Origin of the sequence: Microbacterium proteolyticum (genome assembly GCF_014192415.1) — a bacterium.
GTDB lineage: Bacteria > Actinomycetota > Actinomycetes > Actinomycetales > Microbacteriaceae > Microbacterium > Microbacterium proteolyticum.
The window spans coordinates 351,451-406,462 of the sequence record NZ_JACHXY010000003.1; the positions used below are offsets into that span (position 1 = coordinate 351,451).

Genomic DNA, 55,012 nt, shown 5'->3' on the forward strand with positions numbered 1-55,012 from the left:
GCAGGCCGACGTGCCGCGGCCGACGCTCGAGCAGATCCGCTCGAGCGCGGTGGGCGGACCCGCTCTCGACCCATCGCTGACGTCGTTGCCGGATGACCTGCCCGCCGTCATCGGCGACACCGCCCGCGAGGTGACCGCGGGGGCGCAGTCGCCGTACGACCAATTACTGGCGCTGCAGACATGGTTCCGCAGCAGCGAGTTCCGCTACTCGCTCGACGCCCCCGTCGAGTCCGGCTTCGACGGCGCGGGAGTGGATGCCGTCGCCGACTTCCTCGAGGTCCGCGCGGGCTACTGCGTGCACTACGCCTCCGCCTTCGCCGTCATGGCCCGCTCGCTCGGCATCCCCGCGCGCATCGTCATCGGCTACCTCCCAGGAACCGCGTCGAGCACCGCGCAGCAGGGTGGCACCGAGTACACGGTGAGCTCCAGCCAGTTGCACGCGTGGCCCGAGGTGTCGTTCGAGGGCATCGGATGGGTGCCCTTCGAGCCCACCAACAGCCTCGGCGTGCCGACCAACTTCGCCTCGGGTTCGGGTTCGGGCGGGTCGGCGACGACCGACACCCCGGATCAGGATGCCGCGTCCCCCGACGCGCAGCCCTCGACGGCGCCGTCGCAGGCCGACCGCCCCGACCTGGGCGCGCAGGACGGCCCCGGCGTCTCCGCCGGACAAGGGTCGTCGACGACGTGGCTCGCGCCCGCTCTGGTCGCCCTCGCGCTCGTGCTGCTGCTGTTCGTGCCCTCGGTCGTGCGGGTGCTGCGCCGCCGTCGGCGACTCACGGCCGCCGGCGCGGGCGACCCCGTCGCGGCGTGGCGTGCCCTGCAGGAGGAGGCGGTCGATCTCGGCATCCCCGCCTCCGGAGCCGAGTCGCCCCGCGCCTTCGCGGCGCGTCTGACGAGCGATCACGGCGTCGACGCCGACGACGTCGGTCTGTTGCGTGCGGCGGTGGAACGCGTCAGCTACGCCGAGGACGCCGTGGACCCCGCGAGCGGCCCCGCCCTGGTCGCCGCGGTCGCCCGCATCCGCGCACGTCTGCGGGCGGGTGCCCCACCGGCGCGTCGTCTGGTGGCGAACCTGTTCCCGCGCTCGCTGGTCGTTCGCTCAGGCGCCGTCGAAGCCGATCGCGAGACCGTCGGCAGCTGACGACGGCAGAACCTCCCGGAGGAGCGGAACCCGGCATCCGGGGCGGGGCGCGGGAAACGACGATGAGCCCCACCCCCTGCGGGGTGAGGCTCATCGGGTGGCGGAAGTGACAGGATTTGAACCTGCGAGGCGAGTTACCCCGCCTACATGGATTCCAGCCATGCTCCTTAGGCCGCTCGGACACACTTCCAACAGGAGAGCTTACACGGCGACGGGCTGCTCCCCCGCCGCCGGCTGCAGCGTCAGGCCGGATCGGCCGCGTCGAGGTCGGCCACGATGCCCCGAACGTCCTCGGGATCGAAAGCGTCCGTCGTCGCGGCGAGCTCGGCGGGCGAGAACCACCGCACGTCGACGATGTCGTCGCGCTCGCTCTCGGTCCACGCGTCACGGGCGATCTCGAAGCGCGCGGTGCGCAGCACGAAGTACACCGCGGTGCGGCGCTCGTACTCTTCGGCCGGGGGCAGGTCGATCTCGCGGTAGGCGACCGGTTCCCCCACGGCATCCACCCGGAGACCCGTTTCCTCGTACAGCTCGCGCACGGCCGCCGTGGGGGCGTCCTCCCCCGGGTCGATTCCCCCGCCCACCGTCAGCCAGCGCGCGGGCCGCACGCGCCGCCCCCAGTGCTGCTTCATCAGCAGAAGAGCGCCGTCCTCGTCGAAGACGAGGACGCGGGCCGTTCTGCGGGTCTTCGGCTCGCCCGCCATCGTGTCGTCGCTCACGTCAGAAGTCTTGCAGAACGCGTGCGGGGACGGGCCGAGGAGGCACGGTCCGGCGCGGACTCACCCCAGGCGCTCCTCGAGCCCGGCGCACACGGCTGGCCACTCTTCCCGCAGGATCGAGAAGTACAGCGTGTCGCCGACGCTGCCGTCGGACGCGATGCGGTGGCGGCGCAACCGCCCCTCGGGCGTGGCCCCGAGACGCTCGATGGCCCGGGCGCTGCGCGCATTGCGCGCGTCGCACCGCAGAGCCACCCGGTTCAGCCCCCACGCGTCGAAAGCCTGCCCCAACAGCAGCATCTTCGTCGCGGGGTTCGTCCGCCCACCCTGAAACGCGCGGCCGTACCACGTCGTCCCGACCTCGACCCGCCCCTGCGACGGCGTGTAGTCATAGAACGTCGTCGATCCGCGGATGCCGCCGGTCTCGGCATCCCGCACCGTGAACGCGAACATCCCCGGTGTCTCGCGCTGCTGCGCGACGCGGTCGGCATAGGCCTGCGCCGAGTCGGGCCAGGGCGTCGTCATCCCGGTCCAGATCGCGGCGTCGGTGAGCGCCCACGCCTCGGCGGCGTCATCGGGATGCGCGGGCGTGAGACGGATGCCGTGGCCCTCGAGCACGAGGTCGTGGGCGGTCACCGCGCCTCCAGCTGCGCGACGAACTCGTCGGCTGCGGCGAGCTTGCGTCGCAGGTCGTCGCGCCGCGTCAAGGCTTCGTCGCGGATGTCGCCCAGGCGCGCGGCGAGCGCCGCGTCGGCGGGGTCGGCGTCGAGCCCGTCGACGACGGCGAGCAGCTCACCCATCTGTTCGAGCGAGTACCCGAGGGGCTTCATGCGGCGGATCAGCAGGAGTCGCGACTCGTCATCGGCGGTGTAGAGGCGGAAGCCCCCCTCGCTGCGCGCCGAGGGCCGCAGCAGACCGATCTCGTCGTAGTGGCGGAGGGTGCGGATCGACAGCCCGGTCCGCTCGGCGAGCTCGCCGATCTGCATCGGTCGGTGGGCGGTCATGGCATCCCCTGTTCCGTAACCCTCTCGTTACGGTAGAGTTCGTATGGTCGCGATCGCGACCCCCCTCATTCTTCCCCGCGTCGACGCGGGTTCCCTCCCACCTCTCGGAGCATCTCCATGACCGACGTCCTCGCGCGCCCGCGCCCCGAACCGACCGTGCTGCAGGCCCTGCGGTCGCCGCGACTCCTCACGCGCGAGGTGCTCGCCGGCCTGGTGGTGGCGATCGCCCTCATCCCCGAGGCCATCGCGTTCTCGATCATCGCCGGGGTCGACCCACGACTCGGCCTGTTCTCGTCGTTCGTGATGGCCGTCGCGATCGCGTTCCTCGGCGGGCGGCCCGCGATGATCTCCGCCGCCACCGGCGCGATCGCCCTCGTCATCGCCCCGGTCGCCCGAGAGCACGGCGTCGACTACCTGCTCGCGACGGTGATCCTCGGGGGCATCCTGCAGGTGACCCTCGGACTCCTCGGTGTCGCCAAGCTCATGCGCTACATCCCCCGCAGCGTCATGGTCGGCTTCGTCAACGCGCTGGCGATCCTCATCTTCACCGCCCAGGTGCCGCAGCTCATCGGCGTGCCGTGGGCCGTCTACCCGATCGCCGCGGCGGGGCTGCTGATCATGTATCTGCTGCCCCGCGTCACCCGGGTCGTCCCCGCGCCGCTCGTCGCGATCGTGCTGCTGACCGGCGCCGTCGTCGTGTTCGGCATCTCGGTGCCGACGGTCGGCGACCAGGGAGCGCTGCCCGAGAGCCTGCCGAGCCTGCTGATGCCGAACGTGCCGTTCACGCTCGAGACGCTCGGCATCATCTTCCCCTTCGCCGTCGCGATGGCGATCGTGGGACTCCTGGAGTCGCTCATGACCGCGGCGCTCGTCGACGACATCACCGACACCCCCTCGTCGAAGACGCGGGAGTCGCTCGGCCAGGGCGCCGCCAACGTGCTGTCGGGGCTCTTCGGCGGAATGGGCGGCTGCGCGATGATCGGCCAGACGATGATCAACGTCAAGGCCTCGGGCGCCCGCACCCGCATCTCGACCTTCCTCGCCGGCGTCTTCGTGCTCATGCTCGTGCTGGTGTTCGGCGACATCGTGGCCATCATCCCGATGGCGGTGCTCGTCGCCGTGATGATCGTCGTCTCGGTCGCGACCTTCGACTGGCACAGCATCCGCCCCTCGACGCTGCGCCGGATGCCGCTGAGCGAGACCGTCGTGATGGTGCTGACGGTGGCGATCACGGTCTGGACGCACAACCTCGCGATCGGGGTCGGCGTGGGCGTCATCGCCGCAGCGGTGCTGTTCGCCCGCCGCGTGGCGAACCTGACCACCGTCACCCGCGAGGCCGACGACCACGTGGCGCGTTACACCGTCGAGGGAGAGCTCTTCTTCGCCTCGAGCAACGACCTGACCACGAAGTTCGCGTACCACCGCGACCCGGCGCGGGTCGTCATCGACCTGTCGCGGTCGCACGTGTGGGACGCCTCGACGGTCGCGGCACTGGATGCCGTCCAGACGAAGTACGCGCACCTCGGCACCACCGTGGAGCTCGTGGGCATGAACGCCGCCGCCCGGCGCTTCCACGGGCGCCTCACCGGGGGACTCGGCGCGGGCCACTGACCGCGACGACCCACCGCAGTCCCTGGGCCCGGTATCAGACGGGCCGGCGACGGGAGGCGGTACCGGGACGGGAGGATGTCCGCACCGGGCAGCCCCTCCGCTGACCGAATCCCCTCCGCTTCGCACCGTCCCGGCCCGACGCACCCGCTCCGACCAGGAGCCGCGGCGGCGTCGGACGTCAGGAGCGCAGCGTGGTCGAGGGCGTCTCGCCGAACTCCCCGCGGTACATCGCGGCGAAGCGTCCGAGATTCGAGAAGCCCCAGCGCGCGGCGATGGCGGCGACCGTCTCGACCGACGGGTCGGCGCTGCGGAGTTCCCCGCGCGCGGCATCGAGGCGCACCCGACGCAGGTACTGCATCGGCGTGCGACCGGTCGCCGCGCGGAAGGCGTACTGCAGTCCCCGCGGAGACAACCGCGCCGCCTGGGCGATGTCGGCCAGCACGACGGGCTCGGCCGCGTGCGCCTCGACGTAGGCCTTGGCGCGGCGCACCGGGGCGGGCAGGGGGCGTGAGGGCCGTCCCGCGGCGAGCGCATCGGTGAAGGTGGTGGGGAAGGCCAGCAGCGACGCTTCGAGCATGAGCATCCGGGCCTGCTGCTCGATGATCGGGTTGCGCTCGGGAGAGCGCAGCAGCACATCACGGGTGTACTCCCACGTGCGCGTCCAGTAGCGCAGGCGCTGCTCGTTGACCGGTGCGTACCCGGTGGCCCGAACGCGCAGCGTGTCGTCGCCGGAGAGCCGACGCGCGGCCTCGTCGAACTCCGATCGGGCGAATGACACGGCGGTGCCCGCGATACGACCGGTGAAGGCGAACTCGATCGGGCGGTCGACCACCATGAACGGCACCGCGGTGTCGATGCGTTCGCGCCGGTACGTCCCCGTCACACGGGGACCGGCGATACGACCGACCACGACCTGGTCGAGGGGGTCGGACTCCACCGTCATGGTGGAGCCCATCGTGTAGTCGCAGAATCCGAAACCGGGTTCGGAGGCGGCGTGCCATGCGAGCGCCGGCTGGATCGCCTCAGCGCGTGCGATTCGCGCACCGGGGACGATCGTCTGCCAGAGGTGCTCGACGGTCTCAGCGTCGCGGGTCTCGATGTTGGTGTGCTCCACGGGTATTTCCTAAATCGTCCGAGAATGTGCGGCAAGACCATTGCGCCGTCGCACCCGAGGACATATGGGAACGCTCTCACGAGTTCGTCGAAGTGGCCTGCGATCGACATCGATGCCCCCGCACCCGCACTCCACCGTAACCTTTGAAATGGCTGTGGTGCGCATTTCGCACGTTCGGCCGCAACGCGCGATTCCTCGTCCTCCACGCGCATTCTCCGTCCGCGGCCCTGGAGTGCACGGGAGGAGCAGAGGGCATTAGGCGGCAGCGGGGGCTGCTCGGACCGTGCCGTCATCGTGCCCGGCGCGGGCGGTCGCGCGACGTCTCGGCGTGACGTTCGTGACCCCGCGCGGAGACGATCATCGCCCGCCATAATGAGGGGGGTCGCCTTTCGGCGTCCGTTCTCGAAGGGATGCCGATGCCGTTTCGCACCATGACGACGCTGCAGTCCTGGGTCGATGATTTCCGCGCCCTGGGGTACGACGACGCCGACATTCTGCGCGTCATTCCGCAGGACGTCGGAGAAGGCGAGGACGCGGGATTGGTCGCGGCCCGCCTTCGTAGTGTGTCGACGACGTTCTACGTCGCGCCCGGTGCGGCCGAAGGGTCGACGGAGTGGTCCGTCACCTTCGAACCTCGCGAGGACGCCGCGCCCCTCCCCGCGGGACGGGTGATGGCCCTGGCCGGCGAGCTCGCGACGCTCGCGGCACTGTGCTCGTTCCTCCAGGCGCGCTCCGAGGCGTTCCTCGCCGCCCGCGGCGCCTGAGCACGCGCGTCCGCTGATGCGGCGACGACCCGTCGGGGGCGTTCGCCGAGGCGAGCGGCGAGGGGGCGTCGCGGGAGGAGGACGGCCTCGATCGCGCGCCGGCCGGGGCTCTCGCCGATGCGCTGTCTCCGATCGAGATCCGGCCGATCAGCTCGTGGCCGCGGCGACGATGCGCTCGAGCACCTGCGCCACCCGCCGCGCCTCGGCCGGATCGACCGCGGCGATGGCCGACTCGATATCGGCGTCGAATGCTCGCAGCGACGACCACGGCGGCGCGTCGATGTCCACGGTCGCCGTGATGTGGTTGACGCGACGGTCGTCGTCGTCGAGATCGCGACGCACCGCTCCGCGCTGCACGAGGCGGTCGATGAGGGTCGTCACCCCCGCCGACGTGATGCCGAGATGGTCGCGCACGTGCGAGGGCCGGGCTCCCGGATTGTCCGCGACGAAGAGCAGAGCGCGCGCGTCGAGCTCGTTCAGGCCCAGTGCACGGCGCGCTCCGGCAGCGGCCGTTCGTCGCGCTTCGCCGTAGGCCAGCAGGGATCGACCGAGTGCCGACCCGGTCACGGGCGACGAGGAGGTCTCGGATGAGGTCTGCACGACCCACGATCGTACCCAGTTCATCCGTGTACGCGTGCGTCTACCGCTCAGCGCGTCGCGGCTGACGACGCGAGCGTGCCGCGACGTCGCGCGCCGACCGGGTGACGACGGGGCCCCTGCGCAGCTCGCCGCCGATGTCAAGCGGGCCGCGGGCGGCCTCATCCGGGGATATGACTATGACCGACAGCCCCCGCCACAAGACGGGGACTCGACCCGTCGGGAGACGGGCGGACATCCCGTCGGGAGACGGGAGCGAGGAGAGCACCATGATCTACGGACAGCACGGCGGACAACAGGCACGCTCAGGGTGGAGCACCGCCATGTCGGCCGCCATGGGCAGCGGCATCGTCCCGCGTTCGACGGAAGAGCCACGGGAGCGCTCCACGGCGCGCTGGCCCTGGTCGCGTATGCGCGACGCGGGCACGGCGACGGAGGCCTTGCCCCGCGCCTGACGACCGCAGCCCCATCCCCCCGGCGCGTCGACTCCCACCCCCATGGAGTCGGCGCGTCGGCTCGTTGTGCGACGCCATCGAGCGCCGGTCGCCCAGGTCTCGGCGTCTCACCCGCGGGTTCGTCCGCCGCGGCGGACGTGCACGGGCGTGCGGTCCCCCACCGATCCCTACGTCTCTTCGCGCAGCGCGGCGACGATGCGCGCACGCGCAGCCGCCCCCACCCGGGTGGGGAGAAGGGGGAAGTCGTGCACGGCGCCCTCGCGCTCGAGGAAGGTGACGTCGACTCCGGCCGCCCGCGCCTTCTCGACCAGGAGATGGGCGTCGGGGTTCAGGATGTCGCGCGTGCCCGATGCGAGCAGCAGGGGACCGAGGTCGTGCAGATCACCGAAGAGCGGGCTGACGACGGGGTCGGTGAGGGGGAGGTCGCCGGCCCACTTCTCCGCGAGGACGCGGCACCCGTCGACGCCCAACCAGGGATCGGTGGGCAGAACGTCCGGAATGCGGGGATTTGAGATCGTGAGGTCGAGGGCCGGAGCGATGAGGACCGTGCGGATTCCCGCGATGCCGGCGTCGCGGAGCGCGAGTGCGGCCGAGAGCGCGATCTGGCCCCCGGCCGAGTCTCCCGCGAGGTGGACGGGATGACCCGATCGCTGCAGCGCCGTGTGCAGACGGAGCATGAGCGCGTTCGCCTCCCGAGCGTCGCCGTACGGGAGCAGGCGCCAGATCGGCACCGTCACGGTGATCTGCGCCTCGGCGGCGATCTGGAAGATGAGGGCCCAGTGCTGAGAACGGATCGTGTTGATCCACCCTCCGCCGTGGGCGTAGATGACGTGCCCCGAAGAGCCCCCCGACGTGGGCGACACGGTGTAGACCGGTGTCGCTCCGTCGCGATCGACGGTGATCGAGACGTCGGGTCGGACTCGTGCGGGCGGGCCGTAGGCGGCCGGTCGCAGGGCTCGCTCGCGGATGGCGTCCTCAGCACCCTGGGCACTCCGGAACGGCCTGTGGGCGTGGGTGAGACGCAGAAGGGCGGGGATCATCGCGTCGGGAAGGTACATCGCGCTCCTTCGTCGGGGGGTGACGTCATCGGGCCCCGGCAGTGCGAGGGGCGCGGGCGTGCGCTGATTGTGTCAGACGATCGCGCGGATCACCCGTCACATCGTCGAGCCGCCGTGCGGGGCGGGCGAGCGACCGCACCGGGAGCACGCAGCCCGGAACCGCGTGCGCGGGCGTTCACTCGATGGTCGCCCGGGCGTAACCCACGACCCGGGTCGCACCCTTCAGCATGAGACGACCGCGACCGCGGTGCTGGCATCCCGACCCGGAGGCGACCCGATGACCCGACCCGTCCGTGTGCTGTCGCTGTACGAGGGCTTCTTCGCCGGTGGAGCGCGCATCCTGCACTCCGACGTCGTGGCGGGTCTGACCCGCGACGGGTCGCAGCAGCACCGCGTGCTCTCGCTGACCTCGGCCGCGCGCCGCGACGCTTCCCTGCAGCTCGCTCGTGACGACGCGCGCTTCCGCCGCCTGCGCGCCGCGGGCGTACGGATCGACACGTTCGATCGCATCGCCGGAGACAGTCCCCTCGCGCCCGAGGACTTCACGGCCGCCGAGCTGACCCGCGCGGCCTCGCTCTTCGCCGAGGCCGACGTGGTGCTCTCGCTGAAGGAGCAGCCCCTGAGTCTCGTCGTGGCGCTGCAGCGGGCGAATCTGCTGCCCGATCGGCCGATCGCGGCGTGCCTGCACCGCTCTGACCCGACGCACTCGGGCCCGGCCCTCGGATGGCTGGCCGACACGGCCGCGTCCGGCGCGGTGATGGCGACGATCGCGTGCGCCGAGTCCACCTCGACCGCCTACGCGCGCGCCGGCGTGGCCGCCGCGACCTCGTGGGTCATCGACAACGGCATCGACACCCGGCGCTTCCGTCCGGGCACGCGCGCCGAACGCGCCCGCATCCGTGCCGGCCTCGGCATCCCGGAGTCGGCGCCCGTGATCGTCCTGGCCGCACGCTTCGACGCCATGAAGGATCCGGGTCTCTTCCTGCGGGCCGTCGCCCGGCACGCGCGGCGCACGCCCGACGCGCACTACGTCGTGTGCGGGGCGGGCATGTCGTCCGACAACCCCGCCTTCCGCGCGTTACGGGAGGAGAGCGGCGTGGGGCCGGGGGTACCCGTCCACGCCCTGGGTCTGCGCGACGACGTTCCCGAGTTGTATCGCGCGGCCGACATCGTCGCCCTCACCAGCGCGTACGGTGAGGCCTCGCCCCTGTGCCTCGTCGAGGGCGCGGCGTCCGGAGCGGTGCCGGTGACCACCGATGTCGGCGACGCCGCGCGCGTCGTCGCGGGCCTCGGCGTGGTCACCGCCCGTGACGAGGAGGCGATCGTCGCGGCGTGGGACGACGTGCTGGAGCGGCGGTCGGTGCTGCGCGCGGCGGCACTCGGCGCGCGCGGGCGTCTCGACCGGCGCCGCATGATCGATGAGTACCGCGGGGCGATCACCGGCCTGCTCCAACCCGCTGCCCTGGCCGCCTGAGCCCGGCGCGCGCGAGCGCCGGATGCGCGCGAGCGGCCGACACGCGCGAGCGCCCGGCGCCGTCACGGGGTCGCTGCGCCGGTACGCCGGATGCCGCGCGCCGCCACCGCCGTGCACAGTGCGCAGACGGAAGCCGTCGCCCCGAGCAGGACCCACATCGGCGCGAACGCGGTGAGGGCCGCCAGCCCCGCCGGCAGCAGGAACCCCAGATACGTCAGCGAATAGTACGCCGCCGTGATGCCGGCGAGATCCTCAGGATTCGCCAGCGCCTGGGTGGCGGACAAGCCGAAGACCATCGCGAGCCCGTAACCGGCGCCGAAGACGGGCGCGGCGACGAGCACGATCCACACCTGCTGCGAGAAGGCGGCGATGAGCAGCAGGAGCGCGCCCGTGGCGATGAGGGAGCCTCCGACGAGGCCCATGCGTCCGCGCAGGAGCGTCGCGAGGTGACCCGAGAAGAACTGCGTCACCCAGCCGACGCCGAGCGTGATGACGGTCACGACGGTGGCGAAACCGACGGTGAACCCCGGGATGCGATCACTCACCAGGCTCGGACCGACAGCGAACGACAGCGCCGGGGCCGCGAACACCCAGGGAGCGAGCGGGAGGACGACCCGGAAGAACCTCGATCGTGCCGATCGAGGCACCCGGAGGTTGCCGAACAGCCGCGTCACGCCGGGGTCGAACGGACGGGTCTCGGATGCTCGCAGCACGATGAGGAATGCGACCACGCACGCGGCGATCTGCACGAGGTACGGCAGCACCGCGGGCCAGGGGGCCCATTGGGCCAGAGCCCCGCCGACGCCGGCACCGCCCCCGAAGCCGATGGTGAGCATGCCCGCCGCGCGCCGGGCGCCCGCGGTGGAGCGCCCCTCCGCGATCGACAGCTCCTTGATCCACGACGTGCCGACGACCATGCCGGCCGCGACGCTGAGGCCGCAGATGAAGCGTCCGACGCAGAGCCCGGCGAAACTCGAGCTGGAGCAGGCGAGCACGAAGCTTCCGACGATGCCGAGCAGCAGACCCGCCAGCAGCACCGGGCGCCGACCGTACCGGTCGGACCAGGCGCCCGACAGCGCGAACCCGGGCACGATTCCGAAGACGTAGGCCCCGAGCAGGAAGTCGACCTGCACCTGAGAGAAGCCCTGCACGAGCCGGTAGTACTGCATGAGCGGCAGGAAGTGATTGCCGCCCCAACCGAGGACGACGAGCGCCGGGGCCACGAGGAGCCACGACCGGGTGGGGCGGACGTCCATCACGGGGCCTCTCTCGCGTGGTGTGCGGCGCGATGCCGCGGGTCGTCGCCTCGCGCCGGCGCGTTCACGCGCGACCGACGCACCCGTGCCCGCCCGGCGGTCGCCGCGTGATCAGTCCTGCGTGTCGGGCTGATGGACCTTGCGGAACGCGTCCTTGCGCGCGATCTTGCCCCCGCGGAACTCGTAGATGTCGCAGCCGCGCGTGGTCAGGACCGTTCCGTCGGGTCCGGGCCCGGTGAACGACCAGGTGGCCGCTCCGCGACGCCCCGAGATGATCGGGTGCTCCTCTTCGTGCCGTTCCTGCCCGGTGTCGAAGGCCAGCATGAGCGCGAACCCCTCGCGCACCTGTTCCTTGCCCGTCCAGGTGCGCCCGGGTTCGGGGCCGACGGACGCGCTGTAGACGCAGTCGTCGGTGACGTGACTCATCAGCGCCTCAAGGTCGCGACGGGTCCAGGCATCGCTGAATGCGGCCAGCACGTCCGACGTCATGTCGCTCAGGCTGTTCTCGGGGGTGGAGTCGCTCATGAGTGAACTATGGCACCGGCGCGGCGAGATGTCGTGAGATGTTCGCGGCGAAACGAGATCGGCGGCGCCCGCTTGCGGACATGTCCGCAAGCGGACGCATCCGGGGTCCTCTCGTCGTCGCGGGAGCACCCCGAATCGGCCCTCCCCGGCCCCGCGGCACCATAGACGCCGCGCACACGGCGCGCCATCCCCGCACCGGGTGCCCGGCCCCGTGCCTAAGGTGAGACATGACCGCGCGCATCCTCTCGATCGGCACGGCCCTCCCCGACACGCGCGTGGAGCAGTCCAGCCTGCGCGACCTGTTCGCTGCGCAACCCGGCTTCGACCGCATGAGCCGGCGGCTGGTGGGGGCGGCGTTCGACGCCGCCGCGATCGACACCCGCCACGTAGTGCTGCCGCAGCTGGCCGGACCCGACGGTGACGGCCTCGGCGTACGCGAGGGCGACACCCTGCTCATGCCCTCCACCGGCGCCCGCAACGACGAGTACCGCCGCACCGCACCGGCCCTGTTCGCGGAGGCGTCGCGCGTCGCCATCGCCGGATCGGGGTACGACGCTGATGCCGTGACGCACGTCGTGACGGTCTCGTGCACCGGCATGTTCGCCCCGGGCCCCGACTACCACCTCGTGCGCGATCTCGGACTGTCGCCGACCGTCGAGCGCTATCACCTGGGCTTCATCGGCTGTGCGGCGGCCATCCCGGCACTGCGGCTGGCGGCGCGCATCGTCGGCGCCGACCCGGCGGCGGTCGTGCTCGTCGCCTGTGCGGAGCTGTGCTCGCTGCACTGGCAGACCTCGTCGCACCCCGACCAGATCGTCGCCGCATCCGTCTTCGCCGATGGCGCGGGCGCCGCCGTCGTGGCATCCGGAGACTCCTCCCATGACGGCCTCGACCTCGACGACTTCGCCACCCATGTGACCGACGAGGGCGAGAAGGACATGGCCTGGACCGTGGGCGACTCGGGGTTCCAGATGACCCTGACCCCCGAGGTGCCGCGCATCATCGGGCGCGAGATCTCGGCCATCGCCGCCGACGTGGTCGGCGACCTCTCCGACGTCGACGCATGGGCCGTTCACCCGGGCGGGCGGAGCATCCTCGATCGGGTCGAGAACGCCCTGGGGTTGGATGCCACCGCGCTCGCCGCCTCGCGCGACGTGCTGCGCCGACACGGCAACATGTCGAGTGCGACCCTGATGTTCATCTTGCGCGACCTGCTCGCCGACGCCGCCCGTATCGAGGGCGACCGGGTCGCGGCACTGGCCTTCGGCCCGGGCCTCACGGTCGAGGCGGCGAAGATCACCGTCCGCCGCCCGCGGGCGTGAATCGCCCCTCTCGCCCGCGCGGGCTCGCGCGGCGCGACACGCAGCTCACCGAGCTCATGGACGACCCCGACTGCGACCCGCGCGCGCTCGCCGCCACCTACCGTCGGTTCGACATGGTCAACCGTCTCGTCTCGGCGTGGGGGCGGGTCTACCGCACGCACGTGGCACCCGAGCTGCGCGCCCTCGGTCGCCCGGCCCGCGTGCTCGATCTCGGCTCGGGTGGCGGCGACGTCGTCGTGCGCCTGGCCGCCCTGGCCGCGCGCGACGGTCTCGACGTCGAGTGGGTCGGCGCCGACCCCGACCCCCGGGCGCACGAGGCCGCCCGGGCGCGGCAGCGATCGGGTGTGCGGTTCGTCGCGGCGGGCTCGCGCGAGCTGCTGGCCGCGGGCGAGCGGTTCGACCTCGTCGTGAGCAATCACGTGCTGCACCACCTCGACGCCGAGGGCCTGCACTCGTTCACCGCCGACTCGCTCGCCCTCTCGCGCGGCGCGGTTCTGCACGCCGACATCGCACGCGGGCGACTGGCGTACGCCCTGTACGCCGTGGGTATCGTCCCTCTGTCGGTCGGCACTTTCCTGCGCGTCGACGGACTGCGCTCCATCCGGCGGAGCTATCGCACACCCGAGCTGGCGAGCGCACTCGGCGCCCCGTGGAGGGTGGAGTCGCCCGCACCGTTCCGCGTGCTCGCCGTCGCGCGGGGGCGAGCGGATGACGCCGTGAGCCTCGACGCCGTCGCACGGGGTCGAGCGGATGCCGCCGCGGGCGAGGTGCGCGCGGCCGCGTCGATGTCGCCCCGGGCGCGCGAGGGCGCCGCGAATGCCGGGACGCCGAGTACGGCCCGCACCGGCGCGACGACCCCCGCGACCATCCGGACGGATGCCGATGCCTGAGGTGCTCGTCGTCGGCGCGGGGCCCGTGGGCCTCGCCCTCGCCGCCGACCTGCGCACCCGCGGTGTCGACGTCGAGGTCGTCGAACGCCGCGTCGACGCCGGCGGTGGCACACGGGCCATCGGCATCCACTCCCCCGCTCTGACGCTGCTCGAGACGAGCGGCGCGACCGACGGCATTCGGGCCGAGGCCGTGCGGATCGACCGCGGCGAGGCGCGCGCCGACGGACGGGTGCTCGCCGAGATCCGGTTCGACCGTCTGCGTGCCCGGCATCCCTATGTCGCCGCGCTCCCCCAGAGCGACACGATGCGAGTGCTCACCGCCCTCGCGCCGCCGGTGCGGGGCGACACCGCGGTCCAGGCGCTGCGGCACGACGGCGGCGGCGTGCGGGCCGAGGTGTCGGGGCCGGACGGCCGGAGCGAGATCCGCGCCGCGGTCGTGGTCGTGGCATCCGGGTGGGCGGGACGCGGGCTCGTCTACCGCGACGCCGCCGTCCGCACGCACCACTACCCCGACCGCTACGTCATGGCCGACGTCGTGGCATCCGGGGGTCCGGTGGCCCGGGTACACCTCGAGCGCGGCGGCGTGGTGGAGTCCTTCCCCCTACCCGACGGTCGCCGGAGGCTGGTCGCGTGGGCCGGGTCGAACGAGGTGGAGGATGCCGAGGCTTTCCTGCGCGGCGCGGTCGCCGCCCGCACCGGGATCGAGGTCGACATCGCCGGCGCCTCGACCTTCGGCGTCCGTCGCGCCGTCGCTCCGGCCCTGCGGCGCGGGCGCATCGTCGTCGTGGGCGACGCCGGGCACGAGGTGAGCCCGATCGGCGGGCAGGGGATGAACCTCGGGCTGCTCGACGCGCTGACCCTGGCGCCGCTGCTCGCGCCGTGGGTGCGGCGAGGCGACGACACGGGACTCGCGCGCTGGGAACGCGACCGTCTCGCGTCGGCCCGGCACGCGGCACGGCTGGCGTTTCTGAACACCCTGCTCGGACGCGCAGCGGGGCCGACGGCGCACGCCGTACGGACGGGTGCGCTGCGCACGCTGCTGCGAGGACCCGGCGGCGCGGCCTTCACCCGCGCCTACGCGATGCGGTTCGACCGGGCCGCGCCCGGCACCTGACGGCCGGAACGTCAGGCGACGACGAGTTGCACGGCGAGCAGGAGCGCCGCGACCATCGTCAACTGAAACACCGCCCGGCCCGGGGGACGCACGAGCACGAGCACACCGGTCGCGAGGGCCACCGCGACCACGGCTGCGAAGAACACCCCTCCGACGGCCCCGACGCCACCGCCCGGGCCGAGCAGAACCGCCACCGCCCCGATGACGATCCCCGCGGCGGCGAGCAGCACCGACGCGCGCGCGCCGAGGCGGTGCGGGAGGCCGCGGACGCCGGTGCGGCGGTCGTCGTCGAGGTCGCGCACGACGTTGGTCAGGTGCACCGCGGCGCCCAGGGCGGCACCCGCGACCGACGCCCACACCGCGGCGAGCGCGGGAGCCGAGGTCGACAGCGTCGCGAACGAGGGGAACAGACCGAAACTCAGCAGGAACGGAACGATCGAGAACGGCGTCGACTTCAGCCCGGCGTTGTACGCCCACGCCGAGGCGAGGGCGACGGCGTGAGCGGCCACGAGCCCGGGCCCCAGCGGTGCCGACAGGGCGAGGGCGACCACGACCGCCCCCACGCCGACAGCGAGCGCCCGGCCGGCGGTGACCGCTCCCCCGGCGATGGGCTTGTCGGTGCGGCCGACCGCGGCATCCCTCGCCCCGTCGATGGCGTCGTTCGAGAGCCCCACCGACACCTGACCCGCGAAGACCGCGGCCACGAGCAGCACAAGGCGTCCGGGGTCGACACCCGCGGCGATGCCGAGCGCGAGCGACAGGGCGGTGACGACGAGCGTGGGGCCGGGGTGGGTCGACGCCCACAGCGCCCCCACGACGCCCGCGCGCCCACGAGGGGCGGGGGCGAGGGGCGGCTTCGCCGCGGCATCCGTCACTCGATGACGCTACCGCGGGCGGGGGCGGACGGCTCGTTCCTCACGCGTCGGCGAGGGGTTTTGCGCCGGCAGCGACGGGGGTCGGGCGCCCCGCGTTGAGCACCACGATCGCGCAACGAACTCTTGGCACTCGCGGCATCCGAGTGCTAATCTCATCACAGTTGAGTCGACAAGGCTCAACTTCACCGAACATCGGGATGCCACATCCCGACCGATCGATAAGGAGAACGACAATGGCCACCTACGACCCCTTCCGCGACCTCGACCGTCTGGCGTCGACCCTTCTCGACGCACGCCGCGGCGGCGGACCTCGGCGGATGCCGATGGACCTCTACCGCGACGGCGACCACTACGTCCTCGCCGCCGATCTGCCCGGCGTCGACCCCGGTTCGGTCGACATCGACGTCGACGGTCAGCTGCTGACGATCCGCGCCGAACGAACGCTGGGCTCCGGCGACGGCGTGAAGTGGATCACGCGGGAGCGCGAGACGGCATCCTTCGTCCGCCAGCTCAACCTCGGCCAGGGCATCGACACCGAACGCATCAGCGCCTCCTACCGCAACGGCGTGCTGAGCGTGACGATCCCCGTCAGCGAGAAGGCCAAGCCGCGGCGCATCGCCGTCTCGACCGACGAGCCCGATGGGGTCATCGAGGCGCACGAGAGCACTCCTCAGCTCATCGAGCAGTAACGCACCACAGGGAACGGTCCTGGCGAGGGCCGTTCCCTCGTCGTTGCGTGCGGTTCACGGGTGCGGGAGCGTGCGGCGGCCGCCCGTGTAATGCGCACCCGCGCCCTACTGCCCTGCGTGCGCACCCGCGCCTCACGGCCCCCGCGCGGTCTCCGCACCAGGAGCACCCCGGCCATCGGGACGATCTCGCTCGATGTACGACAACGCCCCGGGGGCCCAACCGGCTCCCGGGGCGTCGAAGAAGGCTCAGAGGTCTTCGGGGGCGAGGTCGCCCTGCCCCTCTTCACCGAGCTCGACGACGCCGGGGTCCTGACCCTGGGAGTCGGTGCCGGTGGAGAGGGCGTGGATGTCCTCCAGCGGGATGTCGCTGTCGTCGGCGGGGATCTCGGCCGGATCGGCACCCGTGGCGGTGGCCGGGTTGATGTCGGCGGGGTCGGCGCCCTCGTCGAGCGCCGTGGTCGCGTCCCACTCGGCCTGCGCCGGGTCGAGTGCGGGGTCGGGCTCGATGGACGTGTCACCGTCGCGCAAGGGCTGCACTCCCGCGATTCCCCCGTCGGCGGCGGGGGTCGTCTCGGCGGTGGTCGGGTCGATCGAAGCGTCGCTCATGGGGGGTCCTTCCGTCGGACGCGGGTCACCGCAGGGATCAGCGGTTCCTCTCATCCCACACGGCGCACCCGCCGCCGGTGTGCCCCTTGACACGCGTCGGGCGTGCTCCGCCCCTCCGCGAGGCGCTGCCGCTCGCGCGCGACGGTCGCCGTCGGAGCCGCTGTCAAGGCGCTGGCGCCGCGGGGCCGGGCGGGCGAGCGTGAGGGAGACGAGAGGATCTCCCATGAACGACTCCCGCCCCACCTCGCCCGCGCACATCGTCGTCATCGGCGGGGGGAACGCCGGACTGTCGGTGGCGGGCCGCCTGCACCGCGCCCGTGTCGGCGAGATCACCGTGATCGAACCGCGCGAGCAGCACGTGTTCGCGCCCCTGCAGTCCCACATCGCCGGCGACTCCGCGCGGGCCTCCGAGGCCGTTCGCCGTCAAGCCGACGTCACCCCTGCGGGTGTGCGGTGGCTGCGCGACGAGGTCTTCACCGTGGATGCCGAGGCCCAGCGCGTGCACCTCGTCTCGGGTGAGCACCTCGACTACGACCAGCTGGTCGTCTGCGCCGGCATGCGCATGGCCTGGGAGCAGGTGCCCGGGCTGCCCGATGCCATGGCGGCGCCGACGGGCATCTCGAACTACGACTTCGACCTCGCCGCGAAAGCATCCCCCGTGCTCCGCGACGTGCGCTCGGGCACCGTCGTGTTCACGCAGCCGCCGGAGCCGGCGTCCTGCGGCGCCGCAGCGCAGAAGCCGATGTACCTGGCCTGCGACTGGTGGCGGTCGATCGGCGTGCGCGACGACATCCGCGTCGTGTTCGTCTGCCCCGACCCCGTGCCCTTCGGCATCCCCGCCATCGACCGCGAGCTGCAGCGCAAGCTCGACGAGTACGGCATCGAGGTGCGCTACAGCCGTGAGCTCCGATCGGTGGATGCCGGTTCTCACAGGCTCGTGATCGGCCACGGCGACGCAGAGGAGACGCTGTCGTACGACGTGCTGCACGCGGTGCCGCCGCAGCGGGCGCCGGAGTGGATCGCGGGCAGCGGGCTGTCGGCATCCGATGATCCGCACGGCTTCGTCGACGTGGACCCCGAGACGTTCCAGCACGCGCGTCACCCCGAGGTCTGGTCGGTGGGCGACGCCGCGGCGAGCGCCACCCGTCGCTCGGGCGGCGCGATCCGCCAGCAGGCCAAGGCTCTCGTGAAGAACATGAAGGCCGTCCTCGCCGGTCGCCCGCCCACGGCGACCTACAACGGATACAGCGTGGTGCCCTTCACGGTGTCGCGCGGCACGGTCGTGTTCGCGGAGTTCGATCGGCGCGGCCGACTGCAGCCGACGATCCCGTTCTGGCGCTCGCTGTATCGCGAGCGCCGGCTGTCGTGGATCGCCGACCGGCGCGTCCTGCCGTGGGTCTACTGGCACCTGATCCTGCGCGGCCTCGCCTGATCCGGTGGCGCCGGGCCCGGCATCCGCTCCGGTGCGGCCGCGCCTGAGACGCGATCGCGCGTACTGATCTTGCGAGAAACGCTTTCTGCGTCGAGAAACGCCTGCTCCCGGCGTTTCTCGACGCGAGAGGCGTTTCTCGCGAGGCGAGCCCGCGCGTATAGGGCACGGAACGCGATCCCTCAACCCCGGGGGCGCGTCCGGCGCACCGCGCGAAGACTGGAACCAGCCCCGGAACCCATACGAAAGAGGACACCATGGCACAGGTCATCGAAACCATCGACGTCAACGTTCCCGTCCGCGTCGCCTACAACCAGTGGACGCAGTTCGAGGAGTTCCCGCACTTCATGAGCTTCGTCGAGTCGATCACGCAGAAGACCGAGACCCTCACCCACTGGAAGGTGAAGATCGGCGGAGCCGAGCGCGAGTTCGACGCCGAGATCACCGAGCAGCACCCCGACGAGCGCGTCGCCTGGAACAGCGTCGGAGGCGACGAGAACCACGCCGGCGTCGTGACCTTCCACCGCCTGTCCGACGACGAGACGCGCGTCACCGTGCAGATCGACTGGGAGCCCACCGGTCTTCTCGAGAAGCTCGGCGCCGCGTTCGGCGCCGACGACCACTCGGTCAAGAAGGACCTCGACAACTTCAAGAAGTACATCGAGTCGCGCGGCGCCGAGTCCGGCGCCTGGCGCGGCGACGTCAGCTGACGTCACTCTGCACAGAAGCCGGGCCCGTCCGTGATGGACGGGCCCGGCTTCTGTCATGCGGGGATCACCACTGCGGGTGGATCTCCGCCCGCAGGCGCCTGTCGTACACGTCGCGCACGAGGGTGTCGAACGCGGCGATGTCGAAGCCGCCGTCGAGGAGGTCGCCCGCCGCGGCGTTCGACGCCGCCTGGGAGACCGAGCGGGCGCCCGGGATGACCGAGGTGATTCCCGTGCGCGAGGCGATCCACGCCAGTGTCGCCGCCGGGAGCGTCACGCCCTCGGGCAGCGATGCCTTCAGCTCGTCGGCCGCCGCGACGCCCTCGTCGAACGGAACCCCCGAGAACGTCTCGCCCTTGTCGAAGGCCTCGCCGTTGCGGTTGTAGGTGCGGTGGTCGTCCTTATCGAACGTCGTGTCGGCGGTGTACTTGCCCGAGAGCAGCCCGCTCGCGAGCGGTACGCGAGCCAGCACGGCCACGTTCTTCTCGGCAGCCAGCGGCAGCACCTCGTCGAGGGGCTTGAGGCGGAACGGGTTGAAGATGATCTGCAGGTTGGTGAGGTGCGGGCGCTGCAGAGCCGACAGCGCCTGGTCCATGGTCTCGACGGAGGCGCCGTACGCGGCGATGACGCCCTCGGTCACGAGCTGGTCCAGGGCGTCCCACGTGGCGTCGTCGTCGAGCACGGCGGACGGCGGGCAGTGCAGCTGCACGAGGTCGAGCGTGTCCTGCCCCAGCAGGCGGCGCGAGCGGTCGAGCCAGCCGCGGAAGTTCTCCATCACGTAGTTCTCGGGCACCTGGTCTTCGCGGCGCCCCATCTTGGTCGCGACCGTGATGCCCGTGGCATCCGTGCCCGTCAAGAACTTTCCGATGATCTCTTCCGACCGCCCGTCGCCGTAGACGTCGGCGGTGTCGAAGAGCGTGACTCCGGCGTCGGCCGCGGTGCGGAGCACGGCGAGCGCCTCGTCCTCACCGACCCCGCCCCAGTCGGGTCCGAGCTGCCAGGTGCCGAGGCCGACGGCCGAAACCTCGCGGCCGGTCCGGGAGAGAGGTCGCTGCTGCATGGCGATGTCCTTTCGAAGCGTCCCTCGAGCCTAGCCAGCCCCTCCGACAGCGGGGTCTCGGGGAGATGGATGCCAAGACCCCGGCGAGCGCAACCCCGGCTCACCCCGCATTCGCGGCGCCTAGCGTGGCCGCACACCGATCAGGAGGATCACCCATGGACACTCCCGCCGACCGACTCCCCGGAGCCGACGAAGAGAACATCATCCCCGAGTCCGAGGGGCTCGCCGCCGACGTTCCCGCGGGGGCCGCGGGAGCCGACACGGGTGCTGTCGGCGCCGCCGAGATCGATGCCGACGACGAGGCACGCATCCAGAACGTCTCGAGCCAGAACGACCTGCCCGGTGTCGGCACGCGCGCAGCCGACGGCCTCACCGAGCGCGGCACCGACGGCGACGGCGGCTCCACCTCCCGCCACACCGAGGACACCGGTCGCCCCGAGCACGACGTCGCCGCTGAGACCCGCACCCCCGCGTCGCCCCCGCCGGCCGACGGCGGCGGCGAGCCCCACGTCGACGAGGACGACCCCATCGCGAGGTTCCAGCCGGGCGTCGGCCGCGACTCCGCGGCCTCCAGCCGTATCGCGCAGAGCCTCCCCGACCCCGACGACGCCTGACCCGCGCCGGGTTCCTCGCGACCGGCCGACTCGAAGCCCCCGCGTCCACCCGACCGCCTGACAGGCTGATCGCATGGACGACCTCCGCCTCGAATCGCTCCCGCCCGCGCTCGATGACTACCTCGAATTGCGACGCGCCTCGGGCCTCACCCCGAAGCGGCCCGACCAGGGCGGCCCGGCACTGACCAACAGCTGGGCGTGGCGGAGGATCACGGATGCCACGGGCCGGGCGGTCGCGATGGGGCGGGTGGTCGGAGACGGCGGGTGGTACTTCCTCATCGCCGACATGGCGACCTTGCCCGCGTATCAGCGGCGGGGTCTGGGGCGCCGTATCCTCGAGGACCTCCTCGCGGAGATCCGCGCGAAGGCCCCCGAGGGCGCCTATGTGACGCTGCTGGCAGACCCACCGGGTCAGGCGTTGTACCGCAGCCTCGGTTTCACCGAGCCGACGACCGGTTCGGTGACCATGCATCAGCTGCTCGCCTGACCCGAGGCGGCGGTTCGGGTCGGGTGGCACCCGACCCCGACGTCATCCCGCCGCCGATAGCCGAGACGGTGTCTCGCCGACGACGCATCGGCGTCCTGCGGTCGCCGTGTCAGCGAGTCGCCGTGTCAACGAGTCGCCGTGTCACGCCGCGCCGACGAGGATGCCCGCCGCGGCCGCCACCCGAGCAGCAGGTCGAGCACCACGAACACCACGAGCGTGTAGCCGACGAACGGCAGCACCAGCCCGATCGCCACGGCGGCGACGAGGACCGCCCCGACCCCCCACCACGGCGCGTGACGGAGCACGCCCCGCGCGGGTGCCGACGGGAGCCCGCGGGTCGGTCGGCGCTTCCACCACATCGCATAGCCGATCACGACGAGCGAGGCGATACCGACCGCGAGCGCGAACAGCGCGAGCTGGTTGGCGAGGCCGAACATCGTGCCCATGTGCAGGTCGATCCCCCACCGCGACAGCTTCGCCAGCAACGGGTAGTCGGCGAAGTCGACCCGGTCGACCACCTGCATGCTCGAGCCGTCGATGGCCACGGCATCCACCTCCGTGGGGTAGCTGCGATGGATCTCCTGCACGACCCACGCTTTGCCCGCGGCGGACGGCGGGCGGATCTCGACGTCGCCGCTGTCGACGTTCAGCCGTTGCGAGATCGCGAGCACGGCGTCGAAGGTGGCGGCATTGGCCTGCCCGGTCGGCGTCGTCGCGGCGTCGCCGTGGTGCGCATGATCGCCCGCGGTCGCGGCCGACCCGTCGAGCGTGGTCGTCAGCGCGGGGGTACCGCCCCCGATCGCCGCGCGCAGATCGCTCACGTTCGCTCCCGCGAAGGTCGACCACGTGATCCCCGTGGCAGAGAGGAACAGCGCCCCGAGCACGACCCAGATCCCCACCGCCGAGTGCCACCCCGACAGCCGCCGGTAGCCCCTGTGCCGGCGATTCGGACGCAGCAGGTCGCGACGGCCTCGACGCGACCGCACGAATCGGCCGATCCACAGCCCCACCCCCGCGAGGGCGACGATCCCGAGCCAGGATGCCGCGAGTTCGCTGTACCACCGGCCGACGTCGCCGAGGTGGAGTGAACGGTGCAGGTCGCTGATCCAGTGCCGCAACGGCAGCGCGCCGCTCGTGCCGTACGCGGCGAGGTCGCCGCGGATCTCGGTCGTGGCCGGGTCGACGAAGATCGCGCGCGTGGTGCTCTCGGGCAGCGAGGCGTCGGCGAACATGACGCGGGTCGTGTCGCCGGGCGCCGGAGCCGGGCGCACCGCGACGGGTGACGCACCGTCGCCGAGGTAGGCCTCTGCCGCGGCGATCTGGTCGGCCAACGGCACGGCTGCGGCATCCGAGCTCGCCGACAGCTCGTGCGCGTAGATCACCTTCTCGAGCGTCGGAGTGATCGCATACAGAGCGCCGCTGACCGCGGCGACGAGGATGAACGGGCCCACGAGGAGTCCGGCGAAGAAATGCAGGCGGCGCAGCAGCGCGGTGAACCAGCCCTTCGCCGGGCGATCCGCGGTGGGCGTCGACACGGGCGCTGCCGGCTCGAGCGGGGCAGATGCGTTCACGTCGCGTGCGGTGGTCGTCACGACAGGATCCCCTCTCCGATGTAGCCGCCCTCGCGGCATCCGGGTGGCACCGCGAACACCGCGGATCCGATGGGGGTCGTCCACTCGTTGAGCAGGTCGAGCTCGTCGAGTCGTCTCTGGATGGGCACGAACTGCCTTTCGATGTCTGCTTGGAACGACACGAACAACAGGCCCGCGTCGCTGACGACGCCGGCGGGCGGCGTCTGGTCGTAGTTGTAGCCGCGGCGGAAGATCCGCTGCGTCGTGTCGTCGGGGCGCGAGCGCCGCAGGTGGGAGAACTCTGCGATGACGGGGAAGCCGACGGCATCCTTCGCACCGAAGTCGGGTTCGTCGAACTCGTCGGTGCCCGTCAAGGGGGCGCCCGTGGACTGGAACCGCCCGACCGCCTGGTCGCGGCCGGGGCGGTCGAGGCGATCCCACTTGTCGAGGTCCATCGCGATGCGGCGCACCACCATGCCGGTGCCCCCGGCGAGCCACCCCTCGCGCACCCACACGACATCGTCGAACGCGGGTGTGCCCGGCACGGGGTTGGAGGTCCCGTCGACCTGCCCGAAGAGGTTGCGCATCGTCGTGCCCGGACGCTCGGTGCCGTGTGCGCGGCGGAAGCCGTGCTGCACCCACCGCGTGGTGGCGAACGCGCGGGCATCCTTCAGCAGCATGCGCGTCGCGTGGGCCACCGTGACCGCGTCGTCGGCAGCGACCTGCAGCAGCAGATCGCCGTCGCCGTACTCCGGTCGCAGCCGGTCGATGGAGAACGCCGGCAGGGGCGCCAGCCACGAGGGGGCCGGAGCGGCCGCGCGCGCGACGAGGCCCGGCCCGAACCCGAACGTCACCGTCAGGCGGGCGGGTGCCGTGGCGAGCTCGGGCTCGGTGTCGGCGAGAGCGCTGCGCCCCTGGGTCAGGCGCGCGGCGTCGTCGGTGAGGGTGCGCATGAGCCGCTGCAGACCCGCGCGGTCGACGTCGGTGGCCAGATCGAGTGCGACGAGCGCGACGTGCGCCTGGGCGTCGGTGTCGATGCCGGCTTGGTGCTCGCCGTGGAACGGCACCGTCACCTCGCCGTTCAGCGGCACCGACGGCTGCTGCTGAGCGCTGGCCGATACGGCGGCATCGAGGCCGACCGCGGCGGCGGCACCGACACCGGCGACCGCTCCCCCGAGGAGGAACGTGCGCCGGGTCGCGCCACCCGCGGAACGAGGGGAGCCGCGCATCAGCTGCCCATTTCCATGTCGTCCATGTCGCCGCCCTCGTAGTTCTCGTTCGCCCCCGCGAACTCCTTGATGGGCGCGGTGATCTCGGCGGTGGAGTCGTCGGCGAAGGTGAGGGTGATGGTGGTCTCCTCCCCCGCGCGCAGGGGCGTGGTCACGTCCATGAACATGAGGTGATTGCCACCGGGCGCGAGCTCGATCGCTCCGTGGGCGGGGATGACGAAGCCGCCCTCGACCTCGCGCATGACCATCTGGCCGGACTCGTTCTGCACGGTCTCGTGCAGCTCCATGGCGGCGGTCGCGTCATCGGTGGCGGAGACGACGGTGAGGTCGGTGTCTCCGTCGTTTCGCAGCTGACCGAAGCCGGCACTCATTCCGCTGTCGGCCGCCTTCACCCACACGTCGGCGGTCGAGAACGACTCCGCCTGCGAGGCGGCGGGGGCGGGGGATGCCGCGGACGCGCAGCCCGCGAGAAGGAGGGCGCCGGCTGCGGCGAGGGCGCCGAGGCGCAGGGTACGGATGTTCATATCGAACCTTTCAGGACTGTGCGTCGCGCGTGCGGCGACGACGGAGGAGGAAGAGGAAGACGGCGAAGACCGCCAGCGCGACACCCGCGCCGATGGCCGACACGGTGATGACGCGCGGGATCCCCGCGTCGCCGTCGGCCGGCGCAGCGACCGTCGCCGAGGTCGACGGCGGTGTGCTTCGCTCGAGCGGAGCGGCGTCGCCGACGGTGAAGGGCACGATGCCCGTGATCGGGTGACCGTCGCTGGAGACCACTCGCCAACGCACCTCGTACCCGGCGGTGGGCAGTTCGGCGCGCAACGGCACCGAGACGACTCCCGCCGAGATGACGGGATCGGCGCCCACCCAGTCGGCACCGTCGGCGTCGGCGACGACGACTTCAGCTCCGATGTCGAGGACATCGGCCGAGAAACTCAGGGAGATCTCATCGGGGGCGGAGGGCAGTCGTTCACCCGCGGCGGGTGAACTGGACAACAGTTGATCGTGAGCGGATGCCGGGACCACCGACGCCGGAACGGCGGCGAGGGCCACGACGATCCCGCCCGCGATGACGCGGGAACGGAGCATGAGGAAACTCTTTCCGGGTGCGCGCGGCACCCGTCTGAACGGTGCGTGGAGCGCACCGAGACCCCGCCGTCGGAAGCCGCACCCGGGCGAACGGGCGCCGCCTGACTATGGCGGATCTTCACGGTCGAAGACGTCCGGAGAGGACGTGAAGCGGCCGCCGCATAGCGCACGAGATGAGGCGCACGTCTGAGACGCGGGCGGACGGCCGTATGCCCCGCCCGTCAGACGGGTGGAGCGAAGCTCAGGATGCCGGCAGGGGTGGCCCTCGACGCCGGGTCGAGCGGGAGAAGAGCACCGAGACCGGCCGCACCTCGGCGGTGACGGGCGCACCCACGCGGCGCACCGGCGCCGGAGCGAGGATCGCCGCGACGACGCGCGCGCGTGCGCGCACCCAGGCGATGCACCGCGCGGCGAGTTCGCGCGTGGCGGTCACCGTGCGCTCCCCGCGGTGGAGCAGGGCCGTGGTCAGCATGGCGGCGACGAGGTGGCCGGCCCACATCGCGGCATCCGCCGAGACGACGGGTACCGCAGCGTCCGCGGCGAGCGCGATCGGCGCGCCGTGGACGTGCGCGGCGGCACCGGCACTGTAGCTGCCGAGCACGAAAAGGGTGTGGAACAGCACCTGACTGAGCGCGACGGCGATGCTCAGACGCACGAGGGAGAGACGGCGACCGGCCAGCACGGTGCACACGACGAACGACAGCGCGAGGGGAACGGCGATGCCGAACACGCCGGGGATCTCGCCGCCACCCGTGACGTGCGACAGCAGGGCGACGAAGGTGGCGACCGATGCCGCGGCGGCTCCGCGCGCGACGCGCGTGCTCCGGCCCTGTCGTCGCATGGCATCCATTGTGTCAGCAGCCGCGCTCGCCGCCGACCCGATGCATCGGCGTCGAGCGACCCCTCCGTCACCGGAGCCGGCCGATGTCACCATGGTCCATACCATCGACCCGACGACAGGAGCGACCCGTGACCGAAACACCGAACGATGCGGGCGCATCCCCCGCTCGCCCCCGCGTCGTCGTCGCGGGGGCGAGCGGCTTCGTCGGTCGCGCGCTGACGCGAGCGTTCGAGGACGACGGGTACGACGTCTTCACCGTCGGTCGCACGGGGTCTGCCGTATGGGGCGACGCGCCCGCGATCGCCCGCCTCGTCGACGGCGCCGACGTGCTGGTGAATCTCGCGGGAAAGATCGTGTCGTGCCGGTACACCGACGCGAATCGCGACGAGATCCTGCGTTCCCGCGTCGACACGACCCGTGAATTGCACGCGGCCGTCGCCGCGGCCGCACATCCGCCGCGCGTGTGGATGAACGCCTCCACTGCCACCATCTACCGGCACGAGATCGATCGCGGCAACGACGAGACCGACGGGGTCCTCGGCGAGGGCTTCTCGGTCGACGCGGCGACGAGCTGGGAGAGCGCGTTCTTCACCGGCGATCTGCCCGCGACCCGGCGGGTCGCGCTCCGCATGGCGATCGTGCTCGGAGACGGGCCCGCCACCCGCATGCTCTTCGCGCTCGGGCGCCTGGGGCTCGGCGGACCGCAGATCGACAGCTGGTGGTTCCCGCACCGCCGTTACCGCGGCATCGGCGCGCGCCCCACCGGAGCGGTGTGGTCGAGTTGGCATCGCACGTCGGGACGACAGCGCTTCAGCTGGATCCACATCGACGACGTCGTGGCATCCGTCCGCTTCCTCCGCGACCGCGAGGACATCTCGGGACCGGTCAATCTGGCAGCCCCGGGCGTCAGCGACAACCGTGCCCTGATGCGGGAGATTCGACGGGTGGCCCGGATGCCATGGGGCCTTCCGGCCTTCCGGTGGATGCTGGATCCTGCCATGGCGCTTTTGCGCAACGAACCCGAGCTCGTGCTGAAGAGCCGGTGGGCGGTACCGCGCGTGCTCACCGAGGCGGGCTTCTCCTTCACCCACCCGCAGCTCGGCCCCGCGCTCGACGCGGTCGCCGCTTCGCACCGGCCGCGGGCGCGCGACTTGTTCTCCGTCTGAGTCGATCACCCCAGACCTCGGGGCCCACCGACCCCGCGTTCGTGGTCGGTGAGCCCCGGGGGATTTGAGGAGCGATGGATGCCGTGCGCGCGGCGAGCGCGTCAGACCTTCCGGCGGACGAAGCGCAGGACCGCCATGACGGCCCCGACGATCAGGATGATGAGGCCGATCCACAACAGGAACTTGACGGCCTCGACGAAGATGCCGAGGAACAAGAGCACGAGACCGACGATGACGAGGATGATGGCGAGAGCAGGCATGTCCCCACCCTGCGCCGCCGCGGAGACCTCTCCTACGGCCTTGACACCCTGGCACGTGCGCGACACGCGCCTGTCAAGACCGCTGCGGCGACGCCCGCGCGGGTTTAACGTCGACCCACCACGATCCAGGAGGCGGCAATGGCTGAGCGAGATGTCAACGGACACGGCACGGGGCCCGACGAGGGCGAATACACCGACCAGCAGCTGCCGGATGGGACGGCGGACCGCGGGAGCGCCGACCTGCCGGGCGAGTACGTCGACCGGCAGAACGCCGACGGCACCCAGGAGCGGCCCCGGTCCGACGAGGCGGGCGCCTACACCGATGTGCAGCTGCCGGGCGGCGACGAGTCGCGCGAGGACGTTCAGGATCCCGGCGAGTACACCGACCGGGACCGGTGATCGCGGCGTGGGCGCCCGCGAGCTCCTGCGACCTGAACTCACACACCCTCCCGAAGGAATGCCCGTGTCGAACTCGCCTCTCATCCGCCCCGTGTCCCCCGACGACGCCGGCGAGGTGCTCACCGTCCAGCGCGCCGCCTTCGTGAGCGAGGCGCTGATCTACGGCGACCCCGACATGCCGCCGCTCACCCAGACCCTCGAGGAGCTGCGTGCCGAACTCGTCGAGAACCTCGGCTGCGTCGCCGTGACGGAGCACCGCATCGTCGGGGCGGTGCGGGCGCGCCTCGATGGCGAGCTCCTGCTCATCGGGCGCCTGGCGATCGCGCCCGACCAGCAGGGTGAGGGGCTGGGGACGCTGCTCCTCGACGCGGTCGAGCAGCGCGGCCGTGAGGCCGGCGCGACCGAGGCCGAGCTGTTCACCGGGGGTCTGAGCGAGGCGAACCAGCGCCTCTACGAGCGGGAGGGATACCACCGCACCGAAGAGACGGCCGACGGCGAGATCTTCTACCGGAAGGCTCTCGGCTGACCCGTCGGGCACGCCCGCCAGAACACGGGATGCCACGAGGACAGAGGCACGCGGCTCGGGTCGTCCTGTTCTCGAAGCATCCCCTGTTCCCGTGCCGCTCCCGGATGCCGAAGGGCCGTCGCCCGTACCCGGACGACGGCCCTTCCTCTCGAGTTGCTTACGGCGTGGGCATTCCGCCGTTGACGTTGAGCGTCTCACCGATCACGTAGCTCGACTCCGCCGACGCGAGGTACACGAACGCCGGCGCGAGCTCGGCGGGCTGACCCATGCGACCGAGCGGGGTCTCCTCGCCGAACTCGTCGACCTTCTCGTCGGGCTGACCGTCGGTCACCTGCAGCGGCGTCCAGATCGGACCGGGCGCGACCGCGTTCACGCGGATGCCCTTGGGCGCGAGCTGCTGGCCGAGCGCCTTGGTGAAGGTGTTGATGGTGGCCTTCGTCGAGGCGTAGTCGACGAGGATCGGCGCGGGCGAGTACGCCTGGATCGACGTGGTGTTGATGATCGTCGAGCCCGGCGCCAGGTGCGGCACGGCCTCCTTGCAGATCCAGAACATCGCGTACACGTTGGTCTTGAACGTGTCGTCGAACTGCTCGTCGCTCAGGGTCGTGACGTCTTCGTTGAAGATCTGCTTGCCGCCGTTGTTGACGACGATGTCGAGGCCGCCGAGACCCTCGACGGCTTCCTTCACCAGCGTGCGGGCGTACTCGCGCTCGCGCAGGTCGCCGGGGATCTGGACGACGGTCGCGCCGGCCTCACGGAGGATGCCGGCGATGCGGTCGGCATCCACCTTCTCCTCGGGCAGGTACGACATCGCGACCGAGGCACCCTCGCGGGCGAAGGCGATCGCGGTGGCGGCGCCGATGCCCGAGTCGGCGCCGGTGATGAGGGCCTTGCGACCCTTCAAGCGCTCGCTGCCGACGTAGGTGTCCTCACCGAGGGCGGCCTTGGGCGTGAGCTCGGCGTCGAGACCGGGCTCCTTCTGGTCCTGCGACTTCGGGTCGATGTCGGCGTAGAGCTTGGTCGGGTCGGTGAACGTGTACTGCGTGCTCATGGCGAGTCCTTTCATGGGGAGATGGATGCCGCGGCGTCACGCCACGGCGGGGAGTCAGTGGCCGGCGAGGTCGTCGTCGTCGACGAGGTCGCGGATGACGAGGGCGGCGTTGATGAGCGCGAGGTGGCTGAGGGCCTGCGGGAGGTTCCCCCAGAACGCCCCGTCGGCCTCGGCGATCATCTCGGAGTAGATGCCGACGTCGTTCGCTTGCGCCACGAGGGCGTCCATGGCCTCGACGGCCTCGTCGTGCCGGCCGACGCAGGTCAGGGCGGTCGCCCGCCAGAACGCACAGGCGACGAACGTCTGCTCCTCCTGGTCCATGCCGGTGTAGCGGTAGACGAGGTGGTCGTCGGTCGTCAAGCGCTCGGTGATGGCATCCAGGGTCTTGGACATCCGCTCGCCGCGGTCGAAGCCGGTAGGGGCGTGCAGCAGCACCGAGGCGTCGAGGTCGTCGCTGCCCGGCGCGATCGTGTACGCCTCGAGCTTGTCCGACCAGCAGTGCTGCTCGACCCAGGAGTGGATGCGGTCGCGCTCGGCACGCCACCTGTCGCCGTTGTCGGGGATGTGCCCCCCGGCGGCCAGCCACTGCGCGTCGTCGAGCGCCTTCCAGCAGCCCATCTTCGACGAGGTGTAGTGGCGAAGTTCCGGAAGCTCCCACATGCCGGAGTCCTCGCGGCGCCAGAGGTCGCAGGTGCGGTCGGCCACGTCGGCGAGCAGACGACCGGTCTGGGTGTCGAGGCGGTTGCCGGCTTCGACGTACGTACGGCACAGTGCGATCAGGTCGCCGTAGACGCCGAGTTGCAGCTGCCCCTGGGCGGGGTTGCCGGTGACGACGGGCTGGTTTCCGTTCCACCCCGGAACCTCGTGCTTCTCGAGGCCGATCTCGGCGTCACCGTCGAGGGTGTACATCACCTGCACCTCGGGACCGTTCTTGCGGATCGTCCGCAGCAGCCAGGAGATCGCGGCGTGCGTCTCCTCGCGGAGGCCGAAGCCCACCCACGCGTGCGCGGTGTAGGCGAGGTCGCGCACCCAGGCGTAGCGGTAGTCCCAGTTCTTGCCCCCGCGGGGGTTCTCGGGCAGCGACGTCGTCGCCGCGGCGGCGATCGCCCCGGTCGGGCTGAACAGCAGCAGCTTCAGCGCGAGGGCGCTGCGCTGGACGTCATCGGCCCAGGGGCCCTCGTACGAGAACTCGTCCGACCACATCGTCCACCCGCCGATCGTGCGGTCGATGCCGCGGTCGACGTTCTTCGCATCGGGGATGCGGAGGGGCTCGCCCTCGGTGGCGGCGATCACGAGCAGGTGACGCGAGTCCTTCGAGGTTGTGAATCCTCCGTCGATGCTCTCGTCGCCGGCGTCGGGCTCGCCGTGCAGTCCGTGCTCGTGACCGACGACCGCCAACGAGACGTGACCGATGCGCATGATCGAGAATCCGTCGATCCGCTCGGTCCAGGGTGAGGCCGACCGCAGCATCGTCCCCGGCTGCACGCACCAGGCGAATTCGACCTCGCCCTTCACCCCGTCGACGCGTCGGGCGAGCTCGGCCCACGGCAAACGGCCCGCGATGCCGGTCACCATGGCATCCGTGAGGGTGGCGACGCCGGTCGCGGTGGTGAAGGTCGTCTCGAGGACGTTCGTGCGAGGGAGGTATCGACGGGTGACCTCGTACTCCCCCACGGGGGCGAGTCGGATGCAGCCGCCGGCCGATTCGTCGACGAGCCGCGCGAACACGGGGCGGGAGTGGATGTTGGGAAGCGGTAGCCAGTCGACCGACCCGTCCAGGCCGATCAGGGCGACGGTGCGACCGTCGCCGATCGCCGCATAGTCGCGCAACGGTCGGGATGGCGCAGGCGGATCGAGGGGCACGCTCTCACGCTATGGAGGCCGCGACGAGGTGGGGCCGGGGTTGCCGAGGGGATGCCGAGCGGCTACGACGCGGCACGGGCCCCGCAGACCCGTCTCGCCGTGTCCCGCCGCGGGGCCGGCGGCTACCTCGCCGTGCACGCCCCCGCAACCCCCGTCACCGCCGCGGGAGAGCGACCTAGCGTCAGAGGTGACCGTGAGTGAAAGGAACGCGCATGTCCACCACCACCAAGGACGCCCCCACCAAGAACCGTCGTCGCGCCGCGCGCGGAGGCAGCGGTCCCGAAACGACCGAAGAGCAGAACGCCGAGAAGGGCTTCCAGGCGTCGGAGCAGCTGACCGATGCGCTGCAGGCCGTCCTGATCGACCTCATCGAACTGTCGATCCAGGGCAAGCAGGCGCACTGGAACGTCGTCGGCAAGAACTTCCGCGACACTCATCTGCAGCTCGATGAGATCATCGACGCCGCCCGCGAGTTCAGTGACACCGTCGCCGAGCGTATGCGCGCCCTGCACGCTCTTCCCGACGGCCGCAGCGACACCATCGCCGAGACCACCACCCTGCCGGAGTTCCCCCAGGGCGAGGTCGACACCTCCGAGGTCGTCGACCTGATCACCGAGCGCATCGACGCCACGGTGGGCACCGTTCGCGACGTGCACGACGACGTCGACGACGAGGACCCCACGAGCGCCGACATCCTGCACTCGATCCTCGAGCGCCTCGAGCAGCTCTCGTGGATGGTCAGTGCCGAGAACCGCGTCGCCCGCAAGTCGTAAGCACGATCGAAGAAACCGGATGCCGGGGCCTCAGGGCCTCGGCATCCGTCGTCGGTGCGACGAGGAACCGCCCGCCGCACACCTCGCACCGACTCGGTCGGACCCCTCGACGCCATTCAGGAGCCGTCAGAGCCTGAGCACCTCGGTGACCCGCACGATCGCGGTGCCCTCCTCCTCGGACGCGGCGAGATCGACCTCCGCGCGGATGCGCCAGTCGTGGTCGCCCGCGGGGTCGTCGATCGTCTGCTCGATCCGCCAGACACCCTCGGAGGCCGCTGACTCGTCGATCGCGACGAGGGCCGAGGAGCGCGACGCGCCGCCCGTGCCGATCGCGTCGTGCTCGTCGAAATAACTGTCGAGTACACCCGGCCAATCGATCTCGGGGTTCAGCTGCACGAGCTCGTCGTCGCGCTGCAGCGCCGCCAGCTGCACGCGGCGGAACATCTCGTTGCGCACGAGCACGACGAACGCGCGGCGGTTGGTGAGGATCGACGGGGGCGCCGGCGGCACGACGGGCGCGTCGGGGTCGTCGGCGGGGTTGATGAGCTGCTCCCACTCGTCGACGAGGCTCGAGTCGACCTGTCGCACGAGCTCCCCGAGCCACGCGATCAGGTCGAGCAGGTCGGGAGTCTGCGCGTCGACCGGCACGGTCTGGCGGATCGCGCGGTAGGCGTCGCTCAGATAACGCAGCACGAGTCCCTCGCTGCGGGCGAGCTGGTACAGCGAGACGTACTCGCCGAAGGAGCACGCCCGCTCGAACATGTCGCGCACGACCGACTTGGGCGACAGCTCGAAGTCGCGGATCCACGGCTGGCTGGAGGCGAACACCTCGTACGCCTGCGCCAGCAGCTCGTCGAGCGGCTTTGGCCAGGTGATCTCCTCGAGCAGCTCCATGCGCTCGTCGTACTCGATCCCCTCGCGCTTCATCGCGGCCACGGCCTCGCCGCGCGCGCGGAACTGCTGCTGCGACAGGATCGGGCGCGGGTCGTCGAGGGTCGCCTCGATGACGCTGACCACGTCGAGCGCGTAGTGTCCGGTGCCGACCGACGACGCCGCGGGAACGGCATCCGGTCCCCGTCCGAGCTCGACCTCGGGGTCGAGCATCTCGATCGCCGCGAGCGCGAACGGCGACAGCGGCTGGTTGAGGGCGAAGTTGGGCTGCAGGTCGACGGTGAGCCGGATGCCGTCGGGCCCCGCCTCGACCACGCCCGCCTGCACGAGGGTGCGGAAGATCGCGATCGCCCGGCGCGCGAGCTCGTACTGGCGGGCGCGCGGTTCGTGGTTGTCGAAGACCAGCGAGCGGACGTTGCCGAACACGTCGCCGCCCCGAGCGATGACGTTGATGAGCATGGCGGCGCTGAGCTTCATCTGCGGCTGGAGCGGCTCGGGCTCGGCCACCACCAGACGGTCGTAGCTCTGCTCGGTCCAGTTGACGAAGCCCTGCGGCGCCTTCTTGCGCACGATCTTCTTCTGCTTCTTCAGGTCGTCGCCGGCTCTGAGGATCTGCGCGGCGTTCTCGATCTCGTGGTCCGGCGCCATCACGACGACCGTGCCGGCGGTGTCGTAGCCGGCCCGGCCCGCGCGCCCGGAGATCTGGTGGAACTCGCGCGCCGAGAGCTGGCGCATGCGCGTGCCGTCGTACTTGGTCAGCGCGGTCATGAGGACCGTGCGGATCGGCACGTTGATGCCGACGCCGAGCGTGTCGGTGCCGCAGATGACCCGCAGAAGTCCCCGCTGCGCCAACGTCTCGACGAGCCGGCGGTAGCGCGGCAGCATGCCCGCGTGGTGCACGCCGATCCCGGCGCGGACGTACCGCGACAGCGTCTTGCCGAAGCCGGTGGTGAAGCGGAAGCCGCCGATCGCCTCCGCGATCTCGTCGCGTTGCTCGCGCCCGATGATGCGGATCGATGACAGTGCCTGCGCCCGCTCCATGGCCGCGGCCTGTGAGAAGTGCACGACGTAGATCGGCGCCTGCTTGGTGTCGAGCAGCTCCTGAACGGTCTCGTGCACGGGAGTGCGGGCGTACTCGAAGTGCAGGGGCACGGGTCGCTCGACGCCGGTGACGCGCGCGGCAGGGCGGCCGGTGCGGCGCGAGAGGTCGTCGGCGATGTCGCTGACATCACCGAGGGTCGCCGACATCAGGATGAACTGCGCGCGCCTCAGCAACAGCAGCGGCACCTGCCACGCCCACCCACGATCGGCCTCGCCGTAGTAGTGGAACTCGTCCATCACGACCTGGTCGACGTTCGCGTCAGCGCCCTGGCGAAGGGCGAGGTTCGCGAGGATCTCGGCCGTGCAGCACACGATCGGCGCGTCGGCGTTGACGGAGGAGTCGCCCGTGACCATGCCGACGTTCTCGGCGCCGAAGATGTCGACGAGCGCGAAGAACTTCTCGCTCACGAGCGCCTTGATCGGCGCCGTGTAATAGCTCCGGCCGCCCCGGGAGAGGGATGCCGCGTGGGCGGCGACCGCCACGAGCGACTTGCCCGTGCCGGTCGGCGTCGACAACACGACGTTCGCCCCCGAGACGATCTCGATGATCGCCTCGTCCTGCGCGGGGTACAGGGTCAGACCGCGCGAGGTCGCCCACTCGACGAAACCGAGGTACACGGCATCCGGATCGCTGCCGGTGGGCACGTGCTCAAGGAGGGGGGTCACTCCCCCACCCTCTCATTCGCCGGGCGGGCGGGGCTGGGAGCGTCGGGATCGTCAACCGCGGCCGGCGAAGACGCCCACGTTCTCGCCGTCGAAGACGAACTGCACGCTCGTGCCGATCGGGAATCGCTCGACGAACGCCTCCGGCATCCCCTCCGCCACGACGAACTCGACCGTCGCGGGGAAGATCCCCGCCCCGCACCCGCCGTAGACGAAGTTGCCCGCGACGCCGCGCGCTCCCCGTAACGACACCTCGGCGGTGTCGAGCAGGTACAGGCACGGGCTGCGGTTCTCGGTCGCATCCACCTGCGCGAATCCCACGAAGGCGGTCACGCCGTAGAAATCCTTGAAGGCGCGCTCCGCACCCGTGCGCTCGCCGAAGATCGCGGGCGTCTCGGTGTCGGGATCCTCCTCCAGCGTTCCGACCTGCGGGGCGCCCACCGAGCTCGCCACGGGCACGAAGGTCACGGTCAACGCCGTCCCGGCGCTCGCCAACGCCGTGACGGCCGCGAGAGAAATCGCCCAGGCCCAGAACTGACGCCGCGATCGCACGAGCGGGCGACGCTCGCGGGGCTCTTCGTCGTCCTCGGCCTCGGATTCGCCGAGCCGTTCCGCATCGTCCTCGATTCCGGATGCCGTCGGCTCGGCCGGTGCGTCCGGCGTCGGTCTCGGCGGCGGGGGCGAGGACCGCTCGTGCCGCTCGAGTTCTTCGAGGACCGCAAGCCGCTCCGACGCCGCCAGGTCGCCGGCGATGTCCGCGTCGGGGCCGTAGGCCCGGGCGCGCAGGCGACGCAGCTCGTGGCGTACGTCGTCGTCCATGCTCTGAATGGTTCCACACCTCGAAGGGTCCGGGGCCATCCGGGGGTCCATGCGCGGGAATAGACCGGGACGACCCGCGTTGCACCCCGTATGCGCTCCTTCGGCACACTCTCCTTCGGCCACTACGGCCCCCTCGGCGGCGGGCACCACCTGACCGCGGGTGACTCGATGCTGCAGGCGATCGATCTCGCCCAGGGCATGGACGACCTCGGCGTCAACGGCATCTCGTTCCGCGTGCACCACTTCGCCCGTCAGCAGGCGGCTCCCATGCCCCTGCTCGCCGCGATCGCCGCCCGCACCTCGCGCATCGAGGTCGGCACCGGCGTGATCGACATGCGGTACGAGAACCCGCTCATGCTGGCCGAGGAGGCGGCATCCCTCGACCTCATCAGCGGCAACCGCCTCGCCCTCGGCGTGAGCCGTGGTTCACCCGAGACCGTGGTCCGCGGATACGAGGCGTTCGGCTACACCGGGTCGGCCGACCCGCGCGGCGGCGATATCGCCCGCGAGCACTTCGACCTCTTCCTGCGGGCGATCGACGGCGAGGGTCTGGCCGAGCGCGACCCCCACAGCCCCTTCGGCGGAGGGACGGGCCTGCAGCGCATCGAGCCGCACTCCCCGGGGTTGCGTAAGCGCATCTGGTGGGGAGCCGGCACCACGGCCACCGCCGAGTGGGCGGGTCGCATCGGCGTCAACCTCATGTCGTCGACACTGCTCACCGAAGCCGACGGCACGCCGTTCGACCTCCTGCAGGCGCAGCAGCTCGACGCCTTCCGTGCCGCCTGGCGCGAGGCCGGCCACGAGGGCGAGCCCCGCACGTCGGTGAGTCGCAGCATCTTCCCGATCGTCACGGCCGAAGACGAGATGTACTTCGCCGGGTCCGCGGGCAGCGACCAGATCGGCGTCATCGACGGCATGCGCTCGACCTTCGGCAAGACCTACGCCGCAACCCCCGACAAGCTCGTCGAGCAGCTGCAGAACGACGCCGCGGTGATGAGCGCCGACACCCTCATGCTGACGATCCCGTCGCAGATGGGCGTGGCGTTCAACCTTCGCCTCGTCGAGAACTTCGCGCAGCACATCGCCCCGGCCCTCGGCTGGGTGCCGACGCACGCATCGGCCGCCGTCTGAGCGTCGTCGGCGGGGGCATGAGCCGCCTGGCTCAGCGCAGTCCGGCGGCCGCTCGCGAGCGCGCGATCGTCTGCGTCACGAGGTACTCGCCCCACGCCACGGCGTAGGCGCCGACGGCCGCCCACGTCCACGCGGACGGCAGGAGTCCGACGAGGCCGAGCAGGGACGCCACGGTGAGAGCCGTGACGACGATGAGCACCGGCAGCACGAGCCGCTCCCCGACCGAGGGCCCGGCGACCCACCAGATCGCGAAGATCGCACCGGCCGTGGCGACGAGGAGGATGACGGGGGTCCACCACGACCCGAGCGCGCCCATCGTGATCGCCGCGCCCACGCCGGCGGTCGCGAGCGAGGCCGTTCGCAGCGACCGGGTGATCGTGGACCGATCGGCGGGCGTACGGGCGGCGGGGGTGCGGGACACAGAGGGAATGACGGTCTCCTTCGCGAAACAGGGTCGCTTCCCAGCGTAGACAGGATGCCGAGGACGGGCTGTCTACGGTGGACGAATGACCCTCACCCTGACCAGCGCCGACGCCGGCGTGAGAGACCGTGACGCGTTGATCGCCTTCCTCACCGGGAACGCCTCCCTTTCACTGCGTCTTCCACCGGGGGACCGGGGTACCCGATTGACTCAGGGAACCACGGGGAACGAGGGGCGGGCGACGGGTGCGACCTCGGGGTTCGCCCGGCGGAACGCGGCGAGATCTCGCACGTTCTTCTGCACGGCGACCACGGCGAACAGGCTCATCGCGAAACCGATGCCGTAGAAGCCCTTCTCCGAGAGCAGGAGCTCGGCGTTCCAGAGACCGATCACCATGAGGGTCAGCGACACCAGCAGCATCCCCCACGCCACCCCGAGGTAGGCGCCGGTCACGGGGACGTCCTCCGCGCGGTCGCGCACCGCCTTCTGCACGCTGATCGCCGCGAAGAGACCGAGCAGGAATACCGCCAGGAAGAACCCCTTCTCCGCCAGCAGCATGCGCGCGTTGTAAAGACCGACGAAGTACACCGAGGCGCCCAGCCCGAGCGCCACCCACGACGCTCCGACGAACGCCCCGGTCGGTCGACCGAGCCCCTGCTGCTTCTGGATATCCGACATGGTGCCCACCCTTCTTTCGTCCCCCCGCGGGGATATATTCCGTGGCGGAGAACCTAGCGTTCGCCGCATACGGGCGGAGACATACGAGTGAATCTGTGGATGGATCACCGAAGGGGGCACGGTCTCGTCCCGTCCGCCGTCCGCGAACTCCCCTCGCGACGCGACGGTGACGGTGGTTGGCTGGCGCGCATGCGACGCATGCTCATCCTCGGGGGAACGGCCTGGCTCGGCCGAGCGATTGCGGCCGCGGCGGTCGCTTCCGGCACCGACGTCGTCTGCCTCGCCCGTGGCGAGGCGGGCCTGATCGCGCCGGGCTCACGACTCGTGCGCGCCGATCGACGTGACCCGCATGCTTACGATGCCCTCGGCGGCGAGTGGGACGACGTCGTCGAGCTGTCGTGGGACCCGGAGTTCGTGGCATCCGGACTCGACGCGCTCGCCGACCGCGCGGGGCACTGGACGCTCGTCTCGAGCGTCTCGGTGTACGCCCGCTCCGACACCCCGTTCGCCGACGAGGATGCGGAGCTGGTGGAGCCGGCCGATCCATCGCAGTACGCGGATGCCAAGGTGCACGCCGAGCGACTCACCTCGCAGCGCCTGGGTGATCGCGCTCTGCTCGCCCGCGCGGGCCTCATCGTGGGTCCGGGAGATCCGACGGATCGCTTCGGGTACTGGCCGGCACGATTCGCCCTCGGCGGACGCGTGTTGACCCCGAAGGCGGCCGGTCGATACGTGCAGGGCATCGACGTCGACGACCTCGCCGCGTGGATCGAGCGCGCCGGCCGTGCGCGGGTCGCGGGCCCGATCAACGCGGTCGGCGAGGAGTACCCGCTCGCGGCGGTGCTCGCGGCCTCCCAGGCCGCGGCCGGCGAAGAGAGCGAGACGGTCGCGCTCGACGACGCCACGCTCGAGGCCCACGGCGTGCAGTACTGGATGGGTCCGCGGTCGCTCCCGTTGTGGCTCCCCGCCGAGGCGCGGGGCTTCTCGCGGCGCAGCGACGCCGCCTTCGTGGCATCCGGGGGTCGTCGACGTCCTCTGCCCGAGACGGTGCGGCGAACCCTCGACGACGAACGCGCGCGCGGTGTCGACCGCCCCCGCGGTGCAGGTCTCACACCCGCCGAAGAGACCGAGGTGCTCGCCGGCTCTTCACGTCACAGCCCGTCCGCACGCGGAGACAGCCAGTCGGCGTAACGTTCCCGCAGCTCCGCGCGGACGGCGTCGTCGACGACGAGGACGTCAGCGCCCCCGTCGTAGGGCGCGTAGATCCACGACATGTCGGTCGGCATCGCGATGATGTGGGCCATGTCCTCGGAGGCGAGACGAAGAAGGTCGTCGAGGCCGTGGAGGGTTCGCTCCGCCAGCCAGAAGAAGGTCGTCGAGCCTTCGTGGGGATCCGTCGAGGCCCGCCACGGGCGACGCCCCGCGAGGTGCCTTCTACTCCACCCGCCGCCGCCGTCGCCCGGCCCCCAATCCGCACCGACGATGACGAACGGCTCACCCGAGGGATTGAGCATGCCGAGCACGCTGCGGTGTCGCCCCAGGATGACGGCGGCCTCGGCATCGTCATCCGCCGTGCGCTTGCCTTCGGGCAGGCTCCACAACCGCACCCACCGATCCGGATGTCCGACCCGCAGAGCCTGTCCGGATGGGTCGCTCGACCCCCACACGGCATTCCAGGAACGGGTCAGATCGCGGGTCTCGGCGTCGGTCGCCGCTGCGGCGAAATCCCCACCGCGACGACGGAACCTCCGCCACGAACGACTCACTGCGCTCATGCATGCCCCCTCTCGCCCATGATGCCCCCGTCTCAGGCCTGCGCGGTGGACGACCGCCGATCAGCGCCCGTTGCGGTCGGCGCGGAGCGCGGCGGCGCCGACGCAACTTCGAGCCGGTCGAGACCGCGCAGCGACGTCCAGATCAGCTCTTCGCCCTTAGCCGCGTGCTGAGACGCTCGCACGGCACGCTCGTCGGCCCACGAGTTGAGCACGTGTCCGCTGTGCCCGCGGACGTGTTCGAGCACGACGTCCGGGAGGCCCGCCGCCCGCCGCGCGTCGCGCGCGGCGATGAGGGCCTCGAGGATGCCCTGGTTGGCGACGGGCTTCTTCGCGCTCGTGACCCACCCGCGACGCCGGTGGCCATCCATCCACGACGAGTACGTGTCGATGGCGTACTTCGAATCGGCCTGCACGACGAGCTCGCGCACGTCGGCGTGATCGGTGATCGCGTGCAGCAGCCCCAGGAGCTCGCCGATGTTGTTGGTCCCGGCGGGGATCGAGCCCGCCGCCCAGTGACCGTCCTCGCCGACCCAGGCCCACCCGGCCGGTCCGGGATTGCCCTTGCACGCTCCGTCGGTGGCGACGATGTAACGGTCGGAGGACGCGGGCGCGGAGGAATCGCTCATCCCTCTAGTCTCCCCTCTCACGCGCATCGAACCGCCGCAGACGCCGCACCGGCCGGGCTGCTGAGGCCTCGCGGACTCCCCACCGGGGTGAGCGCAAGGGTGAACGTCATCTCCGGCGGGCAGACAGGGCACGAGGGGCCGGAAGAGGGGGCCCTCCCCCGTGGCACTCTGGCGCGATCCGCGCCGCCGCGCGAGTCGTCCCCTCGAGAAGGTCCGCTTCATGTCGACAGATTCCCGTCCCCGCGCCCGCCTCCACCCCGCCGCCGTCACCGCCCTCGTGATCGCGGGTGTCGCCATCGCCGGGGCGGTGGGCTTCCTCGTGTGGCTCCTGGCCCAGCCGGCTGACTCGAACTCCGAGGCGACGCAGCGACTCGTGCAGTGGGAGGAGGTCTTCGAGAGGTACCGGGCCGCCAACGGCGCCCTCCCCGACATGCCGTTCGGCGGCTACTGCCTGGGCGACGGCTTCCCCGTCGGTACCGGAGGCACAGCCAACTGCCGCGACTACGAGGACGCGACGTACTACACGCAGGACGCGAGCGCACCGTTGATGGACGCCCTCCGGTCGGTCGGCGAGCTCCCTCGGGGCGCGTCGGCACCGGTGCGCGGCACGATCGGGCCCTACGCGATCTACGACGAGGCGGGCGTGCGCCTCCTCAGCACCGAAGACGGCACGTGCGAGGCCCCCGCGGTCGAGGTGTGGAACGACGGCGAGGGCCTCTTCGTGTGTCAGATCCTGCTGGAGCGCTGAGCCTCCCGGCTCAGTCGCGGCCGCTCTCGGCCTTCTTCTGACCCGCCTCGAGCACGTCGCCGGCGGGCAGCTCCTGGTGACCGCCGAACTGCAGACGCATCGCCGAGAGCACCTGATTGGCGAAGTGGTCCTCGCCGCGCGAGGCGAACCGCTCGAAAAGTGACGCGGCCAGCACCGGCACGGGAACCCCCGTGTCGACGGCGGCCTTGACCGTCCAGCGGCCCTCGCCCGAGTCGGACACGCGCCCGGCGAGCCCGTCGAGCGTCGGGTTCTGCGCGAGGGCGGCGGCGGTGAGGTCGAGCAGCCACGACGAGATGACCGACCCGCGGCGCCACAGCTCGCTCACGCGGGCCGTGTCGATGTCGAACTGGTAGTACTCGGGCTCCTCGAGGGGGGCGACCTCGGCCGAGTGCTCGCCCTGGTGAAGACCCGCGTCGGCGTTGTTCAACACGTTGAGCCCCTCGGCGAGCGCGGCCATGATGCCGTACTCGATGCCGTTGTGCACCATCTTCACGAAGTGCCCGGCACCGGAGGGACCGCAGTGCAGGTAGCCGCGCTCCTCGGTCGTGAACTCTCCGGTGCGGCCGGGCGTACGCTCGACCTCGCCGGGCCCGGGGGCGATCGTCCGCAACACCGGCTCGAGGTACGTGACGGCCTCCTCGTGACCGCCGACCATCAGGCAGTAGCCGCGTTCGAGACCGAAGACGCCACCACTGGTGCCGACGTCGACGTAGTGGATGCCGCTGTCGTTCAGTTTCGCCGCGCGACGCACGTCGTCGCGGTAGTTCGAGTTTCCGCCGTCGATGATGATGTCGCCCGGCTCGAGCACCTCGGCGACCTGGTCGACGACCTTCCCGGTGAGACCGGCGGGGATCATCAACCACACCGCGCGGGGCTTCTGCAGCTTCGACGCGAGGTCGGCGATGCTCGTCGCCCCGGTGGCGCCCTCCGCGACGAGTGCGGCCACGGCATCCTGATTCACGTCGAACACGACGCAGTCGTGACCGTCTTTCATGAGCCTGCGGACGATGTTGGCGCCCATTCGTCCGAGTCCGACCATGGCGAGTTGCATCCGTACCCCGTTCGTCGTGGATCACGGACCGCGCCGCGCGGCCCCTCCGCGAGTCTAGGAGCGCCCGGGGGGCCCGGCATCGGTGCTAGCCCTGGAAGTCGTCGGGGTCGACGTCGTCGAGGAAGCGGCGGAACTCCTGCACCCGTTCCTCTTCGGCCGATGCGTCGAGTTCGACCGCCTCGTCGGGCACGCCCGCCTCGGCGAGGACGTCGTCGGACACCCAGATCGGGGCGTCGACACGGGCGCCGAGGGCGATGGCATCCGAGGGGCGCGCATCGAACGAGCGCTGCCCCGCCGGGGTGTTCAGCACCACGCGGGCGTGGAAGGTCCCCTCGTCGAGGTGGGTGACCTCGACCCGGTCGACGGACGCCGACAGCTCGCCCAGCATCGCCGTCATGAGGTCGTGCGCGAGCGGACGCGGCGACGGTGTGCCCTCGATCGCGACGAGGATCGACATGGCCTCCTGCGGGCCGATCCAGACGGGCAGCACCCGATCGCCGTCCGCGTCGGTGTCGACCGGCTTCAACAGGATCACGTGCTGCTGGGCCGGGTCGAGAGCCACTCCGACCACGCGCACCCGGATCATCTGCCCATCGTACGACGCTCCCCCGCCACGGCGAGGCGGGCCCGCGCACCGCGCGAGGCGACGTCAGCGCAGGATGCCGAGCGCCCGCGCCGCCGACACCGCCGCGGTGCGGGAAGAGACGCCGAGCTTAGAGAACACGTGCGCGAGGTGCGACTTCACCGTCGCATCGGTGATGTGCAGACGACGGGCGACGTCGGCGTTGGACGCTCCGCGGGCGACCAGACGCAACACCTCGATCTCGCGCACCGACAAGGTCACGCGCGGTTCGCGCAGGCGCGCGAGCAGGCGACCGGCGATCGACGGGGCCAGGGCGCTCTGCCCGGAGGCCGCCGCGCGGACACCGGCGAGCAGCTCGTGGGGAGGGGCGTCCTTGAGGAGGTACCCGCTCGCCCCCGCCTCGACGGCCCCGAGGATGTCGCCGTCGGTGTCGTAGTTGGTCAGGACGAGCACGTACGGCGGAGCAGCCAACGCGCGCACCCGCCGCGTGGCATCGGCTCCGGCGGCACGATCCCCGAACTGCAGGTCCATGAGCACGAGCTCGGGTGCGAGCTCGTCGGCGAGGGCCACGACCTCATCGGGTGTGGCGGCCTCGCCGACCACGTCGATGTCGGCCTCGGCGTCCAGCAGCGCGCGCACGCCCGCCCGCACCACCGGGTGGTCGTCGGCGATGAGGACGCGGATCACGGCGCACCGACCGGCAGAGTCACCGTGATCGTCGTGCCCGCGCCGGGGGCGCTGACGACGTCGAGGCGACCGTCGAGCTGATCGACGCGTTCGCTCATCGCGCGCAGGCCGAAGGAGTCGGTCGCGGATGCCGTCCTCTCGGCCGCACGCGGATCGAATCCCGCGCCATCGTCGGTGATCTCGAGACGCACCGTGTCGCCGCTCCTGTCGAGCCGGATGCCGACCCGACCGGCGCGGGCGTGCTGTGCGACGTTCGCGAGAGCGCCTTGCGCGACGCGCAACAGCGCCGTCTGCGCGTCCATGGGCAGCGACAGCTCCCCCGACACCTCGAGGGTGACCGCCACGCCCTCGCGCGCACCCCAGCCCTCGGCGAGGCGGTCGAGCGCCGCCCCCAGCCCGCTGTCGAGGCTCGGAGGCGTCAGCTCGCGGATGAAGCGCCGGGTCTCGGCGAGTCCGTCGGCCGCCGCGCGCCGTGCGAGGCGGACATGCCCGATGCCGGGGCCCGTGGCATCCGCCCGCTCCGCCGCGTACAGCAGCATCTGGATGCTCGACAGGCCCTGCGCCACGGTGTCGTGGATCTCGCGGGCCAACCGCGCGCGTTCGGCGAGCACCCCCTGCTCGCGTTCCGCCGCGGCGAGCCGGTCGCGCGTGGCGATCAGTTCGCTCATGAGCGCCTCGCGTTCGGCCGCACGGCGCTCGAGCGCGGCGTAACCGAGGCCGATCAGCAGAGCGACGCCCGCGCCGACCACGGGCCCGACGACCCCGCCGACCGTCAGACCGCCGTGCACGGCGAACGCCGCGATCGTGAGGGCGGTGGTGGCGACGACCGCGACGGGACCGGCTGCCCCGGGAAGCAGGTGCAGGTACAGGAAGAACAGCGGGAAGACGAGGTAGGCGGCCTCGGGCACGAGCCACACGAGGGCCGCCCACACCACGGTCAGCGCCGCGAGCCACGCGACGCCGGCGCCGGCGCGGCCCGCGCGCGAGAGCGCGATGCCGGCGAGGTAGAGCACGCCGAGCACCCCCGCGAGCAGCAGGGCGATGACCGGCGCGTTCGTCAGCAGGACCCGCACGACGACGAGGGCGAGCAGTCCGCCGAACAGGACGTGCAGACCCGCGCGAAGGCCCGCGAAGACGGGGGCGAGGGTGCGGTGGGGCATGTCGGACTCCAGGCTACGGATGCCACGCCCCCGACGGATCATCCGAAAGGTGGAGAGGGAGTTCGCCCGGGCCGCCGATGACCCGTCGACGCCTCACCGGGAGGCTGGGGGAAGCCGGCGAGATCCACCGGCGGAAGGAGGCGACGTGTACGTCGCATGGCGCGATCTGCGGTTCGCCCGCGGGCGATTCGCCCTCATCGGGGCGGTCGTCGCCCTCATCACCCTGCTCGTCGGCTTCCTCTCGGGCCTCACCGGAGGCCTCGCCGCCCAGAACGTCTCGGCCGTGCTGGCGCTGCCCGGCGACCGGCTCGTCCTGCAGCCCGCCGGGGCCGCGGCGGCCACCTTCGCCGACTCGACGATCGAGGACGCCACGATCAGCGCGTGGCGCGATGCCGCGGGAGTCGAGCGCGTCGACGCGGTCGGCATCCGTCAGACCCGCGCCGAAGGCCCGGGTGCCGCGGGCGCCGTCGCGATCTTCGGTGTCGACACGGGAACCCGCTTCCCCGCCCCCGCTCGCGACGGCGAGGTCGTCCTCTCCGCGGGCGCCGCCGAGACGCTGGGAGCCGCCGTCGGCGACCCGATCGCGATCGCGGGCTCGACGTACGCGGTCGCCGCGATCGGCGACGACCTCTTCTACAGCCACACCCCGGTGATCTCGCTCACCCCGTCGGCCTGGCGCGCGCTCGACGAACGCCTCGGCGGCACGGGCACCGCGACCGTGCTCGCCGTGTCGGGGACCCCGGCGTGGGACACCGTCGCCGCCGACACCGGCACGGTGGCATCCACCCCCCTCTCGAGTCTCACGGCGCTGCCCACCTTCCGCTCCGAGATCGGCTCGCTGGCCCTGATGATCGCGATGCTGTTCGGCGTCTCCGCGCTCGTCGTCGGCGCGTTCTTCACGGTCTGGACCATGCAGCGGGCGGGTGACATCGCGGTTCTGAAAGCCCTCGGAGCGAGCACCCCCGCGCTCGTCCGCGACGCGCTCGGGCAGGCCCTCGTCGTGCTCGTGCTCGGCGTCGGGGTCGGCATCGGGCTCACCGCGGCGCTCGGGGCGCTCGCCGGCGGAGCACTGCCGTTCGTCCTCGGTCCGCTCACGACCCTCGCCCCCGCGCTCGTCATGATCGCGCTCGGCCTGATCGGTGCGGCCGTGTCGCTGCGCACCGTCACCACATCCGACCCCCTCACCGCTCTCGGGAGCACACGATGATCCTCCTCGACGACGTCACCCTCACCTACCCCGACGGCGATGCGCGCGTCACCGCGGTCGACCACGTCACGCTCGAGGGCCGCCCGGGCGTACTCACCGGGATCACCGGCCCCTCGGGCTCCGGCAAGTCGAGCCTGCTCGCCCTCGCCGCCACCCTCGTGCGTCCCGACTCCGGTCGCGTCGTCGTCGACGGCGTGGATGCCACCGGACTCAGTGCCGCGGGACGCACGACCCTCCGCCGCGAGCGCATCGGCATCGTCTTCCAGCAGCCGCAGCTTCTGCCCGCGCTCACCGTTCGCGAGCAGTTGCGCGTGATGGCCGAGCTGGGCGGGCGGGGCCGCCGGGAGAGGCGCGCCGAGGTCCGAGGACGCGTCGACGAGCTGCTGGATGCCGTGGGCCTCGGCGCCCACGGCGATCGCCGACCCGCTCAGCTGTCGGGCGGGCAGCGCCAACGTGTCGCCATCGCCCGCGCGCTCGTGCACGACCCGCGCGTGCTGCTGGTCGACGAGCCGACGAGTGCGCTCGACACGTCGCGCGGGGCCGAGATCATGTCGCTGCTCTCCCGTCTGACCCGCGAACGGCGGACGGCGACCCTTCTCGTCACCCACGACCTCGTGCACGCGGGAACTCTCGACGAGACGATGGAGGTCGTCGACGGGCGTGCCCGCCTCGTCGCCGCGCGGGTGTGAACTCGACGCGGCGGCTTCACCAGCCGAAGCTGTTGAACCAGTCCCGTCGCCGGTCGGCCTCTTCGCGCGTCTCGTCGCCGCGCCACGAGTCGTGCGGGGCGAGCGCACCGTTCACGGGCACGACGAACGCCCAGCAGACCGGGCAGAGCGCCCGCCCGTCGGGGTAACCGTCGGGGAGGGTGGGTGCGGGTGCCGCCGGCTCCCCCGCCCCGGTGCATGTGGGCGGGTCGGCCTGCAGATCGCTCCACAGAAGACGGCCGCCCGTGCGATGGTGGAGGCCGCGATGCCCGTCCTCACGTGTGCAGATCTCGCCGTTTCTTCTGCTCAGACACAGTCTCCGGGCGGCCCCCGGTAGTGCCGCCAGCGTTCTCGTCATCCTCCGATTGTCTCCGCTGAGATCGCAGCGGGGGCAGTGCCGGGATGCGCACGGGGCGATGGGGTCCGGTGGGGAAAGGTTCGGCGGTCATCTTCGACCACCACCGGTACGACGGTTGTGCATGTCGACCTCCTGGTTTTCCGACCATCTCCCGCCGCAGGCCCGGGGCCGAGGGGGTTGACAGGGTGGAGGATGCTGCTATGCATACCCCGTGGGGGTATCATGGATGCCATGCACGGATACGAAGGCCGTAAAGACGACCTCCTCAAGCGCCTCCGCCGCGCGGAAGGGCAGGTGCGCGGCATCGCGCGCATGGTCGACGACGACCAGTACTGCATCGACATCCTCACCCAGGTCTCAGCGGTGACGAAAGCGCTCGAGAACGTCGCCCTCTCGCTGCTCGACGACCACCTGACGCACTGCGTCGCCGAGGCGGCCGCCCAGGGCGGATCCGTCGCCGAAGAGAAACTCAAAGAAGCCAACCAGGCCATCGCCCGGCTGGTCCGTTCGTGAAGGAGATCCCCATGACCGAGCAGCGCATCGACCTCGGCCTCGCCGCCTCGACTCCCGCATCCGGAGGATGCGGCGACGGGTGCGGGTGCGGCGCCGGAGGCGCGGCATCCACCCCGACGGCACAGACCGCCACGAGCGAGCTCCGCGTCGAGGGCATGACGTGCGGCCACTGCGTGCGCGCGGTCACCGAGGAGCTCACCGCGCTCGACGGCGTCGAGGTCGTCGGTGTCGACCTGCGTGACGGAGGCGTCTCGGTCGTGCGCATCGCCTCGTCGGGGGCGGCGAGCGACGACGACCTCGCAGCGGCGATCGACGAAGCCGGGTACACGCTCGCGCGCTGAACGGCCCCGCGCCGGCGCAAGCCGAAACGCGCTGAACGGCCGCGTGCCGGCGGCGCGGCGGTCTCGCGTGCGTCGAGCGGGCACGTGGGGCTTACGTGCGCATTGAACGGCCGCGTACCGGCGCCAGCCGAGACACGCTGATCGGCCGCGTACCGGCGCCAGCCGAATCGCGGAGGCCCGTCACTCACCGGGCCCGGCGCGGCGCGGAACGCCCGCGCGTCAGAGCACGCGGCGAACCAGCACGTCGACAGCCGCGTGGAAGGTGACGTGTTGCGACACCTCGACCGCGCGGTCGTACCGTGCTCCGCCGAGTGCGACGAACACCGCGCCCACGACCTCGACGTAGCCGACGATGTATCCGCCGCGGCTGACCTCGTACAGGTCGAGGTCGATGCGCGTCCAGGGGATCTCCGTCGATGCCGCAGCCGACCCGGTCGCAACAGGACTGGCGACGGTCGGACGGGCTGCTTTCGACGAACCCCGGCGGCTGAGTGGTGCTTCCATGACCATGCGAGAACTCCTTCGGTCGTCCGGGGTGTTCTCAGAGTGGAGCGCGGAGCACAGAAATGCTCCCGGCTTGACGGATCCTCGCCGCGCGGTTAGCCGCCGTACGCTAACCGGCTGAGCGGGCGGGTCGGCCGCGACGGGGCCGCTTGCCCGACCGTTCTGCGATCGATCGCCGGGCATCTGCCCTGAACTCAACAGCCCACCTAGCGCGGGAGCTGACGATACAGCCCCCATCCTGTCCGCAAGATAGAGCAGGACGCAGATCAAGAACGCCAAAGCAATGATTGGGCAGCAAAGCCCGGCAATCTCATGAACATGATCTCAGGCACCTTGCATTCTGGGTTGAAGATTCGCACTCGATCGTTGAACATGTCAGCCACGATCGCCAAGATGCCGCCGCAATACCCGAGGAAAACAAATGAGACGAATCTCATCATTTCAGTCCCATCCGTGGATGCAGCCAGGCAAGCGGTGTTGAAGCTATCCGCGCGCTTTTGCGAACTCCGAGAACCCGATCAGTAGATGGACGCCGCAAGAAAGCGACAATTCTCGCCGCTCACTGACCCTTCCGTTTCGCAAGGTGCATAGACCGTCGTGACGCCGAGACATCTGAGCTACTCCTTCCCTCCAAAGCGGCTGCGATGTTCGCCCGCGAGATTCACCGGGCGTCTAATGGAAGAATAGCCAACGCGCTATTACCGTGGCCAACTACTCATCGGCCACCGCCTCATCGATGTCCGAACGGACCGGCGCCGTTCGTACATAAATGATCCTCGGAAGAATGCCCGCTGCGATCAGACAGGGTACTGACAGAAACCACCACCAAGAGGCCACTTCGCTGAGAAATAAGGTCACACCGCGAAGCGGCGGACCAGGATGTCCTCCCACAGCGGACCCCAGGCTGCATTCATGACCATGAACCACGGCCCGCCTACGGCCCCGCACGTCCACAGCGATGCCGTAACCATTCTTAGCACCCGTCCTTCACGTGGGGGGTCGCTGTTTCGAGGACCGAGGAACAAGATAGACGCCGTCACGAGAACGCAGTACGCACTCCAGCCCATCAGGACCCACACCGGGCGAAAACCAAGCTCCGCCACGGCCTCGTGGAAAGTCAGTCCAGAGGCGGCAGGTCCGGCGAGGATCGCGGCGAGCGCCTGAACAGCGAACGTGACCAGGCCCACTCCCGTGACCAAGCCGGCCTGTAGCCAATTTTCAGACTTCACCATGAGCATGCGGCTCCCGCCGATAGCGGGGACGAGGAACGAACGGGGAGCGGCGACGTCATGGGTCTCGGGAATGTGGGCGATGGTTTCAGATCAGCCCCGAAACGCGCGTGTTGCTCCGGCATCTGAGCTAGTCCCTCTCCTGACAGCGGAGTGGACGTCTGCCAGCGAGAATTAACGAGCATCTAGTGGAGGAATCGCCAGAACGCGTAACAGATCATCACTACCCCCATAGCTACACCGGACGCACCAGCCACTCCCACCCAAAAGGGGCTCTGAAGGCGCTCGAGAAGCTCGCCGATGTGTCTTCCGAACCACCGCTTCTCCCCACGCACTGTTGATTCGGATATCATCTTACGACGCCATATTGCAATCGCGCCAATTAACAGAACCATGACGCCGAATATCAGGTTGGGTAGCACCGGAGCTGGTGGACGCTCCAGAGCCGCCGAAATCGATTGCATTACCACCCCCATCCTTCTTGTGCACAAGCTATTCGGTCGATCGTCTCATGTGTCCGAACGCGCACCCGCCTCAGTTGCCCCGGATGCGTACATCAGCCGCCCGCCAGCAGCGAAGCCTGGCAGTCTTATAACCATCACCTCAGGCACCGTGGATTGTGAGTCCAGAATGCGCAACTGATTGACATGCATGTCAGCGACGATCGCCAAGACCCCGCAGCAGTATCCGAGGAACACGAACGGAACAAATCGCATGGTTTCAGTCCCACCCACACATATAGCCGGGCAAGCGGTTTTGAAGCATTTTCTCAAACCCTGCCGCCATCCACGCAGGGTTATCGCTTCTACCCGTTTCCAGATCCCACGTACCGTTCCCAAACGCCGCTTCAACGCTCGAACCTATGTTATGACAGTCCCACTGTTGGTGAATGCTGGGTGTATCCAGCACCCGGGAAATCGCCGGAATGAGCTGTTCGTACGTGGGGATCTGCGTACGCTGGCGCCCCACAACCTCCACTGGAGACGTGAAGCTGGCCTTCCACCTCTCGCGCGAATCAACATACGAGAGGGTGAACGTGTGAGTTCGCCCACCGCTCGTATTCAGCTGCCGCTCGTACTTCTTTCCCGGGGTCGGCGCCAGCACGACGCTGGGAGATAGAACGAGATGGCCCTTCCTTGCGTATCTCACGAGCGAGTCCGCGCTCATCTTTCCGGTGAGGTCGTGCTTGCCGATGGGGTCGGTGGGCCAGACGTAGTCGTTGTCGACGCCGCCCTCGACCGGGTCCACCTGCAGGAACCGTCCCAACGCCGGGACATACAGACGGGCGCCCATCTCGATCACCAGCGTCGACTCCAACGCCTCGGTCAGCTTCTGCGCCCCCTGATGCCAGCCCGTCGTCCCGCTCACCGACCCGAACTCATTCGCTACGCCCGTCCCCAACGCCAACGTCGACATGTCCAACGGCTGACCGAACGGGTCGTACAACTGCATACCCGACGAGCCGGAACCGTCGCCGGTCGTCAGCGTGTGACCACGATAGGCCTAGGAGCGATTAGGAGAAGAATCGCCATATCGCGTAGCAGATGGCCACAATTCCCATCAACACAGTGCCCGCACCAGCCACACCCACCCAGAAGGGGCTTTGAAGATGTTCGAGCAATTCTCCCAAACCCTTTCCAAACCATCTTTTTTCCCCGCGAACTGTTGCTTTATATATGCGCTCGCGCCATCTGATCACGGATACACCAACAACCAAACAGACTATGCCGTAAATCAAGTTGGGCAACGCCGGTGCGGGCGGTCGCTCCAAAGAAGCCAGTAGCAGTTCCATTACCAACCCCATCCTGCTTGCGCACTACAACCCGCCTTGGCTCCCCCCGAGAAACCACCGCCGTAATAAAATAACGGGCCGCTCTGCTGGATACCGCCTTCTACGTACAAACCGATCGGTCCAGTCGTCAACGTACAACTCCCTCCCGCGAATAATCCACTTGCACTCTCGCTTGATGCACCCGCGCTCAAAGAAAAGCCGAGCTCGAGTCCGGCGCCGAGCGAGAGACGGCCGTGCCCATCGTGGTCAAGCGAGCCGTTCAGACAGACTCCTGCGCACGCCGAGAAACCTGCGCCTACAGCGCCGCCTCGGGACCAGTTCGCGGAAAGCAGTTCTCCGTCCAAGTGCCGGACCCTCGGCGTCGCGCGCGGCGGTACAGGTTGGCTGCGAGCCGCGATCCGCAAAGACGTGGGCCTCGACGGAACAAAGATCTCGCTACGCGTCTTGCGCCTCACATCCGCACGCCCCGAGGAATTCATGTACCCGACGTAGCCCTTCGAGATCCATCGTTCGAGAGAATCCGCCGACATCTTGCCGCTCAGGTCGTTCTTCCCCACTGGGTCGGTGGGCCAGACATAGTCGTTGTCGACGCCACCCTCGACCGGGTCGACCTGCAGGAACCGACCCAACGCCGGAACATGCAGGCGGGCGCCCATCTCGATCACCAGCGCCGACTCCAAAGCCTCGGTCAGCTTCTGCGCCCCCTGATGCCAGCCCGTCGTGCCGTTCACCGCACCGGACTCATTCGCCGCGCCCGTCCCCAACGCGAACGTCGACATGTCCAACGGCTGACCGAACGGGTCGTACAGCTGCACACCCGATGAACCGGAACCGTCCCCGGTGGTGAGGGTGTGTCCCTGCAGCGACGGGTACGACCACGACGCTGACCCCGACGCGGGAACGTCCACCGTCACCCCACCCGGCAGTGACAAGAACACGGTGACGTCGTCCCCGGAGAGGACCGCCCACGGGCTGTCACCCGCACCGGCATACACGTACCGCGTCGTCACCTTCGGGGCATCCCCCGCCGGGTCTACCGACCGCGACACCACGCGGCCGGAGGCGTCCCACACCACAGACACCTTCGAACCGGCATAGGTGCGTGTCCCGACGTGACGGTTCTCGGCGTCGTAGGAGAACAGCAGGTCGGACAACCGCGTCGTGTTGCCGCGCACGTCGTACGTGATCTCATCGGCACCGAAGCCATCGGCAACATGCGACGCACCGGGCGCCGGACCCCAGACGTTGTTCGACAGCAACCGATCCGCCCAGTCATAGCAATACTCCGCCGTCATCACACTCGCCTGGGACGCACCCGGCGCTGTGTACGCATCGACGTATCGCGTGCGGTTCCCCGACGCTCCGGCCGCCGTATTCGGACCGCACCCACCCGACGACGCGAACTCGTACGACAACTCGTGACCCGGGATCTTCGCCGACACCAACCGCCCCGCCGCGTCATACCCGTACCTCGAGTCGAACGACCGGTCACCCTGCCGCACGCGCTCGCGCACGATCCGCCCCGCATCCGACCGTGAAAGCTCATCGGTGATCGACGCCGCCGACGGGAAAGACCACGTCTGCGCCCTGATCGTGCCCCGCCGGTCGTCCCACGTCGCGGCCAACGCCGACCCACCCAGATACGACACCTGAGCAATCCGCTGCTTCGCATCGAATGTCGATGCCGCGTAGACCTGCCCGTCGAAGGTCACCGTGGTCGTCTTGCCGTCGCGGTCGTAGGCGAAAGCCGTCGTCGACGACGGCACGCCGGGGCCGGCGGTCATCACCCGCAGGACACGACCGGTGAGCGATTCGTACACCGGCGTCGTGACGACACCCCACACGTCGGTGTACGACTCGACCCGACCCAGCAGGTCGGTCTTCGTCGTCGTCGCCGACGTCAGCGACCCGGGCACGGGGGTCCCGGTCACCGTGACCGAGAGTCCCGTGGGAGTCGTCGTGTATGTGGTGGTCACCGTATCCGTCGCGACTCCCGCACCTCCGACCGAGACCTCCCTGACGGTGCGCCCGCGCGCGTCGACCGTCGCGCAGGACCACCCCTCGTCGCCGGTGACCCGGGTGCCCACGGCGCGACCCATCACGTCATAGACATATGACGTGACGATCGCCGTTCCACTTTCGGGCATTGGTCCTGTCGACGACTTCAGCATCCCGAACTGGCGCGTTCCGGCCGGCACCCGACACGTGTCTTCGGCCAGCTGCTCCGCGTCGCCGTAGTACGCGCGTGTGGTGCTCTTGACATCCTTAGTCGAACCGGATGCCGCCGCGGCGGGCAGCGCCTTCGACTTCTGCCGGAGCCACCCCGGCCCGTTCAGCTGCTCGAAGGTCGCCGTGCTCTGCAGCCCCAGACCGCCCGGATCGACGGTCACGGCCGACACCTGCCCGACGATCGGGTCCGAGTATGTCGTCTCCGACACCATGGAGGGAGCCGAAGCGCCCAAGACCCTGGTTGAATCCTCGACCGTGGAACGGGTGACCAGACCGTAGTCGGGCCTCAGCTGAGCACCGGGGACAACCTGGAAGTCGCCCGCTCCGGGGAGCTTCCACTGCAGATCGACGCGTGCTCCGCCGAGGTTTTCGTAATACTCCACGCGGATACGTCGAACGTCGCCGGCGGCCACCTGGAACACCGGACTGTCCGCGGGGGTAGGCCCCTGATCGACCCACCGATCTATGAGCAGGACATCGTCGAGCCAGACGCGGGTGCCGTCGTCGCTCATCGTGCGCAGCTGGTAAGAGCCCGCTATGGGGAAGGTGATGAGTCCCGTGGCACGGAGGGAGAACTCGTCGCTGGAGACGACGCCGGGAACGGGCGACCCCCCTCCCCAGTCCTTCTCGAAGGCCCCGTCAGCACCGCCCACACCCAGCGCGTACGCCTCGGGCTTACCCGACAATCTTCGCGTCTTGCTGTAGTAGGCGACCTGAAGTCCGCGGAAGCCCTCGTCGTACACGGTGCTCGATTTCGCCGGTGTGACGCCGCAGCCGAACGCCACGCTCGCGTCGCGCACGGGGCGCCGGTCGGATGTGAAGCACCCCGCGGGGGCGGGGGCGTACGCCTCGACCGGACGATCGAGGGCGTCGTACACCCGCGTGGACGTCAGACCCGCCGTATCGATCGCCGACAGCACCAGATCCTTCGACGGATGCCACTGCTGCGAGCTCGTCACCCCGAGCGCGCTCGTCAACGACGTCGAACGCCACGCACCGTCGTACGAGACCGTCTGCGAGACGCCCTCGAGCCCCGCGATGGAGACCGTCGTCTTGCCGTCGAGGTAGGCGTACGTGCGTGAGGGGCGCTCGGCTTGTGTCACCCCGTCGGGCGCCGGAAGCGTGATCGTCTTCGCGCGCGCACCCTCATACGCGATGCGCGTCGATGCCGGATCGTCGCCGGAGTCGGTGACGGGAACGGGGATGCTGTCGTTGGCCGTGGCATCCCGGATCTGTGTCAGCAAACCACCCGCGCTGTCATAGCCGAACAGCGTGAGCTCGTCGCCCGGGTCGAGGATCGCCGCGAGCTGCCCGTCGACGTTGTAGAACAGCCGCGACTCCGAGCCGTCGGGGTACGAGATGCGGCACAGCATGTCGACCGGCGCCTTCGCGTAGCCCGCACCCGATCGCTCAGGGCACGACGAGCGGTCACCGTTCTGATACCCGAAGACAACTTTGCGCGTGTACTGGTCGCCGCTCTGGGACACGGGATCGACGACCT

At 70.6% G+C, this 55,012-nt stretch carries 57 protein-coding genes, 1 tRNA gene and 1 pseudogene (2 of these 59 running past the window's edge); 24 read left to right on the forward strand and 35 right to left on the reverse strand.

Annotation, left to right across the window (positions count from 1 at the left end):
* Positions 1–1,141: the 3' portion of a transglutaminaseTgpA domain-containing protein gene (locus FHS07_RS13745; protein ID WP_183420463.1), read on the forward strand. Its footprint begins 1,163 nt before the window's first position; 1,141 of the gene's 2,304 nt are visible here — the last part of the coding sequence; its start codon lies beyond the left edge, outside the window; the stop codon is at positions 1,139–1,141.
* A 98-nt stretch (positions 1,142–1,239) separates the two neighbouring features.
* On the opposite strand, the gene FHS07_RS13750 is transcribed toward FHS07_RS13745, so the two are convergent.
* From FHS07_RS13750 to FHS07_RS13765, 4 genes are all read right to left on the reverse strand, one after another.
* Positions 1,240–1,331, reverse strand: a tRNA-Ser gene (locus tag FHS07_RS13750).
* 52 nt (positions 1,332–1,383) lie between these two features.
* A complete protein-coding gene (locus FHS07_RS13755) occupies positions 1,384–1,860 on the reverse strand; it encodes an NUDIX domain-containing protein (protein ID WP_183420464.1) in 477 nt (158 codons plus the stop codon).
* 60 nt (positions 1,861–1,920) lie between these two features.
* Entirely contained in the window at positions 1,921–2,493 is a 573-nt protein-coding gene (locus tag FHS07_RS13760; RefSeq protein WP_183420465.1) for a GNAT family N-acetyltransferase, read from the reverse strand.
* Positions 2,490–2,861, reverse strand: a complete 372-nt coding sequence (locus FHS07_RS13765; RefSeq protein ID WP_183420466.1) for a MerR family transcriptional regulator — start codon at positions 2,859–2,861, stop codon at positions 2,490–2,492. Before FHS07_RS13765 ends, FHS07_RS13760 begins: the two co-directional genes overlap by 4 nt.
* 117 nt (positions 2,862–2,978) lie before the next feature.
* Between FHS07_RS13765 and FHS07_RS13770 the strand changes: the two genes are divergently transcribed.
* Complete coding sequence (locus tag FHS07_RS13770; RefSeq protein ID WP_183420467.1) at positions 2,979–4,472, forward strand: SulP family inorganic anion transporter; 1,494 nt, start codon at positions 2,979–2,981, stop codon at positions 4,470–4,472.
* A gap of 178 nt (positions 4,473–4,650) precedes the next feature.
* Here FHS07_RS13770 and FHS07_RS16855 read toward each other — a convergent pair whose 3' ends face one another.
* Positions 4,651–5,586, reverse strand: coding sequence for a helix-turn-helix domain-containing protein (locus FHS07_RS16855; protein WP_221189506.1), 936 nt, complete (start codon positions 5,584–5,586; stop codon positions 4,651–4,653).
* Between the two features lie 416 nt (positions 5,587–6,002).
* On the opposite strand from FHS07_RS16855, the gene FHS07_RS13780 reads away from it, so the two are divergent.
* Positions 6,003–6,350: a hypothetical protein gene (locus FHS07_RS13780; protein ID WP_183420468.1), complete on the forward strand. Its 348-nt coding sequence runs from the start codon at positions 6,003–6,005 to the stop codon at positions 6,348–6,350.
* 147 nt (positions 6,351–6,497) lie between these two features.
* Here the strand turns inward: FHS07_RS13780 and FHS07_RS13785 are convergent, their stop codons facing one another.
* Positions 6,498–6,950 carry a MarR family transcriptional regulator gene (locus tag FHS07_RS13785; RefSeq protein WP_183420469.1) on the reverse strand — a complete coding sequence of 151 codons (453 nt, stop codon included), beginning with the start codon at positions 6,948–6,950 and terminating at the stop codon, positions 6,498–6,500.
* A 266-nt stretch (positions 6,951–7,216) separates the two neighbouring features.
* On the opposite strand from FHS07_RS13785, the gene FHS07_RS13790 reads away from it, so the two are divergent.
* Positions 7,217–7,402, forward strand: coding sequence for a hypothetical protein (locus tag FHS07_RS13790; protein WP_183420470.1), 186 nt, complete (start codon positions 7,217–7,219; stop codon positions 7,400–7,402).
* A gap of 167 nt (positions 7,403–7,569) precedes the next feature.
* On the opposite strand, the gene FHS07_RS13795 is transcribed toward FHS07_RS13790, so the two are convergent.
* Positions 7,570–8,460: an alpha/beta hydrolase fold domain-containing protein gene (locus FHS07_RS13795; protein ID WP_183420471.1), complete on the reverse strand. Its 891-nt coding sequence runs from the start codon at positions 8,458–8,460 to the stop codon at positions 7,570–7,572.
* 277 nt (positions 8,461–8,737) lie between these two features.
* Here FHS07_RS13795 and FHS07_RS13800 point away from each other — a divergent pair, with 277 nt between their 5' ends.
* Positions 8,738–9,934 carry a glycosyltransferase gene (locus FHS07_RS13800; protein ID WP_183420472.1) on the forward strand — a complete coding sequence of 399 codons (1,197 nt, stop codon included), beginning with the start codon at positions 8,738–8,740 and terminating at the stop codon, positions 9,932–9,934.
* A 62-nt stretch (positions 9,935–9,996) separates the two neighbouring features.
* Here FHS07_RS13800 and FHS07_RS13805 read toward each other — a convergent pair whose 3' ends face one another.
* Together FHS07_RS13805 and FHS07_RS13810 are read right to left on the reverse strand one after the other, a co-directional pair.
* On the reverse strand, positions 9,997–11,190 hold the full coding sequence (locus tag FHS07_RS13805; RefSeq protein WP_246383672.1) for an MFS transporter: 1,194 nt from the start codon (positions 11,188–11,190) through the stop codon (positions 9,997–9,999).
* 111 nt (positions 11,191–11,301) lie between these two features.
* On the reverse strand, positions 11,302–11,715 hold the full coding sequence (locus FHS07_RS13810) for a nuclear transport factor 2 family protein (RefSeq protein WP_183420474.1): 414 nt from the start codon (positions 11,713–11,715) through the stop codon (positions 11,302–11,304).
* 227 nt (positions 11,716–11,942) lie between these two features.
* On the opposite strand from FHS07_RS13810, the gene FHS07_RS13815 reads away from it, so the two are divergent.
* The 3 genes and pseudogenes from FHS07_RS13815 to FHS07_RS13825 all read left to right on the forward strand — a co-directional run bounded on the left by FHS07_RS13815 (position 11,943) and on the right by FHS07_RS13825 (position 15,041).
* Entirely contained in the window at positions 11,943–13,037 is a 1,095-nt protein-coding gene (locus FHS07_RS13815) for a type III polyketide synthase (RefSeq protein WP_183420475.1), read from the forward strand.
* Positions 13,034–13,741 (forward strand): annotated as a pseudogene (locus tag FHS07_RS13820) (methyltransferase domain-containing protein); the annotation flags it as partial. The gene FHS07_RS13815 and the pseudogene FHS07_RS13820, both read left to right, overlap by 4 nt.
* Before the next feature lie 178 nt (positions 13,742–13,919).
* Positions 13,920–15,041, forward strand: coding sequence for an FAD-dependent oxidoreductase (locus FHS07_RS13825; RefSeq protein ID WP_183420476.1), 1,122 nt, complete (start codon positions 13,920–13,922; stop codon positions 15,039–15,041).
* Positions 15,042–15,052: 11 nt separating this feature from the next.
* Here FHS07_RS13825 and FHS07_RS13830 read toward each other — a convergent pair whose 3' ends face one another.
* A complete protein-coding gene (locus FHS07_RS13830; protein WP_343054727.1) occupies positions 15,053–15,916 on the reverse strand; it encodes a UbiA family prenyltransferase in 864 nt (287 codons plus the stop codon).
* A 233-nt stretch (positions 15,917–16,149) separates the two neighbouring features.
* Here FHS07_RS13830 and FHS07_RS13835 point away from each other — a divergent pair, with 233 nt between their 5' ends.
* Entirely contained in the window at positions 16,150–16,605 is a 456-nt protein-coding gene (locus tag FHS07_RS13835) for an Hsp20/alpha crystallin family protein (RefSeq protein WP_183420477.1), read from the forward strand.
* Positions 16,606–16,851: 246 nt separating this feature from the next.
* Here FHS07_RS13835 and FHS07_RS13840 read toward each other — a convergent pair whose 3' ends face one another.
* Positions 16,852–17,211: a sugar ABC transporter ATPase gene (locus FHS07_RS13840; RefSeq protein WP_183420478.1), complete on the reverse strand. Its 360-nt coding sequence runs from the start codon at positions 17,209–17,211 to the stop codon at positions 16,852–16,854.
* Between the two features lie 223 nt (positions 17,212–17,434).
* Between FHS07_RS13840 and FHS07_RS13845 the strand changes: the two genes are divergently transcribed.
* Positions 17,435–18,643 carry an NAD(P)/FAD-dependent oxidoreductase gene (locus FHS07_RS13845; RefSeq protein ID WP_183420479.1) on the forward strand — a complete coding sequence of 403 codons (1,209 nt, stop codon included), beginning with the start codon at positions 17,435–17,437 and terminating at the stop codon, positions 18,641–18,643.
* Between the two features lie 254 nt (positions 18,644–18,897).
* Positions 18,898–19,350, forward strand: coding sequence for an SRPBCC family protein (locus FHS07_RS13850; RefSeq protein WP_183420480.1), 453 nt, complete (start codon positions 18,898–18,900; stop codon positions 19,348–19,350).
* A 64-nt stretch (positions 19,351–19,414) separates the two neighbouring features.
* Here the strand turns inward: FHS07_RS13850 and FHS07_RS13855 are convergent, their stop codons facing one another.
* The gene (locus FHS07_RS13855; RefSeq protein WP_183420481.1) at positions 19,415–20,407 is read right to left on the reverse strand and encodes an aldo/keto reductase; all 993 of its coding nucleotides are present in this window, start codon (positions 20,405–20,407) and stop codon (positions 19,415–19,417) included.
* Between the two features lie 155 nt (positions 20,408–20,562).
* Here FHS07_RS13855 and FHS07_RS13860 point away from each other — a divergent pair, with 155 nt between their 5' ends.
* On the forward strand, positions 20,563–21,021 hold the full coding sequence (locus FHS07_RS13860; protein WP_183420482.1) for a hypothetical protein: 459 nt from the start codon (positions 20,563–20,565) through the stop codon (positions 21,019–21,021).
* 73 nt (positions 21,022–21,094) lie between these two features.
* Complete coding sequence (locus FHS07_RS13865; protein ID WP_183420483.1) at positions 21,095–21,508, forward strand: GNAT family N-acetyltransferase; 414 nt, start codon at positions 21,095–21,097, stop codon at positions 21,506–21,508.
* Between the two features lie 125 nt (positions 21,509–21,633).
* Here FHS07_RS13865 and FHS07_RS13870 read toward each other — a convergent pair whose 3' ends face one another.
* From FHS07_RS13870 to FHS07_RS13890, 5 genes are all read right to left on the reverse strand, one after another.
* Positions 21,634–23,139, reverse strand: a complete 1,506-nt coding sequence (locus tag FHS07_RS13870; protein WP_183420484.1) for a PepSY-associated TM helix domain-containing protein — start codon at positions 23,137–23,139, stop codon at positions 21,634–21,636.
* On the reverse strand, positions 23,097–24,308 hold the full coding sequence (locus FHS07_RS13875) for a Dyp-type peroxidase (protein WP_183420485.1): 1,212 nt from the start codon (positions 24,306–24,308) through the stop codon (positions 23,097–23,099). Before FHS07_RS13875 ends, FHS07_RS13870 begins: the two co-directional genes overlap by 43 nt.
* Positions 24,308–24,832, reverse strand: coding sequence for a copper chaperone PCu(A)C (locus FHS07_RS13880; RefSeq protein WP_183420486.1), 525 nt, complete (start codon positions 24,830–24,832; stop codon positions 24,308–24,310). The genes FHS07_RS13875 and FHS07_RS13880 overlap by 1 nt, the downstream gene beginning before the upstream one ends.
* 10 nt (positions 24,833–24,842) lie before the next feature.
* Entirely contained in the window at positions 24,843–25,397 is a 555-nt protein-coding gene (locus FHS07_RS13885) for a copper resistance CopC family protein (RefSeq protein ID WP_183420487.1), read from the reverse strand.
* A gap of 241 nt (positions 25,398–25,638) precedes the next feature.
* Entirely contained in the window at positions 25,639–26,238 is a 600-nt protein-coding gene (locus tag FHS07_RS13890; RefSeq protein WP_183420488.1) for a hypothetical protein, read from the reverse strand.
* A gap of 128 nt (positions 26,239–26,366) precedes the next feature.
* On the opposite strand from FHS07_RS13890, the gene FHS07_RS13895 reads away from it, so the two are divergent.
* The gene (locus FHS07_RS13895) at positions 26,367–27,404 is read left to right on the forward strand and encodes an epimerase (protein WP_343054728.1); all 1,038 of its coding nucleotides are present in this window, start codon (positions 26,367–26,369) and stop codon (positions 27,402–27,404) included.
* 101 nt (positions 27,405–27,505) lie between these two features.
* Here the strand turns inward: FHS07_RS13895 and FHS07_RS13900 are convergent, their stop codons facing one another.
* Positions 27,506–27,664, reverse strand: a complete 159-nt coding sequence (locus FHS07_RS13900; protein ID WP_183420490.1) for a hypothetical protein — start codon at positions 27,662–27,664, stop codon at positions 27,506–27,508.
* 138 nt (positions 27,665–27,802) lie between these two features.
* Between FHS07_RS13900 and FHS07_RS13905 the strand changes: the two genes are divergently transcribed.
* Positions 27,803–28,063: a hypothetical protein gene (locus FHS07_RS13905; protein WP_183420491.1), complete on the forward strand. Its 261-nt coding sequence runs from the start codon at positions 27,803–27,805 to the stop codon at positions 28,061–28,063.
* Positions 28,064–28,121: 58 nt separating this feature from the next.
* Complete coding sequence (locus FHS07_RS13910) at positions 28,122–28,589, forward strand: GNAT family N-acetyltransferase (RefSeq protein WP_183420492.1); 468 nt, start codon at positions 28,122–28,124, stop codon at positions 28,587–28,589.
* Between the two features lie 157 nt (positions 28,590–28,746).
* On the opposite strand, the gene FHS07_RS13915 is transcribed toward FHS07_RS13910, so the two are convergent.
* Together FHS07_RS13915 and FHS07_RS13920 are read right to left on the reverse strand one after the other, a co-directional pair.
* Entirely contained in the window at positions 28,747–29,640 is an 894-nt protein-coding gene (locus FHS07_RS13915) for an SDR family oxidoreductase (protein WP_183420493.1), read from the reverse strand.
* Positions 29,641–29,694: 54 nt separating this feature from the next.
* Positions 29,695–31,503, reverse strand: coding sequence for a glycoside hydrolase family 15 protein (locus tag FHS07_RS13920; protein WP_183420494.1), 1,809 nt, complete (start codon positions 31,501–31,503; stop codon positions 29,695–29,697).
* 212 nt (positions 31,504–31,715) lie between these two features.
* Between FHS07_RS13920 and FHS07_RS13925 the strand changes: the two genes are divergently transcribed.
* Complete coding sequence (locus FHS07_RS13925; RefSeq protein ID WP_183420495.1) at positions 31,716–32,276, forward strand: Dps family protein; 561 nt, start codon at positions 31,716–31,718, stop codon at positions 32,274–32,276.
* 126 nt (positions 32,277–32,402) lie between these two features.
* Here FHS07_RS13925 and FHS07_RS13930 read toward each other — a convergent pair whose 3' ends face one another.
* Both FHS07_RS13930 and FHS07_RS13935 read right to left on the reverse strand, forming a co-directional pair.
* Positions 32,403–34,934 (reverse strand): DUF3516 domain-containing protein, encoded by a 2,532-nt coding sequence (locus FHS07_RS13930; protein ID WP_183420496.1) that lies wholly within the window; start codon positions 34,932–34,934, stop codon positions 32,403–32,405.
* A 51-nt stretch (positions 34,935–34,985) separates the two neighbouring features.
* Positions 34,986–35,750 carry a hypothetical protein gene (locus FHS07_RS13935; protein ID WP_183420497.1) on the reverse strand — a complete coding sequence of 255 codons (765 nt, stop codon included), beginning with the start codon at positions 35,748–35,750 and terminating at the stop codon, positions 34,986–34,988.
* A 90-nt stretch (positions 35,751–35,840) separates the two neighbouring features.
* On the opposite strand from FHS07_RS13935, the gene FHS07_RS13940 reads away from it, so the two are divergent.
* Positions 35,841–36,881: an LLM class flavin-dependent oxidoreductase gene (locus FHS07_RS13940; protein ID WP_183420498.1), complete on the forward strand. Its 1,041-nt coding sequence runs from the start codon at positions 35,841–35,843 to the stop codon at positions 36,879–36,881.
* Between the two features lie 31 nt (positions 36,882–36,912).
* Here the strand turns inward: FHS07_RS13940 and FHS07_RS13945 are convergent, their stop codons facing one another.
* Both FHS07_RS13945 and yiaA read right to left on the reverse strand, forming a co-directional pair.
* Positions 36,913–37,302 carry a hypothetical protein gene (locus tag FHS07_RS13945; RefSeq protein ID WP_183420499.1) on the reverse strand — a complete coding sequence of 130 codons (390 nt, stop codon included), beginning with the start codon at positions 37,300–37,302 and terminating at the stop codon, positions 36,913–36,915.
* Between the two features lie 210 nt (positions 37,303–37,512).
* Positions 37,513–37,980, reverse strand: coding sequence for an inner membrane protein YiaA (gene yiaA / locus FHS07_RS13950; protein WP_183420500.1), 468 nt, complete (start codon positions 37,978–37,980; stop codon positions 37,513–37,515).
* Positions 37,981–38,169: 189 nt separating this feature from the next.
* On the opposite strand from yiaA, the gene FHS07_RS13955 reads away from it, so the two are divergent.
* Positions 38,170–39,171 carry a Rossmann-fold NAD(P)-binding domain-containing protein gene (locus FHS07_RS13955; protein WP_183420501.1) on the forward strand — a complete coding sequence of 334 codons (1,002 nt, stop codon included), beginning with the start codon at positions 38,170–38,172 and terminating at the stop codon, positions 39,169–39,171.
* Here FHS07_RS13955 and FHS07_RS13960 read toward each other — a convergent pair.
* Positions 39,132–39,755: a DUF3885 domain-containing protein gene (locus FHS07_RS13960; protein WP_183420502.1), complete on the reverse strand. Its 624-nt coding sequence runs from the start codon at positions 39,753–39,755 to the stop codon at positions 39,132–39,134. The two genes, FHS07_RS13955 and FHS07_RS13960, sit on opposite strands and share 40 nt — an antisense overlap.
* A gap of 32 nt (positions 39,756–39,787) precedes the next feature.
* Positions 39,788–40,381 (reverse strand): ribonuclease H family protein, encoded by a 594-nt coding sequence (locus FHS07_RS13965; protein WP_183420503.1) that lies wholly within the window; start codon positions 40,379–40,381, stop codon positions 39,788–39,790.
* A 220-nt stretch (positions 40,382–40,601) separates the two neighbouring features.
* On the opposite strand from FHS07_RS13965, the gene FHS07_RS13970 reads away from it, so the two are divergent.
* Positions 40,602–41,129 carry a hypothetical protein gene (locus tag FHS07_RS13970; RefSeq protein WP_183420504.1) on the forward strand — a complete coding sequence of 176 codons (528 nt, stop codon included), beginning with the start codon at positions 40,602–40,604 and terminating at the stop codon, positions 41,127–41,129.
* A 10-nt stretch (positions 41,130–41,139) separates the two neighbouring features.
* Here the strand turns inward: FHS07_RS13970 and gnd are convergent, their stop codons facing one another.
* From gnd to FHS07_RS13990, 4 genes are all read right to left on the reverse strand, one after another.
* A complete protein-coding gene (gene gnd, locus FHS07_RS13975) occupies positions 41,140–42,201 on the reverse strand; it encodes a phosphogluconate dehydrogenase (NAD(+)-dependent, decarboxylating) (RefSeq protein WP_183420505.1) in 1,062 nt (353 codons plus the stop codon).
* An 85-nt stretch (positions 42,202–42,286) separates the two neighbouring features.
* Positions 42,287–42,787, reverse strand: coding sequence for a bifunctional nuclease family protein (locus tag FHS07_RS13980; protein WP_183420506.1), 501 nt, complete (start codon positions 42,785–42,787; stop codon positions 42,287–42,289).
* Between the two features lie 63 nt (positions 42,788–42,850).
* On the reverse strand, positions 42,851–43,471 hold the full coding sequence (locus FHS07_RS13985; protein WP_183420507.1) for a response regulator: 621 nt from the start codon (positions 43,469–43,471) through the stop codon (positions 42,851–42,853).
* A complete protein-coding gene (locus FHS07_RS13990; protein WP_183420508.1) occupies positions 43,468–44,631 on the reverse strand; it encodes a sensor histidine kinase in 1,164 nt (387 codons plus the stop codon). Before FHS07_RS13990 ends, FHS07_RS13985 begins: the two co-directional genes overlap by 4 nt.
* A gap of 145 nt (positions 44,632–44,776) precedes the next feature.
* Between FHS07_RS13990 and FHS07_RS13995 the strand changes: the two genes are divergently transcribed.
* Together FHS07_RS13995 and FHS07_RS14000 are read left to right on the forward strand one after the other, a co-directional pair.
* A complete protein-coding gene (locus tag FHS07_RS13995) occupies positions 44,777–45,838 on the forward strand; it encodes an FtsX-like permease family protein (RefSeq protein ID WP_183420509.1) in 1,062 nt (353 codons plus the stop codon).
* Positions 45,835–46,527 carry an ABC transporter ATP-binding protein gene (locus FHS07_RS14000; RefSeq protein WP_183420510.1) on the forward strand — a complete coding sequence of 231 codons (693 nt, stop codon included), beginning with the start codon at positions 45,835–45,837 and terminating at the stop codon, positions 46,525–46,527. The genes FHS07_RS13995 and FHS07_RS14000 overlap by 4 nt, the downstream gene beginning before the upstream one ends.
* Positions 46,528–46,543: 16 nt before the next feature.
* Here the strand turns inward: FHS07_RS14000 and FHS07_RS14005 are convergent, their stop codons facing one another.
* On the reverse strand, positions 46,544–46,903 hold the full coding sequence (locus FHS07_RS14005; RefSeq protein ID WP_246383595.1) for a hypothetical protein: 360 nt from the start codon (positions 46,901–46,903) through the stop codon (positions 46,544–46,546).
* A 231-nt stretch (positions 46,904–47,134) separates the two neighbouring features.
* On the opposite strand from FHS07_RS14005, the gene FHS07_RS14010 reads away from it, so the two are divergent.
* Both FHS07_RS14010 and FHS07_RS14015 read left to right on the forward strand, forming a co-directional pair.
* Entirely contained in the window at positions 47,135–47,416 is a 282-nt protein-coding gene (locus tag FHS07_RS14010) for a metal-sensitive transcriptional regulator (protein WP_183420511.1), read from the forward strand.
* A gap of 11 nt (positions 47,417–47,427) precedes the next feature.
* Positions 47,428–47,757, forward strand: coding sequence for a cation transporter (locus tag FHS07_RS14015; RefSeq protein WP_183420512.1), 330 nt, complete (start codon positions 47,428–47,430; stop codon positions 47,755–47,757).
* Between the two features lie 219 nt (positions 47,758–47,976).
* Here FHS07_RS14015 and FHS07_RS14020 read toward each other — a convergent pair whose 3' ends face one another.
* From FHS07_RS14020 to FHS07_RS14035, 4 genes are all read right to left on the reverse strand, one after another.
* Positions 47,977–48,267, reverse strand: coding sequence for a hypothetical protein (locus tag FHS07_RS14020; protein ID WP_183420513.1), 291 nt, complete (start codon positions 48,265–48,267; stop codon positions 47,977–47,979).
* 848 nt (positions 48,268–49,115) lie between these two features.
* On the reverse strand, positions 49,116–49,493 hold the full coding sequence (locus FHS07_RS14025; RefSeq protein WP_183420514.1) for a hypothetical protein: 378 nt from the start codon (positions 49,491–49,493) through the stop codon (positions 49,116–49,118).
* Positions 49,494–50,210: 717 nt separating this feature from the next.
* The gene (locus FHS07_RS14030) at positions 50,211–50,942 is read right to left on the reverse strand and encodes an RHS repeat-associated core domain-containing protein (RefSeq protein ID WP_183420515.1); all 732 of its coding nucleotides are present in this window, start codon (positions 50,940–50,942) and stop codon (positions 50,211–50,213) included.
* A gap of 339 nt (positions 50,943–51,281) precedes the next feature.
* Positions 51,282–55,012 carry the 3' portion of a PA14 domain-containing protein gene (locus tag FHS07_RS14035; RefSeq protein WP_183420516.1) on the reverse strand. 3,109 nt of this gene lie beyond the right edge of the window, so only the last 3,731 of its 6,840 coding nucleotides appear in the window; its start codon lies beyond the right edge, outside the window — the gene reads right to left on this strand; its stop codon occupies positions 51,282–51,284.

Bases quoted from the DNA above. Each gene is read 5' to 3' on its own strand.
- FHS07_RS13765 (WP_183420466.1), bottom strand. From the start codon at position 2,861: ATGACCGCCCACCGACCGATGCAGATCGGCGAGCTCGCCGAGCGGACC.
- FHS07_RS13770 (WP_183420467.1), top strand. From the start codon at position 2,979: ATGACCGACGTCCTCGCGCGCCCGCGCCCCGAACCGACCGTGCTGCAG.
- FHS07_RS13780 (WP_183420468.1), top strand. From the start codon at position 6,003: ATGCCGTTTCGCACCATGACGACGCTGCAGTCCTGGGTCGATGATTTC.
- FHS07_RS13790 (WP_183420470.1), top strand. From the start codon at position 7,217: ATGATCTACGGACAGCACGGCGGACAACAGGCACGCTCAGGGTGGAGC.
- FHS07_RS13795 (WP_183420471.1), bottom strand. From the start codon at position 8,460: ATGTACCTTCCCGACGCGATGATCCCCGCCCTTCTGCGTCTCACCCAC.
- FHS07_RS13800 (WP_183420472.1), top strand. From the start codon at position 8,738: ATGACCCGACCCGTCCGTGTGCTGTCGCTGTACGAGGGCTTCTTCGCC.
- FHS07_RS13805 (WP_246383672.1), bottom strand. From the start codon at position 11,190: ATGGACGTCCGCCCCACCCGGTCGTGGCTCCTCGTGGCCCCGGCGCTC.
- FHS07_RS13810 (WP_183420474.1), bottom strand. From the start codon at position 11,715: ATGAGCGACTCCACCCCCGAGAACAGCCTGAGCGACATGACGTCGGAC.
- FHS07_RS13815 (WP_183420475.1), top strand. From the start codon at position 11,943: ATGACCGCGCGCATCCTCTCGATCGGCACGGCCCTCCCCGACACGCGC.
- FHS07_RS13825 (WP_183420476.1), top strand. From the start codon at position 13,920: ATGCCTGAGGTGCTCGTCGTCGGCGCGGGGCCCGTGGGCCTCGCCCTC.
- FHS07_RS13835 (WP_183420477.1), top strand. From the start codon at position 16,150: ATGGCCACCTACGACCCCTTCCGCGACCTCGACCGTCTGGCGTCGACC.
- FHS07_RS13840 (WP_183420478.1), bottom strand. From the start codon at position 17,211: ATGAGCGACGCTTCGATCGACCCGACCACCGCCGAGACGACCCCCGCC.
- FHS07_RS13845 (WP_183420479.1), top strand. From the start codon at position 17,435: ATGAACGACTCCCGCCCCACCTCGCCCGCGCACATCGTCGTCATCGGC.
- FHS07_RS13850 (WP_183420480.1), top strand. From the start codon at position 18,898: ATGGCACAGGTCATCGAAACCATCGACGTCAACGTTCCCGTCCGCGTC.
- FHS07_RS13855 (WP_183420481.1), bottom strand. From the start codon at position 20,407: ATGCAGCAGCGACCTCTCTCCCGGACCGGCCGCGAGGTTTCGGCCGTC.
- FHS07_RS13860 (WP_183420482.1), top strand. From the start codon at position 20,563: ATGGACACTCCCGCCGACCGACTCCCCGGAGCCGACGAAGAGAACATC.
- FHS07_RS13865 (WP_183420483.1), top strand. From the start codon at position 21,095: ATGGACGACCTCCGCCTCGAATCGCTCCCGCCCGCGCTCGATGACTAC.
- FHS07_RS13870 (WP_183420484.1), bottom strand. From the start codon at position 23,139: ATGCCGCGAGGGCGGCTACATCGGAGAGGGGATCCTGTCGTGACGACC.
- FHS07_RS13875 (WP_183420485.1), bottom strand. From the start codon at position 24,308: ATGCGCGGCTCCCCTCGTTCCGCGGGTGGCGCGACCCGGCGCACGTTC.
- FHS07_RS13880 (WP_183420486.1), bottom strand. From the start codon at position 24,832: ATGAACATCCGTACCCTGCGCCTCGGCGCCCTCGCCGCAGCCGGCGCC.
- FHS07_RS13885 (WP_183420487.1), bottom strand. From the start codon at position 25,397: ATGCTCCGTTCCCGCGTCATCGCGGGCGGGATCGTCGTGGCCCTCGCC.
- FHS07_RS13890 (WP_183420488.1), bottom strand. From the start codon at position 26,238: ATGCGACGACAGGGCCGGAGCACGCGCGTCGCGCGCGGAGCCGCCGCG.
- FHS07_RS13900 (WP_183420490.1), bottom strand. From the start codon at position 27,664: ATGCCTGCTCTCGCCATCATCCTCGTCATCGTCGGTCTCGTGCTCTTG.
- FHS07_RS13905 (WP_183420491.1), top strand. From the start codon at position 27,803: ATGGCTGAGCGAGATGTCAACGGACACGGCACGGGGCCCGACGAGGGC.
- FHS07_RS13910 (WP_183420492.1), top strand. From the start codon at position 28,122: ATGCCCGTGTCGAACTCGCCTCTCATCCGCCCCGTGTCCCCCGACGAC.
- FHS07_RS13915 (WP_183420493.1), bottom strand. From the start codon at position 29,640: ATGAGCACGCAGTACACGTTCACCGACCCGACCAAGCTCTACGCCGAC.
- FHS07_RS13925 (WP_183420495.1), top strand. From the start codon at position 31,716: ATGTCCACCACCACCAAGGACGCCCCCACCAAGAACCGTCGTCGCGCC.
- FHS07_RS13935 (WP_183420497.1), bottom strand. From the start codon at position 35,750: ATGGACGACGACGTACGCCACGAGCTGCGTCGCCTGCGCGCCCGGGCC.
- FHS07_RS13940 (WP_183420498.1), top strand. From the start codon at position 35,841: ATGCGCTCCTTCGGCACACTCTCCTTCGGCCACTACGGCCCCCTCGGC.
- yiaA (WP_183420500.1), bottom strand. From the start codon at position 37,980: ATGTCGGATATCCAGAAGCAGCAGGGGCTCGGTCGACCGACCGGGGCG.
- FHS07_RS13955 (WP_183420501.1), top strand. From the start codon at position 38,170: ATGCGACGCATGCTCATCCTCGGGGGAACGGCCTGGCTCGGCCGAGCG.
- FHS07_RS13960 (WP_183420502.1), bottom strand. From the start codon at position 39,755: ATGAGCGCAGTGAGTCGTTCGTGGCGGAGGTTCCGTCGTCGCGGTGGG.
- FHS07_RS13965 (WP_183420503.1), bottom strand. From the start codon at position 40,381: ATGAGCGATTCCTCCGCGCCCGCGTCCTCCGACCGTTACATCGTCGCC.
- FHS07_RS13970 (WP_183420504.1), top strand. From the start codon at position 40,602: ATGTCGACAGATTCCCGTCCCCGCGCCCGCCTCCACCCCGCCGCCGTC.
- gnd (WP_183420505.1), bottom strand. From the start codon at position 42,201: ATGCAACTCGCCATGGTCGGACTCGGACGAATGGGCGCCAACATCGTC.
- FHS07_RS13980 (WP_183420506.1), bottom strand. From the start codon at position 42,787: ATGATCCGGGTGCGCGTGGTCGGAGTGGCTCTCGACCCGGCCCAGCAG.
- FHS07_RS13990 (WP_183420508.1), bottom strand. From the start codon at position 44,631: ATGCCCCACCGCACCCTCGCCCCCGTCTTCGCGGGCCTTCGCGCGGGT.
- FHS07_RS14000 (WP_183420510.1), top strand. From the start codon at position 45,835: ATGATCCTCCTCGACGACGTCACCCTCACCTACCCCGACGGCGATGCG.
- FHS07_RS14005 (WP_246383595.1), bottom strand. From the start codon at position 46,903: ATGACGAGAACGCTGGCGGCACTACCGGGGGCCGCCCGGAGACTGTGT.
- FHS07_RS14010 (WP_183420511.1), top strand. From the start codon at position 47,135: ATGCACGGATACGAAGGCCGTAAAGACGACCTCCTCAAGCGCCTCCGC.
- FHS07_RS14015 (WP_183420512.1), top strand. From the start codon at position 47,428: ATGACCGAGCAGCGCATCGACCTCGGCCTCGCCGCCTCGACTCCCGCA.
- FHS07_RS14020 (WP_183420513.1), bottom strand. From the start codon at position 48,267: ATGGTCATGGAAGCACCACTCAGCCGCCGGGGTTCGTCGAAAGCAGCC.
- FHS07_RS14025 (WP_183420514.1), bottom strand. From the start codon at position 49,493: ATGGTGAAGTCTGAAAATTGGCTACAGGCCGGCTTGGTCACGGGAGTG.
- FHS07_RS14030 (WP_183420515.1), bottom strand. From the start codon at position 50,942: ATGCAGTTGTACGACCCGTTCGGTCAGCCGTTGGACATGTCGACGTTG.